Consider the following 42960-nt stretch of genomic DNA (forward strand, 5'->3'; position numbering starts at 1 on the left):
TGGCTCAAACGTGGGTGTTAAACGTTCAGCTTTTAGAATAGAAGCCTGAAAGCCAGTGATAACAGGGATGATAGAAAATATTAAGAAGCTCTCAAATGACCTTTAGAGGGCTGGTTATAGGCCCCTAAAAGATTCCTTGACGGAGTACTAGAGGGTGTTCGAAAAGTTGATGATTTGTGTGTCGTACATGATAGAGCGGTGAGACTATCCCTGCCCAGAATAGTATTTTCGACATAGGTGAAATGGAAGAGGCATGTAGTGCCCTTTGGATGCATCCCACTTTTGCAAATTTGAAAACCCACTTTTGTAAGTGAAGCGGGTTTCGCCCGCTTCACTTACAAAAGTGGGATGCACCCGTGGCCCTTCCACTTCACCCGCTCCACATTTGAAACATGACCCAATACACCGATGAGGCTTTTTTCTACAAATGAGGAGTCTGGGATGCCCACTTTACTGCTCCTTCACACAGCCAGCTTCATCAATAAAGATTCGGTAGAGCTACGGAGTTGCCGCCCACCACCATCCTGTTTTCTCTGGAGGAATCAGTAGACGGAAGCAGCGAACCAAATTTTGTTCCCTTCCTCTCATGTCACCCCAAATCCTCCTGTACCTGTTAAGCCGCCGTCAAAACCGTTTGCATCTACAGTCGGGATTCACCCTGATAGAACTGCTGGTTGTGATCGTGATCGTGGGCATCTTGGGAGCTATCGCACTACCTAGCTATTTAAGCCAAGCCAATAAAGCTCGCCAAACCGAGGCCAAAACCTATGTAGGGGCCATTAATCGTGCCCAACAGGCCTACCACATGGAGTACAGCACATTCGCGAATTTGCAAGATTTAGCATTGAACATCTCAAGCTCGACGCAGTTGTATCGCTATGCCTCTGCTCCGGCCCCGGATGACTTGAGTGCTAACACCACAGCCATTCCTAACTTCAATTCGACTGTTGCCTATAGTGGCCGTGTTTGGCTTGTGTCAACAGCGGGTACAACCTCTTCCGTTTTATGTGAGGGAACCTCCAGCATCCCTCCTGCCATTCAAGGAACAACCTGCCCTTAAGAGAAAGTTTGAGAAGTTAATGATTCGTCAAGGCAGTCTCTCGCCATCTAACCTTCTGTTCCTGAAAAGGCATTTGAAGTATGGCTTTTTATCGGTGCAGAACAGGAGGAAGCAACCTCTACCAGGACTTTTCAAATATCTCTTAGGAATAGCTAAAACGTTAAGTTTTGTACTATTCAAAGGTGAAACTTAATCTTTCGAGAATCTTTTTTCGATAGATTCTAACGTGAATTAAAGAAATGGGTCGCTGCACGATTGAGACAGTTACCCCCTCGGTGCATCTCATTAGCTAATTCTCAATCAAACCTCTGAACTAAAGGCATCACACGCTCATCAAAATGTGTGATGCTTTTTTTTGACGCATTTCAGGGATATCTGGATGACTCGCCCCCGGTTTTCTAATACTGCTACATGGCAGCAGGCTGAAATATTAATGCAGCCAGTTTTTATTCGCTTAGTCGATAACCTTCGGAAGGAGTTGGATCAATCTCAGTGGCATGGTCGCTATCAGGAGGAGGCTATCTGGCCCGATAGTGTTCCCTTAGAAACTCGCAGCTATGTGATGGAATTGCAGCAACAGTTAGCGAAAGCCGCTCCTGAGCAAGCCCTGACTCTGGAGGAAGCCTTAGCCCGTTTACCCAAACCCCAGCCCAGCTACACCCTTTGTCTTGAACGTAATGGCAGAACAGTCACCTTAGACCTGTGGCAACTCTGTTATCAAATCTGTTTTTCGAACTACCATCCTTTGCTGCACCAGGATGAAGAAGTGACGGTGGATGTCGATACCTCATTGCTCGATGAAACAGGCGATGTAGATTGGCAACGTCTGGATGCAAAGACCCACGAAATTGTGCATCAAATTTTTGCCAGTCTTTCGCCCCAGGATGACGAGAGCTCTTAACCAGGTTTTTGCTGTACCAAAATCAGGGTTCTGTCCCATTGCGACGTGTGCTGAAAAGATCACCTCATGCCATTTCAGCACATGTTGTGATGAGTTGAGAATCCTGCATGGGGCTCTAGTCGTTCGTCAAGTGAACTTTGCCTGGTTGCCGAGTGGACTACTAGTACGCTGAGGCGGAAATCCATCACCTATGTTTTTGTGTAGGGTGCGAAGCACCCTACACAAAAACATAGGTTGCGAACTTAGGCCGCAGCCTACTAGGTTTTGATGCAAGATATGAGTGAAGTACTATCAATAAGTATTTGATTTGTTATGTCTGCCCTTTCCAGTAAACTCGAAGCCATCCTGTATCTCAAGGGCCAACCGCTGCCTTTAGCGCGGTTAGCGGAGTATGCTGGGTGCGATCGCCAGACCACGGAACAAGGGCTGATCGAACTAATGAATGACTATGGCCATCGAGACTCTGCTCTGGAGGTGGTGGAAACTTCAGAGGGCTACTGTCTGCAACTGCGACGAGAGTATCAGGATCTGGTGCATTCCCTCATTCCCGTAGATTTGGGGCTAGGAGCGTTGCGGACATTGGCAGCGATCGCTCTCAAAACCCCCCTAACTCTAACGGAACTGGTAGACCTGCGGGGTTCAGGGGCTTATCAACATGTACAGGAATTAGTGGAGCAAGGATTTGTCAAGAAACGCCGCAAGTCTGATTCGCGCTCAGCTTCCCTCCATGTAACTGACAAGTTTCATCAGTATTTTCAGGTTGAAAAACTACCGAAAATTTCCATCAAAGCCCAAGTTGTTGAAGCTGATGCTACGGAGCCTGTCGAAGAACCAGAAGACGAACCCGAATCAGCTTAGTGGTTCGTGACCCGAACTTTGGCTAGTCCTGCAAGGCGGGAATTAATTGAGGTTTGATAGTCTGGGGTACGAAGCACACGACACCAGCAATTCTTATTTTGGAATCTAACCCAAAAATAGCCCGCTGAAGGCGGGCTATTTTTGGGATTCAAAGCTGAGAATTGCTGACACGACACAACCAATTGGATCAAAAACGTCGTAAGGTTTAACAGGGGAATAATGAGTGGTAAGCATAGCTGAATGATGTAAAGGAGAGGGTGACTGCGCCGCAGCTACCCTCTCCTTTACATCTATTCTTAAGGCAGTAGCGGTGTGAGCACTGTGGTAATGCCAAATGATGCGATCGCCCCGCCAGAAACGTAATTAATCCATCGCAGTAACTTGGGTTTGAAATGAAGCCTGAGTGCCCAGCAAAGACTACAAAACGTTAGCCACCATAGAACTTCACTGATGAGTACTCCTAGACTGAAATTCATTGGGTTATAGGTGTTTGTCGAACTAATTCCTGCCATCCAATTCAACACAAAAATTGGAAAGGTCAGATCTGGTAACGCCATAACGAAGGCCAGTACAAAGGTTGTCATAAAACAGCGGCTATAACTCTTCTTTGTAATGGTGTTAGTTATGTGAGAGGGTCGAGCCAGTAGGATTCTAACTCCTACATAGCAAAGGAACATACCACCTAGCATATGGAGCCAGAAATGATAATCCTTCAATACATCTGCGACTGAATTAACACTTAATACAATTAGGATGCTGTAGAGGGCGATCGCTGTTGCGCTCCCCATTCCCGAAACGACGCCCGAGAGCCAATTCTCTGCAAGCGTTCGACGCAAGCATAAGATAGCAACAGGGCCAATGGGAGCCGCATACATGAAGCCAATTGTGCAACCTTCAACAAAACCATAACTCATCGTGAATACACCCCTTGCTATCCTAAATAAAGGGATGAAAAGAAGTAGCCTTTAGATTGAGAAAGATGCAATAGCTCCCCTGAAGAGAGCGTGGAATATTACATCTGGTTCAACAGCAGGAAACTTATCTGGGATAATGAAGTTTGTGTAAATAGTCACATATTTAGAGAGAATAAACAATAGTTTCTTAGCATACAGCGCCTTGCGCTTGAGTCAGACACGGTTGTTTTTGTGAGAGCCGCGCGGAGCGCGGCTCTCACAAAAACAACCAGGTTTTAAGCGCTTGAAAAACGCTGTATATAAATATCCTTATTGAATTATATTCGTAAGAAGTATATGTTAAGAAGCTATGCGTTCTGTTAGAATTTCCTGTTACATTCAGTGTGTTGATTTGTTGTCAGCATAGGGATGATGGCTTCTTGTATTAAGGTCACTGCTTTAGCTACTATTGCATTAACTTAAGAAAAACTTAATTCCTTCTCGTATCTTTTGCCCTCTGTATCCATCCCTCATAAGTCTTTTCCCCTCCTCTGTTCGCTTCTCATCCTATTAACTGAATCCTTCAAAGTTTAGATTTATTCATCAAGGCTCATAAACTTTAGATGGGCCAAAATTCATCCTATTAAAAAAGGTTCACTCTTTGAATGAGCCGTTGGCTGTTCTGTAAACCTCCATGAGTTTTCATTGCGAACCATTGCTCTAAACTCAGCCATTTCAAATTGGGGTGGTAGCGTAGGAATTACGCCAAACAAACTGCAGCAAACGCTACTTTCTGCGGTTTTTGCATCTTTTAGGAGAAAAACAATATGGTCGTTTCCGCACCCCTTACTTTGGGTAGTGGCAATGTTTTTCATGCCCGTTACGACAACTTTATTAATGGTCAATGGGTACCTCCCGTTAATCGGCGGTATACCGAGAATCTAACTCCAGTTACGGGACGGCCTCTCTGTCAGGTAGCAGACTCCGATGTAGAAGATTTGGAAGCAGCTTTGGATGCGGCCCATGCTGCAAAAGATAAGTGGGCCGATACCTCGGTAGCCGATCGGGCTCGCATCCTGATGAAAATTGCCGATGTGATGGAAGAGAACCTGGCGAAGCTGGCCGCAGCGGAAACCTGGGACAACGGCAAACCTATCCGGGAAACCACAAACGCAGACGTGCCCCTGGCGATCGACCATTTCCGGTATTTCGCCAGTTGCATTCGCGCTCAGGAAGGCACCCTCGGTGAATTAGACAGCGAAACAGTTGCCTACCACTTCCATGAACCCCTTGGCGTCGTTGGGCAAATTATTCCCTGGAACTTCCCGCTCCTGATGGCAGCCTGGAAGCTCGCTCCTGCACTGGCCGCTGGCAACTGCGTTGTGCTGAAGCCCGCTAGCCCCACTCCGGCTTCTATTCTGGTGTTGATGGAATTGGTTGGTGACCTGCTGCCTCCTGGCGTGCTGAACGTGATTAACGGCAAGGGTGCTGTGATTGGTAAGGCGTTAGCAACCAATCCTCGCATTGCCAAAGTGGCTTTCACCGGGGAAACCACCACAGGCCGCCTCATTATGCAGTACGCTTCCCAGAACATCATCCCGGTGACCCTGGAATTGGGCGGCAAGTCTCCCAACGTCTTCTTTGAGGATGTGTGCGCCGAAGATGATGATTACCTGGATAAGGCGATCGAAGGTCTGGTGCTGTTTGCCTTTAACCAGGGTGAGGTTTGCACCTGCCCATCACGAGCATTGATTCAGGAATCGATTTACGATCGCTTCATGGAGCGCTGCCTGGATCGGATTCGCAAGATCCGCCAGGATAACCCCCTGGATCCCAACACGATGATGGGAGCCCAAGTTTCCCAGAACCAGATGGAGAAAATCCAGTCTTATGTGGATTTGGGACGGCAGGAAGGGGCTGAGTTGCTGATTGGGGGCGATCGCGCGCATCTCTCCGGCGACTATGCCGATGGCTACTACTATCAGCCCACCGTCTTCCGGGGCCACAATAAGATGCGCATCTTCCAGGAAGAAATCTTCGGTCCGGTGTTGTCGGTAACCACCTTTAAGGATGAAGCGGACGCTTTGGCGATCGCCAATGACACCCTTTACGGCCTCGGCGCTGGGGTATGGACCCGTGACACGGGCCGCGCTTATCGGATGGGTCGTAAGATTCAGGCAGGCCGTGTCTGGGTTAACTGCTACCACCTCTACCCGGCCCACGCCGCATTCGGAGGCTACAAACAGTCCGGTATTGGCCGTGAAACTCACAGGATGATGCTGGATCACTATCAGCAGACGAAGAACATGTTAGTGAGCTATAGCCAGAAGCCACTTGGGTTCTTCTAAGGTGAAACGTTGATGCTGCGTGTGCACACGCAGCATCAACTTCCAAAACACGTTATCCACCCTCACTATGTCTTCCCCCGTTCATACCCCACCTCTGGTCATCGCCACCGATGAAGCCCTGTTACTCATTTCCTACCTCAAAGCTCAGAACGGCCCGCTGATGTTTTACCAATCAGGAGGGTGCTGTGATGGGAGTGCCCCGATGTGCTATCCCGATGGGGAATTTTGGCTGGGCGATCGCGATGTCCTGTTAGGAGAAATTGGTGGCTGTTCCTTCTACATCAGCGCGTCGCAGTACGAGTACTGGAAGCATACGCAACTGATTATTGATGTGGCTCCGGGACCGGGGGGTAGTGACTTCTCCCTGGCGGGACCGAATGGAGAGCGGTTTATTACCCGATCGCGCCTTCTCGAAGCTGTTGAATAATGGCTTGGTAACTATGGAGGTGTGGGATGCGATCGCGTCATACACCTTCTTTCACGTCGATAGTCCTACATAATCGGGTTAACCTCAGTTCGGGTTAAGGGCGTTTTTGGTGCTGCGCAACGCGCGGCACTCGAAAACGCCCTTAACCCGAACGTAGCTTGTCAAAAATCACGGTCTGCTTCTAAGCGCGTAACGCTATAACGCTATAACTGTTACTGGCACCCCTTCACATTGCGTCTTTATGGCCCCTTTTATAACAGTTGACGGACAAGACACCATCTCGCTAGCTCAGGCGTTTCGCTACCTACAACGGACGGGCGAGTTGGACTCCGTGATCAGCAGCATCATGAAGCAGTATCTGCTAGAACGTGAGTTTCGGCAGCGGACAGATCTGGCGATCGCCCCAACAGAGATAGAACAACAGGTTCTAAACTTTCGGCAGCAAAACCAGTTGACCGATAGTTTTCAGTACCGTGAGTGGCTACAGAGCCAGGGGCTTAATGAGGAGCAATTGCATGAGCAGATTGCCATGGAACTGCGGCTCTATAAATTTCGGGAGTGGCTAGCCAGCACGCAACTGCAAGAGTATTTCATTGAGCGGAAGCTGTTTCTTGATCAGGTTGTTCTCTCGCGCATTGTCGTAACCGAGCAGGAGTTGGCCGACGAGTTATATCTGCAACTGAAGGATGGAGCCAGCTTTGAGAATCTGGCACGGGAATACTCGATTACGGAAGACCGATTATTTAATGGAATGTTTGGCACCCTGAGCCGGGGAAACCTGCCCGACGATCTGCGGGCCGCTATTGATACAGCCATGCCAGGGACGGTGTTAACGCCTATCCCTGTGGAAGATAACTGGTATATTTTCCGTCTGGAACACGTCCTACCTGCCAATCTGGATGATCCCAACATTCGCCAAGGCTTGCAAAATGAACTGCTAGAACGGTGGTTAGTGGACCAGTTACAGCATTTGGATGTCGATATTCAAGTGGGTGATGATTAAACGTTGGTTTTTCGTGCGTGAAGCGCACGAAAAACTCACCTTCCAACGAGCTTTAAAGCGTGCCCTAGGACTTGTCATCGACTGCGAATTCTTCTAAAACTTCCCGAGCAACGATGCGCAGAGCCGCCTCATGGGTAGACGCCAACACGACTGGGGGAGCGAACCCGGCAGCATAGGCTTCCTTCCAACGCGAGGCACAGAGACACCAGCGATCGCCCGGTTTCAGTCCAGGAAAATCATAGGCCGGTCGCGGAGTACTCAGATCGTTGCCCTGCTGTTTCGTGAATGACAAAAACTCTTCCGTGACCTCTGCACAGATGACGTGGGTGCCCAAATCGGTTGGCCCCGTTTCACAGCTTCCATTTCGATAGAAGCCAGTCATGGGTGAGGTGCAACAAACCTGAAGGGATTGGCCAAGCACATTCTTGCTTTCCATCGCGGCGTTCCTATTCCTGAGGGGAAGTTTCACCCTTCATCATAGATAGGACTTACACAAGTCCACTATATTTAATGCATCTTGTTATGAGGTTAAGCATTTCAGGACTTACGCCAGTTTGCCATTCGTAGTGTATTTGTGTTGTGAGTGGGGTGCTTAGCACCCCACTCACAACACAAATGTGTAAGTTCTGAATTTATCGGGCGAACGCTGGTACTACAACCTCTGCATGGCGCTCTACCAGCTTTGGTACTTCCCCAGGACGGACGCGGGTGTGGCGAGATTTGTCGGGCATGACCAGGGCAGGGCCTGCTTTGCATTGTTTCATACAGCCCGTGCCCCGTACGGTGACATGGTCGGTCAAGTGGCGATCTTCCAGTTCCTGTTGAATGGCTGCCATCACCTCTCGGCCGCCTTTTTTGCAGCAGTCAGATTTCTGGCAGACCAGGATGCAGGCCTTAGAGGAGTTTTTAGGCTGATTCTCCTGCGGAACGGCTTCGCGCATGCTGCGATTGGGAAAGGAGGCGATCGCCGGAGTGACCTCAGGCTGAAATGCTGGAAGAGGTTTGAGAGAGTCGAGGGAAACGATGCTAACGTGCCGGGCCTTGTACTTGACCGAGCCATCTCTTTCATCAATGGTTTGTTCGCCTACGACTCGCATGCCCACACCCAGTTGAGGCAACGGAAAACAAGCGGCCCGAGCTTCCTTGCTGAGCTTGATGGAAAGCTCACTCCCCGCGATCGCCAGCCGAACCCCTTTGACTTTATAGCCATCTTTAACTAGAAACCCTAGAAATTGACCATCTAGTTCAAAACGAAGAGAGTGCTTGTGCTTGCCCATGATGCCTATTCCTACTTGCAAATTAGTACTAACTAGCTGCCCAATAAGGCCAAAACCGTAAAAAGAATGGGCCAGACTAGTGACCCAACCAGGAACGCATTAACCAATTCACGTGTTCTTGGCGAGAACCCTTCCAGCGAAACAGCACACTCCACACCTGAATCGCAGCCCATGGGGAAGTAATGTCGACCCGCAGGCTACCGTCGCTCTCACATTGGCAAGGAATATCGAGCTCTTGTAAGCGATCGCGTACGAGCCAGCGATCGCCCAGAGGTACGGTAATTAGCAAGTTTTGTAGCGTTTCTAAGGAGGGGGTGGGGGTTCTGTTCATGGAAGTAACGGAGACAGTTATCGCAAAAACTGCAAAGGAGGCAAAGAGGGCACTATTCGAGGACCAGACCCACAACTTAGCAGTCGCAGAAGCCGAAACTTACAGCAAGCAAGGCTTTCAGATAAGTGAGGTACCTCTTATAAGAGCCTGACTACCCGAAAGACCTCAGACTTAGTTGAGAAAACTAGTCAATAAGCCCTTCGAGATCTACGATACGATACAGGCGTCGTATTTGCAAATGACTTTCATTAAGCCTTCACGGTTTCTGCCTGAGATATCAAGGTAAATTCACGGAAAACCAGGGCTCTCAGCCATAATGACTTCCGTTGATCCCCCTACTTTTCATCCCAATTCAACAGGTGACTGGGCCTCCCCGGTACCAAATGGAACGATGAAATGGGATGTAGAACCGCAACCCACATCCCATTTCATTGCTCCATTGAGCAACAGTTCTTGTTCTCTCCGGGTGAAGCTGTGCTGTTCTTCCATCTAAGGAAACCCCAGTTCTGCGTACGTAGAGATTCGCAAACTAGTAGGCTGGGGCAGAAGTGTACAACCTATGTTTTGTGTGGGGTGGGAAGCACCCCACACAAAACATAGGTGATGGATTTCCGCCTCAGCGTACTAGTAGGCTGAGGCCTAAGTTCACTTGTGTGGGGTGGGAAGCACCCCACACAAAAACATAGGTAATGGATTGCCACCTCAGCGTACTAGGCGTTTTCAGGAGTGGCATATTGCCTTGCTCTCGAAAATCCTACTAACCCAAATTGGTATTGCATCAGTCTTATTTTTTATGGATGAGCGGATGGGGCGATCGCTGAATCCACTTGAGATACTTTCAAGAGAAAAAATCAAAGTACACTCTTTGCCAGTGTGAAGCATTCGCAAAAAGGGCACCCTGAATTCTGAGAGGTGGTGACAAGAGGGGGTGATGCTGGATGGCCTTTGGCATAAAGCATAATCCTCCTTGAATCGGGTTTAGCAATCCTCGTATCAGCTTAATCTTTCGAGCGCAAGTATCACAGGGCATGAAATTTCTTGAGAGATTGTTACCATTTGCTGATTTTTAAGCGGAGTCGAGTAGGATTTGGCTATTCACAACCTTCCTCCTCTCTGGCGATTTTTCGGAGCTGATTTTATGTATTCAAGCGAAAGAAATGTAGACAGTATTGTGCAACAGGGTTATACCGTAAAGATTGGAGACTACATCCAGCGGGGTTGGGGCGTTATGCAACAAAACCTGGGTGGCTTCATTGGGTTTACTGTTGTCATCGTATTGATTTCCCTCATTCCAGCAGCATTAGGTCAACGCTTAGGCCCATTGGCAAGCTTGGCCGTTAACGTTATTAGCCCCATCCTTTTGGCCGGCTATCTGATTGTGGCGTTCAAAATTCTAAAGCGACAATCCACAACGTTTAATGATTTCTTCCAGGGGTTTAGCAACTTCCTGCCAATTTTCCTGACCAGCTTGCTGGTTAGTATTTTCACGTTTCTAGGCTTTTTGGTACTGATCCTGCCAGGCGTCTTTCTAGCTGTGGCTTATGCCTTCTCGATTCCCTTTGTTGTAGGGCGTAAGTTTGATTTTTGGGAAGCTATGGAAGCCAGCCGTAAGGTGGTCACCAAAAATTGGTTCCCAATGTTTTTGTTTTTGCTTGCTATCGTTGTGCTCAACGTTGTTGGAGCATTACTGTTAGGCGTTGGTTTGCTCTTCACAATTCCGTTGTCTTATTGTGCGATCGCCGTAGCCTTTGAGGACATCGTTGGCTTGCCGATCTCAGATAGCTCAATTGCCTGAGAGAATGGCTGAAAAGCCTGGAGAAGTTTGATTTTCCTCGCAAAAAAGCAACTTTTCAAATAATATGTGGTCGAGACTGACAATCTCTTTCACGCTTGACCAACATCTCTATCGCTTGTCACCTGTCCGATTGCGGCATTAGTCATGATGCAGCAATCAAATTTCAATTAATTGCCAGGCTTTATTTTAAAGGCTTCTTTTCTCGTGCAAAGCGCACGAAAAAAAGAGCCTTTTAGCCAGCTTTAAAACACGCCTTAAAACCCCGGTGTTTTCAAAAACACCGGGGTTTTGCGTCCTTTGCGCAAGCTGTATTGATGCCCTTTAGGAAATGGCACCCGTACAATAGACAATGTATTTGTTTCTTGTTGTGGTCCTGTGTTTTTGCCAAAACCTAAGCAACTTGCACTTTTATTGGCCCTGATTGCTGGAAGTGCTGTCTACACCTACTCGTATCACACACTGGATGCAAACTTCCTGTGGAAGAGTTTAGTGGTTCTTCTGCCCGTGCAGGTAGGTGCCAGTATTTATCTGGCCTATCTGTACTGGAGCGGTAAAATTGCTGGAACACAACCGCAAATTAAAAAAGCAGACGATCAAGAGCCACGAATTAAAATTGATCCATAAAGGAAGAGCGTGAGCGCCACACCCCTAATCCCTCAAAGCATTTGAAGGTTCAATATCAAATCCGCTTAAATAACCGCCCTAAGGGACGACGCAACCCTGGCATCATGCCAGGGTGCATCCCACTTTTGTAAGTGAAGCGGGCGAAGCCCGCTTCACTTACAAAAGTGGGTTTCCAAATTTGCAAAAGTGGGATGCACCCTCATGCCATCCCTTTAAGGGTGTGGAATTGGCGATCGCCATAAAGTCTGAAGACGTACTTGGGGCGATCGCAATCTCCACTAATTGTCTTGTAAATCACTGTCTCTCAGACCGTATTCGGCCTGTGCCTCACTGATAGCCCGTTGGGTTTCTGTCCCCATCACCCCATCCAGAGGGCCGTAGTAAAATCCTTGATTGCGCAGCTTCCACTGCAAATCGAGAACGCTATAAGGGCCTTCGGTATCTGCTGGAGGTAACTGTGCAATAGGGGCTAGAGCCGGAGCCGGGACTGGGGCCGCGGTGGGTAGGCTGGGAGCCAGGGCTGGTTGTGATGGGAGAGGCTGAATGGGATCTGGGGCGGTACTGATAGGCGGTTGAGCGGCTACAGCGGTTTGGCTGAGGGCATCTTGTGTCGATGCTCCTACCACGCCATCGGGGTTTAACCCCTGAGCTTGCTGAAAGGCGATCACGGCCGCTTCTGTGAGCGAACCAAATACGCCATCGATAGCACCCTGGTAATATCCCAGGGACGACAAGCGACTTTGTAAGTCGGAAATGGCTATGCCAGAGTCTCCCACTTGCAATAGATTGTCATTTGCTGTGTCACTGCTGGCTGGTTGCAGAGCAGCCCACGTACTGGGGCCAACTACCCCGTCGGCTGTCAATCCAAGACTTTGCTGAAAGGCGATCACCGCATCCTGGGTAGCGGTGCCAAAGTAACCTGTAATTTCTTCTTGAAAGAACCCTAGATCAGCCAGTCGGGTTTGTAGTTCGGTGACAGCATCGCCGCTATCTTCTAGAGATAGGGAACCTGTTTGTGCCGTTTCTATGGCCTGGCTGATTCGAAACTCTGAGGATGCTATAGGATTGGCGATCGCACTTCTCTGAAACCCACCCAATACTGTAACGAGGGCGGCCCCCTGTAGAAGGGCAATGCTGAACGTCCCAACCAACCCGATTCCGTTTCTACGGAAGAAATGACAACGCATCATAATCGTCGCTGTGACGCCTCTTTGATGTCTATATATTGAGCCTTACGGCAATTTTTCGTGTCATTGTACGCTATTTTCTGATGAACGAATCAAGAATTTTGTGTTGACTGGGGAGGTGCGTGCAAAAGAAATGAAATCCTGGCCTCAGGAGTAACGTTGCCCGATACACTATTGCCAATCCTCTGATTGAACAGGTTCAAATGTTATGCAATACGGCCCCGGCACAGCGGCCACGTTTCTCTACTACTTCACCAGTACAGCGGTAGTTTTTACCCTGATTGCCGCCAAAGCTCTGGGCGCAGGTATTGATGGGGTTCCTCAGCAAGTGGGGTTGCTGGGAGGTCTTTTGGGAGGTTTGGTCGGAGCCTACTTCAACCGCACGATCACCTTTACCGTCGAGACCAACGGTAAGGATGCCGCCTCCAAAAAACTCATGCAAGCCCTCAAAGCGATGGGTTATGAGAAGAAGTCGGATGCAGACGGAATTGCCCTTTATGAGCGTAGTGGGCCGAGTAAACTTCTCTCCGGCAAAGTTTTTGTTCACCAGGAGGGGAAAAATGCAACCATTGCCAGCCGAGCTATTCACGTTAAAGCTCTGAAGCGACTGATTTAAGAAGTCCTACTCTAATAAACCTCAGTTCGGGATAAGCTGAAGTGCTCATTTTGGCGTGCGCTTTGCGCACGCCAAAATGAGCGTTTTCGAGTGCCGCGCAACGCGCGGCACTCGAAAACGTCCTTAACCCGAACTGAGGTTAATAAAGACAAGGCACGGTACTTTGTACCGTGCCTTGTCTTTATTAGGGATTTTAAGCACCGGTGGCGATCGCCTCACTAGCCAGCCAACGAGTAACCCTGGATATTTTCAGGATCAAATGAGTGCAAAATTTTAGCTGTTTGATCCACTGATTGCTCAGGGCCTTTTACCACAATTAAGTACTTCCCAGCATTGAGGCTATTGCGGTAGGAAAGTGCATCACCACTGCCAGCCGTCCAACCTACCAGAGTTCCAACAATCATGGCACCCGTAATACCTGCACCCGCACCCAAAAGACCACCAATAATGTGGCTGATTGCCAGGGAGGTCGGTCCGATTTGGATATTGGTCAGCCAGTTAAAGAAATAACCTGCTGCAAATCCAAAGGGAACCAGCAAAAATAACAGTCGTGTAATATTGGCCTTAGCCGCGTGATTGGGCTCAATGAGACCAAATTCATCTGCGCTCATGTGACCGTTGCCAAGAAGAGCGATTTGCTCAGCAGGCAAATTAGCAGATTGCAATGCATTATATGCTTCCTCTGCTTTCTCTTTATCAGAGAGAACAGAGACCAAGTAGTTCTTTGCCATGTACTTCACCTAAAACCGACAACAGGAGGGCGATCGCTCCTCCAAAAAACGAAATAGCTGCTCCTGGGATTACAGGAATCAGCGTGAGAACAATTTTCCGCGTGCTCAGCACGCGGAAAATACGTCCTATCACGGTTCTAAAGCCCAACTAAACAGATAGTTACAACGCTTTAGACGGGGTTTTCCCCATACGTATCACGCAGGAAAAATCGCCCTTGCAAACGACCCTATACTTCTACAGGGGTTTGCTTGTTTACAGACTGGATGTCACCACTGGGCTGAAGTGCATTCCCTTCAATGAAGGAGCGCAGCATCCAAGCCATCTCTTCGTGCTGTTCCATCAAACCTGTCAAGAAGTCCGCCGTACCTTCGTCGTGGAATTCATCCGAGCACTGGTCGATGTTTTCCCGCATAGTACGGATGATCAGTTCATGATCCTCTACCAGGTTCTGCACCATGCCGCTGGCGCTGGGCACTTCGCCTTCATGTTCTTGAATGGAAGCCGCACTCAGAAAACCTTGAGCGGTTCCCAGAGGGTAACCACCCAGCATCCGAACGCGCTCGGCAATGGAGTCAATACTCTCGGTCAGAGCTTGATAGTGCTCTTCCCACAGCTCGTGCAGGCTGCGGAACTGAGGACCAACCACATCCCAGTGGTACTTCTTGGTCTTAATCAGAAGCAGATAGGCATTTGCCAAATTCTGGTTCAAAAGATTAACGACTCCGCGCCGTTGTTCTTCAGTCAAACCAATGTCGAGTGGTCGCATACAGATTTGTCCACCTTTACGGGCCTACCCTTCCAGTTGAACAAAAACGCAAATTTTTAGTATCCATCCAATGAAATAAACACAGCTAAAGTAATTTTGAATAGTGTTACGGGTAACGACTTGTACAGACTTATACAAATGGATGATAAGGTGTAGGCTTATGGAGCAAACTCAAGGGTAAAAAGATAGTTTTAAGGCTATTCAAACGGTGTAATTAGGCGATCGCCCCTATGTCTAATGACTGAACATCATCTCCTCCTTCTAGAACTCTGGCTAGGGGCGGATGGTTGAAAATTGGAGGACTGCTCTAATCAAAAAAATGTCATAAATTCGCTTTAACCTTTTTAAGCTATTCCATTAAATAAATCCTTTTTGTTAAATTTGCTTTTCTCTACCGGATCACAACCAATGAATAACCCGCCGACGGATCGTTTAAAGGGCATAGAGCTCATTAGTTGTGCTAAGTCTGTTGCTTCCCGAGGGTTGCAAGAAGCGACGCGGCAATGTGGCTACAGTCAGGATACGCAAGCCTTTTTTAACGAGTTGGAGCAAGCCTGTAATGCTCTAGGTATTAATATTAGTTCCATTAATGATCTAGTTACGGATCAGGAAAACTTAATTCGGAAAGGTGGTGTTGAAGTTGCACCCGATTCTTCAACGGAATTGTAAAGGAAATGCCTTAAAGATTGTTTCGATGCGTAAAATCAAAAGCTGAGTTAACGGGTCCTGTTTTAGATGCTTGAGTCACTTTTTCTGTGAGCAAGTCACTAAGCATAACTCAACATAAACTCAAGATGATGTGTTGTTCATCACGACAGTACATCGTTTTGGATTTATGTCGAATGCGCATACAAGTTGAGCTCCTTGTCTAATTCTTTTAAGAGATAACTTCTGATCTTAGAAATTCTGCCTTTAGATGGAGCATTCCTTCTTCTTAAATTGGGTTAGATGGAAGCTATAGATGAGCAATGATTCTTTCAGGTGTGAACCTGGAGCAATCTAAGAATTTTTCAGGTTTGGTGAAGGTGTTTTAGAAAAATCAAGAGAGTCTAGCATATGTCCCCCGAAGAGAAAAAAAGACGAGTTGTTGGTAAGGTTTCCCATAGCATGCTTGCAACTCGCGATGGTTTTTTAGTTGCTGCTGAAGGGTCGCTCGTTAATGAAACAGAAGCCGATATTGCTGAAGTTTCAGGCCTTTTAGATAACCTGTACCGGGCAACTCATTATTCTTCGGGTAGAAGCCGTCCCTTCAACCCGATGGATGAATTCTAGGGTCCGCTTCAAACGTCATTTTTTCGTGCGCTTCACGCACAAAAAAATGGCCCTTTCAACTAGCTTTAAACTACACCCTAGAGAATAAGGCTACTTTGGTTTTCGCCCTCAAAAGACCAGTTCCCCTATCGTTTATTTCTTTAAACCTGATAGAAAACCACTGATGAGCATCATTCTCCGCGAAGATGTTACCTATCTTCTTCTCGAAAAGCTGTTTTGTCCAACAGCGGACGCCCATCGGCAGTTTGATCAGGAGATGGGCGATCGCCAGATTAACCCCCATGAAATTCTGCTGCACCTGCACTATCTGGCCCAATGGGGCTATATTGAGGCTCTATCTGACCTGGCAGCTAAGCCTGATTCAGCGAACTCGCTTCCTCTCAGCCAGGTAGCCCTAACCCAGCAAGGTCAGCAATTTTACAAGCGGTTACTGGCTAACTCCCCCCATTTAGTAGAAGGGAATACATCGTTAAAGCCTGAAGTATCTGGATTTCTCGCTTTATAAGGGATTTAGTTATCGCGAGTGCGCTCGACATGCTTGAGCACGTGTAATGTAAACAACGTTAGCACTGTCACCAAAATTCCCATTTGCCACTGGCCAACGCTGACGCCTAAGCCGATGGCTGCCGAGATCCAAACTGTTGCTGCAGAGGTGAGACCGTGGGTGCGATCGCCCTTCAAAATCGACCCCGCTCCCACAAAACCAACACCTGTGCTAATCCCCTGAACAACGCGGGAAAGGCTATCGACCGATTCCTGGCCTGTCTGGCTCTGAAGCAGGCTCAGAGCAAAGGTCGCAGAACCTAAACTTACCAAAATGTTCGTTCGCAGCCCGGCCGGTTTAGAAGCCCGTTCTCGTTCCCACCCGATCATGGCACCCAGTAACATGGCCAGCAGTAACCGTCCCGCAAGCTCCAAAAACGACAAGGGATAAGTATTAGGCATCATTCGTCCCGAACAGTATTACCTATAGCAGCCTAAGGATTTTCAAAGAACCTGTACATTACCCGCAGAGAGACGCCAGGAAGATTCACATGTGGCAACGTTGGGCGAATTATTGGAATCGGGGTGTCATCCTCATGATTCTTGTGAATCTGTCGTTGGTATTTTTCAACCTGAGCTACATCTCTCTACGCTGGTGGTACTTAGACCAAATGCCACGGCTTGTTGAAATCTACGACCCCATCAAGGGTATTGAACCGAGCCCTACCGCTGAGCGTTACTTGGAAACAGTAGATCAGCTGAACCAGAGGATTGGCACCCAGGGGTTAGAGGCCACCCAAACTGCTGAATTGTTAGCAAATTTACGGCAACAGAGCCAGATTCTTACGACGGAAACACTCTTTGCCTCTTCTCAGCAGGAGCGGCTATTCGCAGAACTTCAGCGACGCATACAAGTGCGCATGCAGACGGCTTCTGCGACGGATGCATGGATTCAATTTTGGCAAACCGACTATTTGCAGCAAACAGGTTGGCCTGAAGCCAGAAATTTCCTTACGAGCGAGATTACTCCTCTTCTATCTCAAACCTACTACCATCGCACTCGGGAGATGGGGCAGCCTGTCGATAACTTCTGGAAAATCGATCTGGCTTTTATGCTTTTATTTGGCGTCGATTTTCTGATTCGTACCTGGCTGATTAGTCGCGAACGTAAGCACATCACCTGGGGGGATGCGATCGCCCGTCGCTGGTATGAGTTTCCCCTCTTCTTCCCATTCTGGCGTTGGATGCGTCTGTTGCCCGCTGCCGTGCGATTGCATCGCACCAATTTGGTGAATGTGGAACGGCTGATTGGTCAGGCGACCCATGAGCCTGCCGCATATCTATCTGATCGCGTCATGCGGTTTGCCCTGGTGCAAGTAGTGAATCAAGCTCGGGCTTCGGTGGAGGCGGGTACTCTGTTTAAGCAATTATCCCCAACCGAAGACTACACCGAAATTGGCCGACCAGGGAAACTGGAACAGGTGGGCGATCGCCTCCTCGAGCTCATTGTCTATAGCGTAATTCCTCACATTAAACCCGATTTGAAGAAGGTACTACAACGCAACCTCAACAGTGTGGTGATGCAATCCAACCTGTATGAGCATCTTCAACAAATTCCCGGATTTAGTATTCTTCCGGCCACATTGTTCAGTAATCTTTCAAATCAATTAGCTCAAGCAGCTTGCGATCTGCTGATTGAATCCTACAACGACACCGAAGGTCGAGTTTTACTGGATCAGCTGAGCCAATCATTTCGAGAAACATTAAGCGAGCATCTCCAAAAAGAGCTGAACTCGGAGGATATCAAGGTCTTGATATCCGATTGGCTAGAGGAGATTAAACTGAATTATATTCAGCAAGCTACCTATTATGATCCCATGGCTATCTTGGAGGAAGCGGAACGATATCGATAAGGGGTGCATCCCAGTTTTGTTAATGTGGCGGGCTTCGCCCGCCACATTAACAAAACTGGGATTTCAATCTGCAAAAGTGGGATGTACCCATCGATAGGTCTTTGAGAAGACCATCCAAAGTTCATCTAAATATATTAGGAATTATGTGGTCTTGTTGGATGTAGAACATCTCACATTCAACAAGACTGCATCAGGTATCGCAAACTTAGCCATATTTCAAATGCATCTTGCCCTAGCCAAAGCGCATGGCACAAAGTGCCATGCGCTCAAGAGTACAACTTTTCGTTTTGAGTGGAGCCTAGCGCCCGTTAGATGCGTTATCCCGGAGGGGAGGAACACTCCGTTCTACGACATTAGGATACAGTTCGCCAAAATCTTCAACGGCATCTGCAGATTCCTTCGCAATCCGCTCTGCTCGCTTTCCAGGCTTCCCTTCCACTTCACGAGCTTCCTGCTGCCATTCGCCCGTCGTTTTAGGACGAGCGGAGTCATCCTGGTGAATAAGGTCGTCTACCCGATTGGTAAGCGCCTTAGTCCGTTGTTCAGCTCCAACACCCGTAGTTAGAAAGATAACGGCTACCAAACAAAGAGATAAAAAGCGTTTTACTTGAAACACTTGAAGGAGCGAATAGATAGGAGTAATAAGTTTGGAAATCAAGCTCAACATAATAAAGCTCCGTGAGTTTTTGCTTCATCTGCTTGAGAGGGTGTTTGAAAAGCCCCAAAAGGACCTATTTTTCGTGCGTTACATGCATGAAAATAAATTCTTCAAACACCTTCAGGCCGTGGTTTAACCCCAACAGAGTTAGACTCTGATGTAGAAGGGGATTAGACCTCTGACCGCTTGCTTCCTGCAAGCATTCTCAAGAGTAACTTGATTTAATTCTTGATACTTCTAGCAAAAGAGATAATATCGGCACTGCTTGAAGAAGCCAAAGATGGATAAGTAGTTCAGCTCAGCTAAACACAACACTTAAAACACTGTACTGCTCATAAAGCAGAAGACACAGCATTTCGAGTTTTCTGTTTAATCAAGTAGCAAGTACTGAATACCTAAGTTTGCCTATATCTGGAGTGGCTTTCCGCCACTAAGTACTGGCGATACTGAGTACTAGCGATAAGGATGGAATGACGCTCTATTGAAGTTTGTAATGACACGCTATAAGACACGGCTATATTTCGAATTTCAGTAGTGTTCAATGTTGGCAATTAACCAATGAGATAAACTCGATACATTTAATGAAAATGAAAACCTACCGAAAGGTAGACGTGTCTATTCCCATCGATATACTAATCTCATATAGCGCCAAATTTGCCAATAGCCCCTGCAGCGAGCTCTGTAATTTCCTTGCAGATTGATATCCGTTCATTGCACTTCATTGCAGAGCTTCATAGGGACGAATTGCTATTCGCCCTCTTCATGGCTAATGCCTGAGGGTAAATTGTTTTCGCCCTCTAAGGAACTTGATTCCTAAGAGCAAATAGCGATTCATTCCGCTCCATTTCATTTTTAGACCCGCTTCCACAGATTCATAATCAGTATGCAGCTTTTATCTCAATCAGGGCTTCGAAAGTTGGCGGAAATTACAGCGAATCCTTGTGTGTCGCTTTATCTTCCGGAGGCTTCCCTTGATCTTCCTCCCCAAGCGCGTAAGAACCAGCTCAGGCAATTGTTGGAAGATGCGCACTTACAGCTTCAAAAGCAAGATTTCTCCCAGATTTTGATTTGGCATCTTCTGAGACCAGCGGAAACATTTTTAGAAAATGACCATTTTTGGCAGATGGTTAGAGAAGGGCTTGCCATCTACTTGACCCCCGATGGTATGTTTTCCTTTCAGCTTCCTCTGCAGGTGGAACCCTTGGTATGGGTAAGCGATCGCTTCTATCTCAAGCCGCTTTTTCCGTGTATAGCATCGCCCAGCTATGCCTATATCTTGGCCCTTAGTGAGAAGCGGACTCAGCTTTATCAGGCGACTGCCACAACGATTAGCAAAGTTCCATTATTCTATGGACTGCAAGTTTTAAATCAGGCTAACGTTTGTGCTTCCCCAGGGGTACGCACGTTACCAAGGGTGCGAGAGCGTTCTACGCTCCTGACCGTTGAAAAGCGGGATGCCCTGCATCAAATTTGCTCACGAATTGATGTAGCCCTGCAAACCTATTTATCTTCGGAGCCTGTACCCCTCTTATTAGTTGCAGAGCGGGACATACAGGCTATCTACCGCTATACCAATACCCTGCCTAACTTGCTGAATGTAGGCTTGGAGCATAATCCAGACGACCTGCCGTTAGAGATCCTGCATCGAATGGCCTGGGAGAATGTTGAGCCCTGGTTGAGGCGATCGCGCGAGAGTGATATACAGCGCTTCAATGCACTTCAAGCCTTGGGTCAAGCAAACTCTTATCTGGAACAAATTGTCCCCGCCGCCTGTCAAGGTCGGGTAGAAACCTTATTTGTTATGGCAGAGCGCCAGTACTGGGGGCAAATTGATCTAAATTTTGGGGCTTTAGAGCAAGTTAACGATACCCATCCTCAAGACGGTGGGGCACTGGTAGATTTGTTAGATTTAGCGGCAACACAAACATTTCTGCGAGGGGGTAAAGTTTACGTTGTACCCGTTGAGGAGATGCCAGCGTCTGCTCCTATGTCTGCTATTTATCAGCGAGCTCATCTATAAATAGGGAAAATAGGATAGTTTTGCGCATAGAAAATATGCGCAAAACTATCCTATTTGTACTGAAGAAGGGAAAGAAAAGATGAGGTGTTTATAAGCTACAAATAATCTATTTGTTTAGCTAGAACACACCAGAATTTCCCATGAGTGCTTTAATATGAAAAAGCTTAGGTAATAGGACTGACAGGTTAAATTTTTTCAAAGGCTTTATTCTTTTTAATAGGCTGGCTTATTTGACAAGAGTTCTTTCAGGTGTATTCCTCTCTCCACTTATCTAAGGCTGAAAGTTCATAGAGCCAATCTGGTGAGTGCCTTTGGCCCCTCCCAGGCTGCCTTGTTCGCTGTATATCTTATTGCGACGAGCGCATGACGCCATACATTAACCCCTGGAATTCTCCTCTAAACTCATCCGAAGCAAACTCTCCAGATAGATTAGAGAACTCGTCCGGTAAGCCCACAATTCTGATTGTGGAAGATGATCCAGATAATGCCTTTTTAGCCCGCTATATCAGCGAAACTGCCGGGTATATTTCTCATGCTGCTTCTTCCGGTAATGAGGCTCTTGGGCTGCTGGATCGGCATCAGTATGACCTGATGCTTCTCGATATTGTTCTACCCGATATTGATGGGTTCGGTATTCTGCAAGAAGTTCGCCAGCGCTACCCAACCACAAAAATGCCGATTATCGCAGTTACTGCTATGGCCTACCATTGGCAGCAGCAACATATTATAGAGGCCGGTTTCGATGGCTACCTGTGTAAACCCTACACGTTGGAAGCTATGGAGACATTACTCCTCAAGTACTGCTCCTGTAAAAGCTCACTCTAAACATACTCTCGTCGGTTGTCGGCAGTATTCGTGGGTTTTAGGAGGCGTTTTCTCACGTTTTTATCCAGGGAAAATTGCTTGGCGATCGCACCCAACGTTCGAATTTAGAAGAGAGTCGCCAATTCAATTACAAAAGTCGTTCTCTGAAAGCTTCCCAAACATTGAGAACAACTGTCTATTACCCCTGGGAAATGGGAGTCCGTTTGGATGTTGTTACGTCTCTTTGGGTTCTAACTTGGGGTGAGCGATCCAAAATAACAACAATAGCCGATCGCCCTGTTTCTAACGTTGCGTCACTTAAGATGTCAACAACCCCGACCTCTAAAATTCGCTCAATTTCTTGTCGAACAATTGGCTTTAAAGAGGTGTCCAAATGATCACGAACGGTTTCTACTAATTCAGTATGGCCGTTGTCTTGTAGAAGCGTTTCTGTTTGAGTTAACGCGTTTTCTAGAACAAGCACCAATGTCGTATCCATTAATTGGCAGGTAACACGGGCTGGTTGATGCTCAAGGTGAGTCCGGTAGAGGGCTTGAATACTTTGAGACAATGAACGTTGAAGTTCACCAACGGTAGGATATTTTTTATCGTTCATTTATGTAGGTTTCTACAATTAATAGATAGACAAGGGACTAACAATGATTAAGATGGAGAATGCTGTTCTAGTTAACAGCGCATCATCTTAGCAAAGAACCTTTAACGGTGAATTGCAACAACTAACTTATGTAATTTCAATTTAGTTGCACTGTTTTCATAGAGCATCCATCCCCGGAAGGATAATAGAAACTACTGTATTTAACTCTAGATTTAATACAGCTCTCAGTCTAAAAAGAACCTTAAGATATACACCGTTGAAAGTATATAACTGCATGTCCTGATACAGGATTTACCTACCATGGATAGCTTAAGCAGGCATTGTCCTGAATCTATGATGAGGTATGAAGGTAGGGTATACAATGCCTTTTCTTCTAAACCTATCTGCAGGTTTCAAAATTATGCCTACCTGCTTCTTACGGGCAATTGGGAGCTCTCTTTTTCCTTTTGAAAGTGATAGTAAAAAGACTTTGAATTGTGTTTTCTATTGATTTTTGCATGCACTTTGTACACTCAATCCCTCCCCCTTAACTCGAATGGGCAATATGAATAAGACTTACGTATGCTTGTTGTGTGTGGTATGGAAAGCACATCACACAACAAGCATACGTAAGTCCTGATGAGTATATGTTGTTATCGCAATATGCAAGTGCGTTAAGTACAGTTCAGCAATTCTCAGTATGGGCTTCAAAGCTGAGAGTTCGTGCCCGAAGGGCACGAACTCTCAGCTTTGAAGCCCGAAAATAGCCCGTCGAAGGCGGGCTATTTTCGGGCTGGATTTCAAAATGAGAATTGCTGAGTACAGTTAGCGGTGGTGTAGGGTACGAAGTGCCCCACACCACCTAATCAACGTGCACAGCGCTATATACCGTTTTTTAAGCTGCGCCTCCCATTTGACGCAGCTTCCTATTGATTTGGTGTGAGTACAAGGACGTAAATTGCCCACCCCATTCTTGGGGTAGAAAGGCTGCATGATTTCCTATGCAGGACTGGCCGCTTTCACCTTGGCAGGAGGATGTTGAGTCAGAACTTTCTTGAGATATTGTCCGGTAAAAGACTCCTTAACCTTAGCAACCGTTTCTGGAGTTCCCTGGGCAATAATCTCGCCGCCGCGATCGCCTCCCTCTGGCCCCAGGTCCACAAGCCAGTCAGCACAGCGAATCACATCCAGGTTGTGCTCAATAACCAGAACAGTGTTGCCCATGTCGGTTAGCCGTTGCAACACATCCAACAGCTTATGAACGTCGTAGAAGGAAAGCCCAGTTGTGGGTTCGTCGATAAGATAGAGTGTTTTACCCGTTGCTCGACGGGAAAGTTCTGTCGCCAACTTCAAACGCTGAGCCTCACCACCCGAAAGGGTGGGTGCCGTTTGTCCTAAGCGAATATAGCCCAATCCCACATCTACCATCGTTTGCAGCTTTGTTGCCGCCTTGGGGATGTTGGTGAAAAACTCCAGGGCTTCCTCTGCCGTCATATTCAATACATCGGAGATGGATTTGCCCTTGTATTTCACTTGTAAAGTTTCGCGGTTGTAGCGGGCTCCTTTACACACTTCACATTGCACGTATACATCCGGCAGGAAGTTCATCTCAATGACGTTCACCCCCTGACCGCCACACGCTTCGCAACGTCCACCCTTGACATTGAAGGAGAACTGTCCGGCTTTGTACCCCCGAGCTTTCGCTTCAATGGTTTCTGAGAACAAGTCACGGATGACATCAAATACACCCGTGTAAGTGGCTGGGTTGGAACGGGGAGTGCGACCAATGGGTGATTGGTCAATCACAATGGCCTTATCCAGGGCATTTAGCCCCTTCAATTGCTTTAATTCCTTCGGCATTGGCACCTTGTGACCAAAATGGTGTTGCAGTGCCGGATACAACAGCTCATTGATCAGCGTCGATTTGCCTGAACCAGAAACCCCGGTAATACAGACAAACTTGCCTAGCGGAATTTCCAGGTCGATGTGCTTCAGGTTGTTACGGTAGGCATCCGTGAGCGTGATAACAGAGCCGTTCCCGGGGCGACGCTGGGCTGGAGTTTGGATGACGCGACGACCCGATAAATAGGCTCCCGTCAGCGAATCCTCGGCCTCTAGCAAGTCTCCCAGAGTCCCCTGAGAGACGATGTTGCCGCCATGTACTCCTGCCCCGGGGCCAATATCCACCAAATAATCGGCGGCCCGAATAGTGTCTTCGTCGTGTTCCACCACAATGAGGGTGTTGCCCAGATCGCGGAGACGTGTGAGGGTGGCAAGCAGGCGATCGTTATCGCGTTGGTGCAAGCCAATGCTCGGTTCGTCCAATACGTAGAGCACCCCGGTCAGACCTGCCCCAATCTGGGTGGCCAGACGAATTCGTTGGGCTTCTCCACCGGACAGGGTCATCGCTGTTCGATCCAGCGTCAAATAATCTAACCCGACATCCAGCAGAAATTGCAGCCGCGCCCGCACTTCCTTTAGAGCCAGGTCGCCAATCTGGGCCTGGCGGGGCGTTAGTTGCATTCCATTAACCCGTTCCAGGCTTTCTCGAATAGAGACACTGGTGAGGTCTTTGATACGGTACTGACCCAGCCGTACCGCCAGAGCTTCAGGCTTGAGGCGATCGCCCTCACAAGCCTCACAGGGCTGATCCACCAGATACTGCTCCAGCTTTTGCTTGAACATTTCGGAGCTACTTTCCCGGTACTGCCGCTCCAGCATGGGAAGTACCCCTTCGTACTTGCGGTTGTAGCCCTTAGCTTCGCGGTAGCGGGAATCCGTCTCGATGTAAATTTTTTCCTCAGAACCGTGCAGCAGCACATGGCGCTGGTCGGGGGTCAGCTCATTCCATGGGGCTTGAATCTCAAACCCAAAAGCTTTCCCAACGCTATAGAGCAGGGAGAAGTAGTAGGTATTGTCCTTCTCAGACCAGGGGGCGATCGCCGCATAGACGGGCAAGTTGGGGTCGGGAATCACCAATTCTGCTGAGAAGGTCCGGAGGCTTCCGAGCCCGTGGCACTCGGGGCAGGCTCCATAGGGTGAGTTGAAGGAGAACAAGCGGGGTGACAGTTCTTCCATCACGGCCCCATGCTCAGGGCAAGCAAAGTTTTCGGAAAAGACCAATTCTAGAGTATTTGTCTTGCCTTCCTCGTCCTTGCGACCATACTTCCCGGCTGGTTCAGCCGCTACTCCTGGTAGTACCGCCAACTGCAGGTCAGGATTTTGGGGAAATTGCACCACATTATCGACTTCTGGTAGCGTTGCATCAATTAACGCAATGCCCTCAGAGCGCTTCAAACAGGTTGAAAGAGAGTCCACCAGTCGTTCCTGAATTCCCTCTTTTTTAACCAGACGGTCAATCACAATCTGAATGTGGTGGCTGTGATTTTTCTCCAGCTCAATGTTGTCGCTCAGCTCCCGAACATCTCCATCCACCCGTACTCGCACAAAGCCTTCTGCGGCCAGGCTGGAGAGCAGTTTCTTATGGGTGCCCTTTTTCCCTCGTACCACCGGTGCAAGGATCTGAAATTTAGTGCGATCCGGCAGGGTCATGATTTTGTCCACCATCTCATCAATGGTTTGGGGAACGATGGAGCGATCGCAAAGGGGGCAATGGGGTTGTCCAGCCCGACCAAACATGAGTCGCAAATAGTCATAGATCTCTGTCACCGTGCCCACGGTAGAGCGAGGGTTATGGGACGTTGATTTCTGATCAATAGAAATAGCCGGGCTGAGCCCTTCAATCGCATCCACATCGGGCTTATCGACCTGTCCTAAAAACTGGCGGGCGTAGGCACTGAGGGATTCTACATAGCGACGTTGTCCCTCCGCGAAGATGGTGTCAAAGGCCAGAGAGGATTTTCCTGAGCCGGAAACTCCCGTAAACACGATGAGGCGATCGCGTGGAATCTCCAGGTCAATATTCTTCAGGTTGTGTTGCCGTGCACCCCGGATATGAATTGTGTTCTGAGCAATGGACTCTAAGCGGCCCGACTCCGCCAGGGTCTTATCTAGAGCTGCCGCATGATGACCATTGGTGGCAGTAGATTTCCGAGACTTTGCAGACTTTGCAGACTGGGCCATGGCCATTTCGGGGGGAATTTTATTGTAGAGATGAACCACTGCGGGGATGAACCACCGAACAGCAACAGATTTTAATGATTCTATCGTTTTGGGTTAGGTCTAGGGGGCCTACCCAGGCTTTTGCTGAAGGCTGAACGTTCCAGAGAACTCCCAATTCAGCCCCCCAATAATACACCTGTTTGCTATGAGATGGCTGTATCAAAAACATACAAGACGGGTCTAGTGGCAGGCGCGACCCGTGAATAGATTTTGTTGAGTCTTACCCATCTGCCATGAAGCACTGAAAAAACGTTGCTTCTTCGTGTGCACCACACGAAGAAGCAACGTTTCCAAGATCTATTAAGACTTTGTACCTGTTAGTGCGGGTTCTTTAACCTCTGAGTTGGCGGTTTCCTCTCCACCAGCTGCCTTGGTTTTCGCTTCCCCATGGTGGAAGCGGATACCCAAAATCAGGTCATAGACGAAGCCCAGAAAATCTTTTCCTTTGAAGATCCCCAGAGTCTGATGACAGCCCTTCTGGTCTAACAACGGTTGGGTAGCGTAGTAGGCGGCCTGATAGTTATACCAGGGAATTGCGGGCCACAGATGATGAATCAAATGGTAGTTCTGACCCATGATCAGCAGGTTGAGGATGGGACTGGGATAAACCCGAGCATTCTTCCAGCGATCGCGCTCCTGAAAAGGACGATGGGGCAGGTAGTCGAAGAACAACCCCAGCGCTAACCCAACGACCAGAGCCGGGGAGAACCAGAAGTTCATGATGTACCCGATAAAGCCGTAGTGCACTCCCAGGTAAATCACAGTCGCCACGGCCAATCGTGCCAGAAACCACTCCAGCAACTCATATTTGCGCCATAAACGCCGCTTGAAGAAGAAAATTTCGTGATAGAAGAACCGGGCGGCAATGAGCCAGAGAGGCCCACCCGTCGAAACAAAATGATCGGGATCATTGTCAGGGTCGTTCACATTGGCGTGATGCTGCATGTGAACTCGGGTAAAAACCGGAAAGGAAAAGCCGAGCATCAGGGCGCTACCGTGACCAAGGACGGCGTTGATGATGCGATTGCGATGGGCCACATTATGAGAGGCATCGTGAATTACGGTGCCAACCATATGTAAGGCCACAACATTCAGCCCAAAGCAGCACCAGTCCACCCAGTGCCAGCGCCAGTATCCCAACGTTGAAAGAATAGCCAGCGCCACCGCACCCACAAACATGAGAAGCGTAGGATTTAAGTCTCCAGGCGGACCCACCAACTCCTTTGGCACTGTCAGGGGCTTCGTGGCCTCCGACATCGTATCCATACTCCTTTTTGCGTATTCCTTGCGTAGTATAAAGGAAGTCGGATACAGAATGAAGTTTTGTGAAATTAACTCATTTAATCTGCACAGAGAAGGTCATAGCTCTGACCTATCCAATGTGTCATCCGGCTCCTTAAATCCAAGTATTCCCACTTTCTAATCCTCTAACCCCCTAGATTTGTGTGCATAACCCGTACACAAATCTAAGGCGCTAGAGGATTTATCAGTCTTCTAAAAAAAGAAAACGCCCCGGCCCGAGAGCCAGGGGTTTAATCAGGGTGCATCTACCACTCCATACTTCTAGTGCCTAAGAAGACTGTCCGGAGAATTTACAGCTCTTTCGAGAAGAAACTTGAGTCGTACTTCACTCGAATTGAAAAGGGTTATAGGTGCGATCGCTAAAGAACCCGAAAAGGACATAGGCGGCTACCTATGCATCCTGGAGCCAAAATAGATTGAATCCATAAAATAGTTTTGAATTTATTTATCAATATAAAGAGTTTGTATTCTTTGACTCCGTAATTTTGCGGTTTTTTCAATTGCTGAAGATAGCCATTTCTAAAATTTAGTTTGTTTTTTAATGAATTGTAGGTAAAAGCTCGTAGAGCCTCTTCTATATCCTTCTCCAGTGCAATGAGGTACGAGAGAGGGATGTGAACGAAATCCTGTACTTCTCTCCTGTAATGTACTGGAGTGGAAGATCCTGTATTCGAGTTTGGGGTTTAATCCAAATCTGAAAGGAGTGGCAAGAAACTATCAGGAAGCCAGAAGTTATAGGAGTTTAATCTGGGAATCGGTAGAGACTCCGTAATATTTTCATCACTACTTAATAAAGCAGTGAATTACGTCAAAGAATTTCTCAATCCATGTTTTCTCGGAGAATCTGCGGGGTACTCTTGGCAAAGTGTGTAAGTTTACTGATGGGCTAGTCATCTCAAATTTAGATGGATTGATCATCTAGATTTGCCGATTTAGCCATCAGAAAAAGGAACTTCACCTCCTCATGATTTATCCTCAATTTTGCTCGTGGAGTCCTCATGCAGAGTGCTAATTTCGGCTCGTTTTCGAATGACCCGTCGCCTGGTGTTGCCCTTCCAAGTTCGCCTCTTGATACGTATCCCGACCTTGGGAAGCCACTTAATCTCTCTGCAACTCTTAGCCTTGCCAGCGGGGCTGCTTATCAAAATTTAACGCCCATTGAACGGCAAGCATCGTCACTTCGAGAAAGGATGTTGCCCTTCCGTGGCCCTGACTATCTCTTGGGAGCAGGAAACTATGCTCTGTATGGCAAATCCACGAATCAAACGAAGGCCGTACGCACAATTCTAGGTACGGCTGGTCGTGACACGATTAATACCGTCAATCGAGCTGTGGCGGTTGGAGATAGACTGCAAATCTTAGCCAGAGGGGCCGCTGATACCGTCAAAGTTGGCATCCGGACTTCAGCTTATGGCGAAGCTGGTAATGATGTGTTAGATGCCAGATTGGGGCGAGGAAGCAACTACCTATATGGCAATGCTGGAGCCGATACGCTCTACGCTCGTACGAATGATTTTCTGTTTGGAGGCGATGGCAACGATACCTTATGGGCTGGCTCTGGCCGCAACCGCCTGACGGGTGGAACTGGTGCCGATCGCTTTTGGCTTGGAAATGGCAGCTTTCCCTCGGCGGTGAATACCATTCTGGACTTTAACCCGGCTGCCGATCTGCTGATGATTCGGAACCTGCCGGGGGTTCGCTCCTTTGCCGATATTTCGTTGGTCCAGCAGGGAACGGGGACTCGCATTCTGGCAGCGGGGCGGGCGATCGCCGTCCTCAATAACGTTCTACCCAGCCGATTACGTGCCGCCAACTTCCGCATCTCCACCAACGACCCCTTAGTTCCCGCCCCAACAATCACAGCGGGTTTGGTGTCTGATACCGGCGCGTCTGCCAGCGATTTCATTACCCAAACTGCTACCATTACAGGTCAGGTTGGTGGCCAGCGCCTCTCTCGCTTCGAGATCAAAGCTGACAACGGCAGTTTTGTTGACTTTACGAATCAGTTAAATAATGGTCAGTTCACCCTGACCCCAGCCGTATTGGATACCCTCAGTGGTGGCACCCTGAACAACGGGCCGCATACCCTTCAGTTCCGGGCAACCAACGACCAGAATACTGCAACGGTGCGAAACTTTACCTTTACGCTGGATACCGTTGCTCCCAGCAACCCTACGCTGAATGCTCCTGGTGTAACTGCCAGCACAACTGAGCCTTACACCTTTACAGTGACCTATACCGATAACCAGGCCATTCAGGTTGGGAGTTTGGGCGATGGTGATGTGCGCGTAACGGGGCCTGGGAGCTTCAGCCAATCGGCAACTCTTGTAAGTGTCGATACCAATAGTGATGGTGCCACTCGCACAGCCACGTACCAGATTATTCCCCCTGGCAATGGCTGGGATCTGGCTGAGAATGGTTCCTACACCGTTGAGGTCCTGGGGAATCAGGTCAGTGACGTTGCAGGTAACAGCCTGACTGCTAGTACGCTAGGTACCTTCAATGTCAACATTCCCCTGAACTTGAATGTGGGATTAACCAGTGACACAGGGGCGTCTAATACAGATAAGGTCACGACCACTGCAGGGATTACTGGAAGTATTCAGGGTAGTGGTTTCAGCGCCCTGGAGATCAGCGTTAATGGTGGTAGTTTTCAGCCTGTTACCAATTCCGTCACTAACGGTAACTTTGCTTTTACAGCAGCTCAGCTGGCAACCTTTAATGGCGGTCCCTTAACGAGTGGTGCCAATACTATTGTGTTGCGAGCAACCACGACGCAAAGTACGGTTACCGAGCAGACCTTAAACTTTGTTCTGGATACGAGTGCGCCCACGGCTGCAGTCACGGCTGCTAATGTTACTGCGGCCAGCAATACCTACTCCTTTACGGTCAACTTTGCGGATGACAATGCCATAGATGTCAGCACTCTCAGCAACGGAGATGTGCGTGTCACGGGACCAGGCGGCTTTAACCAGTTGGCCAACCTGGTTGATGTAGACCTTAACAGTGATGGCACACCCCGTACAGCAACGTTCCAAATTACTCCGCCTGGAGGCGATTGGAATTTGGCTGATAACGGAACCTACACGGTGGCCCTGGTGGCGAGTGGCGTCTCGGATGTAGCGGGTAATCAGAACGCTGCGGCTACCCTGGGGAACTTCACGGTCAATCTTCCGTCTGCTCCCACCGTGACCGTTGGGTTAACGAACGATACGGGCGTTTCTAACACGGATGGCTTGACGAACTCTGTTGGGGTTACCGGGCAAGTTACCGGTTCGGGGATAAGTCAGCTCCAGGTACGGCTAGATAACGGCAACTTTGTTGATGTAACCAGTGCGCTGAACGTAAACACCGGCGCCTTTACCCTGACATCTGCACAGGTTATTGCAGCTGCAAGTGGCACGCTGGCAAACGGAGCCCATACTCTGACCATTCGGGCAACGAATGGCCAGGGTTCCACTGATAGCACCCTAAACTTTACGTTTGATACCCAGCTTCCTCGAGTGCAATCCGTTAATGCGGCCAACGCACTAGCAGCGGGAGGTGCAAACTATACCTTTACCATCACCTTTAACGATACCCAGGCTGTTGATGTCGCAACCCTGGATAATGGAGATGTGCAGGTCACGGGGCCGAATGGGTTTAGCCAGGTAGCCAGCTTTGTGAGTTCCGTCAGTGGGCTTAACGGCGCACGCATCGCAACTTATCGAATTACAGTGCCAGGGGGAAGTTGGGACCTTGCGGAGAATGGTCTTTATACCCTTTCCATAGCGGTAAACCAGGTACGAGATACGGCGGGGAATGCGATCGCCGCCAGCACCGCTGGCTACTTCAGCGTCCTGGTTCCCTCCCGCATCAACTTCCAGCCGGTAGCTTCCGCCGCACCTGCGGGCTATGCGGTTGATTCAGGTCTGGGCTTTGATGCAACCCGTGGCTATGGTTGGGTGACTCAGGGTACCAGCAATGCGCTGGATATTTCAGCTCGGGTGTTTGATCGTGCCCAGGCTAACATCGAGGCACGGCTGGATACAGTGGCTCTGATGCAAAGCAATGGCACCGCAGCCGCGACCGCAGCTGCGTGGGAATATACACTTCCGAATGGACGCTATAGTGTCACCGTCAGTGTGGGTGATTTTGCAGGAGGCAGCAACCAGATCGTCCGTGCAGAAGGTACTACTGTGGTGCCCTCATTTAATACCACGACCACTGGCGGAATTCCGAGCTACTTCAAACTTGCCACAGCAACGGTTGATGTCGTTGATGGTCGTCTAACCTTGGATGCGATCGGTGGAACTGACACGCGGATCAACTTTGTGGAAATTGTTCCCATCAATCCCGGTGATCATCCCAGCGTTCTGTCGTCGCCTCTGGCTAATGCCACCAACGTGAACCGTCGGGCTGCCATCAACATCAGTGACCTGAGCCTGTTTGGAGTTGGAGAAGGCGTTGATGGAACAACCCTGACCTCTGCGACCATCCAGATTTATCGCACACGGGATGGTGCGGTTGTGGCCAGCAACTTCAACACCAGTGGTGGCAACGATACCATTATCATCCAGCCCCAGAGCATTCTCGATCCCAACACTCAATACACCGTTCGGATTTCGGATGGCGTTAAGGATTTGGGAGGCCGTACGTTCCTCCCTTACAGCCTGACCTTCACGACCGGAAATGAGGCGACAGCTCCGACGGATGGTGTTAACTTCACCCAATCGATCGTCTTTGGTCAAAATACCAGTAACGATGCGCCGATTTCGACGCTGCTCATGAGCCCAGACAATCGGTTCCTGTATGGATCTGCTCTGGATGGCAGTATCTATCGCTGGACGGTACAGGCAGATGGCACGTTGACAGGGCAGCAAACCTTTACAATGCCACGCGGTTCTCTTGCTAATGCACCGGAACTGATCGGGATTGCTTTTGACCCCAACAACTCCAATGTGCTCTGGGTCGTGCAAAATACCGCTACGAGTACCCCAGATGCCGTAGATTTCTCCGGTAAGATTGTCAGACTGACTCTAACGGGAGGCGATGCAGCGTTTACGGCGACGGCTCAAGATTACATTGTCGGTTTGCCCCGCTCGGGACGCGATCACTTCGGTAATAGCTTGCGCTTTGGCCCAGATGGAAAGCTTTACCTAACTCAAGGTAGCAATACCTCGGCTGGGGTGGCTGATAGTGCCTGGGGAATGCGTCCTGAACGTCTGCTAACAGCTGCCATGTTGCAGATTGATCCCACCCGCACCCCTCCCACTGGTGGATTCAATGTCCAAACGGAAGGGTTAGGGGCGAACAATTATGATCCCTATGCTACTAATGCTGTTCTCAAGATCTATGCATCGGGTCTGCGGAACTCCTATGACTTTGTGTTCCATAGCAATGGCACACTCTATGCTCCGGTCAACGGTTCTGGTGGTGGCGGAATCACTCCAGATGATCCCAACACCGCTGCAAATGAAGGGTTGACGAACGTTAGCAGCCGTCCCGACTACGTCTACCGTATTCTCGAAGGGGAGTACTATGGTCATCCGAACCCCAGCCGTGGTGAGTACATCATGGCGGGCGGAAACCCAACAGTGGGTCTTGATCCAGAGGAAGTGGCGGGGACTGCTGGTGTGAGTGGATATGCGGTTGGTACTCTGCCTGATCCAGATTATCAAACGGCCTTGTTTACCTTTGGTACAAGCCGTGCGCCTACAGGTGTACTTGAGTATCAGTCCAACACCTTTAATGGACGGCTCAGGAACCGGCTGATTGTAACGGAGTACAGCTCTGGGGATGACATTGTTGTGTTGGAGATTGATCCAGCAACAGGCAATATCACAGGCTCTAGTATCCTGGGCGGTGGTTCCGTCAATCCGGATTGGGGCATGGCTAACCCGGTGGACATCATTGAGAACACCAGCAATGGCAACCTTTATGTTGCAGAGCTGTATCCTCAAGGATTTGGTGCTACTGCGGTAACTGGGCGGATTCGCTTAATTAGACCAGCCTAATTGTTCTATAGCTCCTCCAGGAGGGGGCACCTCGCTTAACGGGGTGCCCCCTCCTCTTTAGGACGGGTGTCATTTGCTGGATGTGGTGTATCACATCACATCCAGCAAACTATTTTGGTGTACGCGAAGCGCACACCAACCGGAATTTTATTTGACAGCAACCTTAGCTAATATTGCATTCTCGCAGGCGCTTCATAAGGTTGGCGAACATGTGGATATCAGCCCCACCGAAGCTGCGATCGCTTCCCACCGTTCCCACTTTCAGCGCAGCCACGGGCGAAAGTTGCCAGTACCAGCGGGCGGGCAAATGACCCATCACCGCATCTGAGGAAAAGGTGAGGTCATCGTAATTGCGGAATAGGGGATAAAAGTTACCGGCCTTCCACATCCACTTGAGCCTTAGGGCTAGGTCAATGATAAGTTGGCGATCGCCCTGCTTCGGGTTGCTCTGTACAAGGCCATGAAAAATCCGTTCTTGAGCGATGAATCCGAAGTGCCCATTGCTGTGCTTGTCCCATAAGTGGCTGATGGTGGCTAGATCGGTGCAGGGGATCCGCAGCAGGGAGTCCGGACTGAGCCAGGCTTCTCGACTGCGATCGGTAGCCAGCAACATGACGCGGAAGGTTTCGCGATCGGCCTCACGCCACAGACTATCCCGCAGTAACTCCTGCAACACGCTGTATTCTACGTTGCGCTCAGAGCTGAGCGGGTCGGCCATGAAGGCGGAAGCCGAGGATGCCGGAGGTGGGGTTCCATCCAGTTCAGCGGAATCTGGAGTGGACGTTGGGGGTGGTGGGCTGGAGTCGAGATTGGGATCTAGATCCTCCCCAAGCACGGGGTCAAAGGTCGTGTTAAGGGTTGGATCGAGATTTGGGTCAGGGACGGGGTTGAGATTCGGATCGATGATTGACTCAAGATTGGGATGGAGGGTTGGGTCCAGATCTGAATCACCACTGAAATCAGAAATCGTCTCATAGGTAGCATTCACCTGATCCTCAATCTGCGTCATCTCCTCCTGCGTCAGATTGAGGGATTGGCCCAGTTCAAGCAGTTGGGAGCGCTGCTCATCAGAAAGGGGAAATTGCTGGCGAGTGGCATGGTTGTAAGCCCGCTGGTATGTCAAGCGTGATTCAGCCTGACGCTCCAGGTCGGCCGCAATTTCGGCATCGACCTGTTGTTCAATCTGCCACACGTCCGTTTCCTTCAGCCCCAACTCATGCCAGATCTGCTTGAGCTGCTCTTGAGCCGCCTCAGCAAGAGGACGCTCGACTGTGCGATAGTGCTGCTCATAACGGCTCTTGTTTTGAGCATAGGCGTGTCGCTGAGCTTCTGCCTGTAGCTTCAGATGCTCTAGAATTTTCGCGGCTTCTGCCTCTGAGAGCTGCAATTCTGTTTGAAGCCGTTTCAGGTCTTGCTGCTTGGCTTCACTCAAGGGGTACTCCTCCTGCAAGAGTCGGGCACATTCCTGCTGATAATAGGCCAGATTTCTTTGATGCTGTTGCCGCTGCGCTTGAATTTTTGCAGTGGCCTGCTCCTCTACCGTAGCAATATCTGCATCCGAAAGCTGGAGCTCCTGCTGCATTTGAGCCAGGCGATCGCGCTGGGGCTTCCGCAAGACGGCTTCCTGGCTCACCAGCGTTGTGAATAACGCCTCATACTGAGATAGTCGGGCCTGCTTTTCGGCGAGATCTTGCTGCACTTGCTGATGAACGCGTTGGGCGATCGCCTCGGCATGCTCTGGCTGAATTTCCAGAGAACGCTGCAGCTTTTGCAGCCGCAACATGGTCACTTCGCTGGGTGGATCCTCGGCGCTCAAGGCCTGATACCAGGCTTGCTCCAATTGCTGAAGGTTCTGGTGATAGCGTTGGCGTTGCTTCTGGTTAGCGGCCAGAACTTGAGCCTCAATGGCTTGGGCCACCTCATCAGGCAATTCCAGGCTGCGTTGTTGCTGACGCAACTTGAGTCGCTCCGGGGTGGGGAGGGGGTACTCAAAGGCGATCGCCTGACGAAACGCCTGCTCATAGCTGCTCTGGCGCTGCTGCTGGCGGGCGGCCTGCTCCATAAAAGGCTGCATAACGGCCTGCTGGATGGCATTCACTTCCGTATCTGACAGTTCCAACAAGGCCTGAAACTCTTCCAATTCGGCCTGTTGTCGGGGGCCAAGTGGATATTCTAGCTGTAGTGCTGCCGTCAAAGCCTGGCGATAACGCTGTAAATCCTTGGCATGCTCCCGGAAAGGACGTAACACATCATCTTCAATGGCCTGAGCTTCTTCGACAGAAAGCCCCAGGCTGACTCGCCGTTTGTCTAAAATAGCCCGTCCTACTGGAGAAAACTGCCCTTTCTCGACCCGGCTTTCCACATGCTGACGGTACTCGTGGCGAGGGTCAAAATGGCGTACGCGTGCCAAATTGATGGCGCGATCTTCATCCCGCGTGACGATCAACTCGGGGTAACCTTCGGTTAGTAGTGGCTGTAATTGCTCCAGCACATACTCATGGAGCTCGTCTACAGAAACCAGCTGGTCATGGTTGCGATCGGCTTTGCCCGTCGTAATGCCTTCTACCAGCAGATGGGTGTAGGGGGATAGTTCGTGGCTCTCAAACTGAGAGATGGGATGGGAGGCTTCTGACCCCAGTAAAATGACACGTCCCTGTCCGCCCAACTGCCCCCGTAGGTTTAGCGAGCCGTTGTATACAGCGACTTCCATGGGATCAACCCCCTGAAAACCGCAGTCCAGAATCATTACCTGCTGCCGTGCGGGACTGGTGGCCATAATGTCTTGCACGACCTGCGCCGGAATTGCGGTGGCTTTGACCAGGTCACCGTCACTATTCTTGCGGGTGGACTGGGTCGTGAAATAGGCTTTGCCCTGGCGATCGCGCACCCCTCGCCCAGCAAACAACAGCAAGCCGAGATCTTCTCGCCCTAATCTACGAAAGAACTCCTCGATCGCCTCTTCCATCGTCAGGCGATCGGGGTCTAAGAGGGGGATGGCGTGCTCAAACCCACCCATTTCTGGATGCAGCAAAACTTCTCTCACCGCCTCTACGTCATTTCGGGCGGTCAGAGAAGGCTCCAACATATTGGTGTTTTGGTAGCTGCCGACCCCGATCAACAGGGCGTATTTCGCCATTGAATAGAGCTAATTCAGGTAGTTGACCCGACTGGTGCACCTCTGGGGGGAGGGATAGTGATCCCATGGGGCGATCGCGGTGTGCCTGTTTCCCTTACTCTCAGAGTAATATGGGTTTTCTCAAATGAATACATCTTCTGCAAAGGAAGTGTCCCCAGCAGTATCCATCTGACTCCAATTGGCCACCCATTTTTAAGATTTTCAGGACTTACGCATTTGTGTTGTGGGTGGTGTGCGAAGCACACCACCCACAACACAAATGCGTAAGTCCTGATTTTCCTTGCCATATAGTGCTGTGCGGGTTGATTAAGTACGGTGGTGTGGGGCACGAAGTGCCCCACACCACCGTTGCTGTACTTAACGCACTCGCACGTTGCTATATAGCAATGTGCCTGATCAGATGACGGCCAGGGGAAGGCCAAAGGTTAGACGAATCTGTCCACTTTCGGTATTGGCGACCTGCCACTCTAGACGACTACCCATCCGTTGCAAGACCAGATAGTCCATTTGCAGCAATTGACCGGGTGATAGGCTGGAGGGCGCTTGAAGAAGTTGATCGCGATTAGGCTGGGCGGTTAGTGGAATTCGATCCTGCTGCATCCAGTCCAGGGAGTCTTTCCAGGCTTCAGCCGGACGCGAATCTTCTACCCAAATTTGGGCTTGCTGATGGGGCGATACCGTGACCCCAAGCTTGATAGAACCACCATCCATGTGACTAATGGCGCTCTCTAGACGGTGAACTAGCACTTGCCGCAGCCAGTTGGGATCTGCTTGCACGTAAACCTGGGGGTCGGGGAGCTGAATGTCTAGCCGCACGTTGCGATCGCGGGCATGAAGCTCATTGATTTCGTGCACCGTTTTCAACAACCCCGAGAGTTGAACAGGCTGCATTTGAAGGGGCAGACTGCCTGTGCTGAACTTAGAGATACGAATCACTTCATCCAACAACGCCAACATTTTCATCCCAGAATCGTGAGCTTGTTTGACAAACCCCCGCTCCTCCTCAGGGCTATCGCACAGATCTCCCAGAATCAGTTGGTGCAAGCCGAGGATGCCGTTGAGGGGCGATCGCAACTCGTGGGCGGTTCGGGCCAGGAACCCGGCGTTGAAGCGTGCTGTCTCCTGAGCCATGTGATAGGCCAGGTCTGCATCGGAGAGCAGCGGATTTTTGGCCTCATCTGCGTTTTTAGGGGTGATACTCTCTAGCTTTTCCCAGGCGAGTTTGGCCGCTCCCACCATGCCGGCCTGGTTGCCCAATTCAGCCGTCACAATCTGCAGCCCTTCCCGAGAAGTCTCCAGAACCCGCTGGTTGATCTCATCCCAGAGTGTCGGCATGAAGAAGGGAGCACTGGCGCTGACGCCACCACCGAGAATCACGACTTCTGGGGTAAAGATGTAGATCAAATTGGAAATTCCGGCTCCCAGGTCGCAGCCATAGTTTTTCCAGAAGGCGATCGCGGTTTCATCTCCTGCTGCCGCTCGTTGCCCTAGCTCTGCAGGCTCCATTCCGGTGCGACGACGAATGGCCTGCACAGAAACCAGTTGTTCCAGGGAGCCATGATTACCACTGTTGCAGGTATCGCCAGACGGGTCGAGGGTAATTAACCCCAATTCTGCTGCGGTGCCGTGGCGTCCTGTAAACAGCTTGCCATTCAGGATGACGGCCCCGCCGACCCCGGTTCCCAGAGTCAGCAGAATGGCATCTCGATACTGTCGCCCGGCTCCCAACCAGACCTCTCCAATACCCGCACAGTTTGCATCGTTGGCTGCAACCACGGGCTTACCCGTTCGCTCCTCCAGCCAATCGGCGATGGGCACGTCTTTCCAGCCCAGGTTGATGGCAACGAGGGCGAGGCGTCCAGTCTCATCGACAGGGCCAGGCGTGCCAATGCCAATGGCCAGAGCTTGGTCATCGGGATCAAGAGTACGGATGGCGGCGGCGATCGCCTCTACAACGGCGTGAGGCTCCGCAGGTTGAGGAGTGGGTATCGTCAGGGAGTGTAAACATCGGCCTGCTGCATCAAACCGTCCTAGCTTGATAGCAGTGCCCCCTAAATCGACGCCAATGACCTGAGGGGAATGGTTTGCGCTGTTTTTGTCCAAGGTCTTTGCCTCAATATCACTTCCAGTTTTCGCGCCGTAGCAACGGATTCATGAGTTCGTTCAACCCTTCACCTACCAGGGAAAGCCCTACCACTAACGTTGTCAGGGCCAAACCGGGAAATAATGCTGTCCACCAGATGCCTGTGGGTAATGCATCTAAAGCCTGGCGCAAATCCAGTCCCCACTCAGGGGTCTGGTCCGGTAATCCTAACCCCAAAAAGCCTAACCCTCCCAATGTGAGAGCGGCATCCGCAGCATTAAGGGTAAAGAGAACGGGCACACTCTGAATCACATTGGCGAAAAGGTAGCGAGACATCACGCGCCAGGGCGAGGCTCCCATGGCCTGAGCCGCTTCTACAAAGAGTTCTGTTTTGACGCTGACTGTGTGATTTCGAACAACTCGGTAGTATTGCGGAACGTAGGCAATACTGAGAGCGATCGCTGCATTCAGTACCCCCCGTCCTACGACAAAAGCCAGGGTCACCGACAACAGCAAACCCGGCAAAGTGTAGATGGTGTCCATGAAGAAGAGTAGAACGCGATCTAATCGTCCTCCCAGATAGCCGCTCACCATCCCCAAGGGCACCCCGATCAACACACTCAAAGCGGTTGCCAGAACCACCACTTGTAAGGCAACTCTGGCCCCAAACAAGGTGCGAGAAAACACGTCATAGCCTTGGCGACTGGTGCCGAACCAGTACTGGCTGGAAGGAGGCACATGGATGGGATTGGTCAACGTCTCCAAAGGATTGCGTAGCCACCCCCAGGACTGCATAACCGGGGTGAATAGGGCGATTAGGACAAAGACCAGAGTGATGCCAACCCCCAACCACATCATTTTCATCGATAGGCTGGGACGCTGGGCGAAGTTGAGAAAACGAGGACGGGTCAGAGCCATGATGCCGAGATTTCTGGTGTGTGAATCATTGTGTCATCTTTGTGCCTTTTGTACACTTCAAAGCCCTATTGAGCTAATTATGTAACTAATTACGTAATTGGTTTTATGGGTATAGATTTTTATCGTCGTGTCGGTAAGTTAGCTCTGGGTAGCCGTCTACGCCGCTTAGGGGATTGTTTGGCAGAAGATGCTACCCGGATCTATGGTTTGTATGACGTTCCTCTAGATCCCAAGTGGTTTCCGGTTTTCTATATTCTTTCCGAACAAGAAGCTTCGATTACGGAAATTGCTCAGGCGATCGGCCACTCCCATCCTTCAGTGAGCCAAATTGTTAAAGAAATGAAGGTGAAAGGATTAGTGACGACGGGTAAAAGTACAGGGGATGCAAGGGTTAACGTAGTCAGGCTTTCGGAGCAAGGAAAGCAAGTTATTCCAAAGATTACGACGCAGTATCAGGATGTCACTCAGGCGGTTGAGGAGCTGTTATCTGAAGCTCAAAATGATCTGTGGAAAGCGATTGAGGAGGTTGAATTTTTGTTGGACAACAAGAGCTTTTTAGACCGGGTTCGACAAATTCGAAAGATACGTGAATCTGAAGCTATTAAGATTCTTGATTACACTCCAGACTATCAACAGAATTTTAAACAGTTGAATTGTGCGTGGATCGAGAAGTACTTCATCCTGGAGGATGCAGACTATGAATCTCTGGATCATCCAGACAAGAAGATTCTGCAACCCGGTGGGCATATTTATTTGGCTCAATACAACGGTGAAATTGTAGGTACCTGTGCCTTGATCAAGATGACCGATGATACTTTTGAACTCGCAAAAATGGCCGTTTCAGAAGAGGCGCAGGGAAAAGGAATTGGTTGGCAATTGGGGCAAGCCGCTATTACTAAAGCTCGTGAACTAGGGGCTAAAACTCTTTATTTAGAAAGCAGCACAATTTTGGAACCCGCTATCAAGCTTTATCAGAAACTAGGCTTTCGAAAGGTGACAGGACGACCTACACCGTACAAGCGCTGCAATATTCAAATGGAGCTTTCATTGAAAGATTAATTGGGGGCAAATTTGGGTAGATTGCGATCGCAATACCTATTCTGTTGCTGCCAATCCACACGATAAGAAACAGGACTTCTGCATAATTGTTAGGTCGGGCTTATGATGCACACCTACCCAACAGTTATGCAGAAGTTCTGATTTGTTATTGTTGACGTTGAAGGCGGCGCAAGGTTTGCCGCATATCCGGAAGCTGCTTCCAAAGGGCAGCTATCTTGAAAAACTGCTTCAAGGGCATTGCAGGTGTGCCAAATACCACCGCTCCCGGTTCCAAATCAGCAGTAATACCGCTTTGTGCCCCCGCCTGTACCCCATCGCCAATAGTGAGATGATCGGCCACTCCGACCTGACCACCCAGAATGACCCGACGACCTACCTTCACGGCTCCGGCAAGCCCTACCTGAGCTGCCAGGGCACAACCATCACCAATGTCACAGCCATGAGCAATTTGCACCAAATTGTCGATTTTGGTGTTGCGTCCAATGTGGGTGCTACCAAGGGCTGGGCGATCGATCGCGGAATTGCAACCTACCTCGACTCCATCCTCCAGCACCACAAAGCCGGACTGCTGCATCTTAAAGAAGCCGTCAGCTGTAGGCACAAAGCCAAACCCCTCAGAGCCGATCGCCGCGCCACTGTGAATTACACAATCCGCCCCAATCTGGCTGCGCTCGTGAATCACACAGTTGGCATGGAGCGTGGTGCGATCGTCCACAGTCACCCCCGGATAAATCACCACATTGGGATGAATGCAGACCTCGTTACCAATGGTCACCCCGGCTTGAATGACCACATGGGCACCAATGGACACATTTGTACCCAATTGGGCCGATGGGTCAATGATGGCGCTGGGATGAATGCCAGGAGTTGGGCGGAAGGGTTGGTAGAAGCGGGCGATCGCCTGGGCAAACAGTAAGCGGGGTTGGGGGCTGGCGACCCAGGCCAGACCTTTCTCGTTCGCTAACGTCTGCAGCTCAACATTCAGGGGTAGCACCACGGCAACCGCTGACGTTCCTGCCAGCTTTTCTGCTGAGCGACTGCCGCCGTCAATGTAACTGATGGTGTTTGGCTGAACGGCAGAGATAGGAGAAACCCCGCTGATTTCTGGATCCAAATCAGGATAAGTGTCCAGGCTGCTGGTTTTAACCGGGTTAAAAGAAGGAATCAGTTCGCTGAATTTCATAGAGCTTGGTTGAAACGATGGTCGGGCTTTACTCAGGACAACCTGAGGCTCTGACGGAGCACATCATCCTTATCCTTAAATCCCACCAGTACGGCTGTGCCATCTTTCACAAACAACGGACGCTTCAACAACATGGCGTCATGGGTGAAGGCCTTGACCCATTCCTCATCGCTCCAGCTATCTCGCTCTGGGCCCAAAGCCCGGTAAGATTGCCCGGAAGTATTCCGCATAGGCTTTGCGCCCAACTCCTTTACCCAGCCCTCAATTTGGGATTTTTCGGGAGGCTGCTCCTTGGTGTTAATAAATTCGTACTCGATACCATTCGTGGCTAGCCACTGAAACGCTTTTTTGCAGGTACCGCAATTTGGAATACCGTAAACCTGAAGAGCCATGCGGGTTCTACCATCTCAACAGGGCTATTATCCTCTGAAATCTGTCGCTGTGCGAAGGAGTTTCACGTGCAAGTGCATCACGGAACGCTTCTAATACCAAACAAATATGAAGCTGCGCCAAACTAGAAGAGTCCTCTTTGAGGTGATGGGCGATGACAGGACGTCCTTTTCAAGTCACGGTGACGGAGAGCCTGGAGCAGTTAGAG

Annotated in this window: 34 protein-coding genes and 1 pseudogene; 17 read left to right on the forward strand and 18 right to left on the reverse strand. The window is 49.6% G+C overall.

The window, feature by feature from the left end; translation table 11 throughout:
• The first annotated feature begins 586 nt into the window (after positions 1-586).
• The 3 genes from H6F91_RS05805 to scpB all read left to right on the forward strand — a co-directional run bounded on the left by H6F91_RS05805 (position 587) and on the right by scpB (position 2819).
• Positions 587-1060 carry a type IV pilin-like G/H family protein gene (locus H6F91_RS05805; protein WP_190773721.1) on the forward strand — a complete coding sequence of 158 codons (474 nt, stop codon included), beginning with the start codon at positions 587-589 and terminating at the stop codon, positions 1058-1060.
• A gap of 379 nt (positions 1061-1439) precedes the next feature.
• The gene (locus tag H6F91_RS05810; protein WP_190773722.1) at positions 1440-1961 is read left to right on the forward strand and encodes a hypothetical protein; all 522 of its coding nucleotides are present in this window, start codon (positions 1440-1442) and stop codon (positions 1959-1961) included.
• 312 nt (positions 1962-2273) lie between these two features.
• On the forward strand, positions 2274-2819 hold the full coding sequence (gene scpB / locus H6F91_RS05815) for an SMC-Scp complex subunit ScpB (RefSeq protein WP_190773723.1): 546 nt from the start codon (positions 2274-2276) through the stop codon (positions 2817-2819).
• Positions 2820-3115: 296 nt separating this feature from the next.
• On the opposite strand, the gene H6F91_RS05820 is transcribed toward scpB, so the two are convergent.
• On the reverse strand, positions 3116-3733 hold the full coding sequence (locus tag H6F91_RS05820) for a LysE family transporter (RefSeq protein WP_190773724.1): 618 nt from the start codon (positions 3731-3733) through the stop codon (positions 3116-3118).
• A gap of 806 nt (positions 3734-4539) precedes the next feature.
• Here H6F91_RS05820 and H6F91_RS05825 point away from each other — a divergent pair.
• The 3 genes from H6F91_RS05825 (at position 4540) to H6F91_RS05835 (ending at position 7490) form a co-directional block, all read left to right on the forward strand.
• Complete coding sequence (locus H6F91_RS05825) at positions 4540-6060, forward strand: aldehyde dehydrogenase family protein (RefSeq protein WP_190773725.1); 1521 nt, start codon at positions 4540-4542, stop codon at positions 6058-6060.
• 67 nt (positions 6061-6127) lie between these two features.
• Complete coding sequence (locus H6F91_RS05830) at positions 6128-6487, forward strand: DUF779 domain-containing protein (RefSeq protein WP_190773726.1); 360 nt, start codon at positions 6128-6130, stop codon at positions 6485-6487.
• Positions 6488-6728: 241 nt separating this feature from the next.
• A complete protein-coding gene (locus tag H6F91_RS05835; protein ID WP_190773727.1) occupies positions 6729-7490 on the forward strand; it encodes a peptidylprolyl isomerase in 762 nt (253 codons plus the stop codon).
• Between the two features lie 64 nt (positions 7491-7554).
• Here the strand turns inward: H6F91_RS05835 and H6F91_RS05840 are convergent, their stop codons facing one another.
• The 3 genes from H6F91_RS05840 to H6F91_RS05850 all read right to left on the reverse strand — a co-directional run bounded on the left by H6F91_RS05840 (position 7555) and on the right by H6F91_RS05850 (position 9098).
• A complete protein-coding gene (locus H6F91_RS05840; protein ID WP_190773728.1) occupies positions 7555-7926 on the reverse strand; it encodes a DUF2237 domain-containing protein in 372 nt (123 codons plus the stop codon).
• A gap of 196 nt (positions 7927-8122) precedes the next feature.
• The gene (locus H6F91_RS05845) at positions 8123-8767 is read right to left on the reverse strand and encodes a (2Fe-2S) ferredoxin domain-containing protein (RefSeq protein ID WP_190773729.1); all 645 of its coding nucleotides are present in this window, start codon (positions 8765-8767) and stop codon (positions 8123-8125) included.
• Between the two features lie 76 nt (positions 8768-8843).
• Entirely contained in the window at positions 8844-9098 is a 255-nt protein-coding gene (locus H6F91_RS05850; RefSeq protein ID WP_190773730.1) for an Asr1405/Asl0597 family protein, read from the reverse strand.
• A gap of 1138 nt (positions 9099-10236) precedes the next feature.
• On the opposite strand from H6F91_RS05850, the gene H6F91_RS05855 reads away from it, so the two are divergent.
• Together H6F91_RS05855 and H6F91_RS05860 are read left to right on the forward strand one after the other, a co-directional pair.
• Positions 10237-10893, forward strand: a complete 657-nt coding sequence (locus H6F91_RS05855; RefSeq protein ID WP_190773731.1) for a hypothetical protein — start codon at positions 10237-10239, stop codon at positions 10891-10893.
• 381 nt (positions 10894-11274) lie between these two features.
• The gene (locus H6F91_RS05860; protein WP_190773732.1) at positions 11275-11517 is read left to right on the forward strand and encodes a hypothetical protein; all 243 of its coding nucleotides are present in this window, start codon (positions 11275-11277) and stop codon (positions 11515-11517) included.
• Between the two features lie 278 nt (positions 11518-11795).
• On the opposite strand, the gene H6F91_RS05865 is transcribed toward H6F91_RS05860, so the two are convergent.
• Positions 11796-12707 carry a peptidoglycan-binding protein gene (locus H6F91_RS05865; protein WP_190773733.1) on the reverse strand — a complete coding sequence of 304 codons (912 nt, stop codon included), beginning with the start codon at positions 12705-12707 and terminating at the stop codon, positions 11796-11798.
• A gap of 205 nt (positions 12708-12912) precedes the next feature.
• On the opposite strand from H6F91_RS05865, the gene H6F91_RS05870 reads away from it, so the two are divergent.
• Entirely contained in the window at positions 12913-13320 is a 408-nt protein-coding gene (locus H6F91_RS05870) for a hypothetical protein (RefSeq protein WP_190773734.1), read from the forward strand.
• Positions 13321-13538: 218 nt separating this feature from the next.
• Here H6F91_RS05870 and H6F91_RS05875 read toward each other — a convergent pair whose 3' ends face one another.
• Together H6F91_RS05875 and H6F91_RS05880 are read right to left on the reverse strand one after the other, a co-directional pair.
• Positions 13539-14051, reverse strand: a complete 513-nt coding sequence (locus H6F91_RS05875; RefSeq protein WP_190773735.1) for a hypothetical protein — start codon at positions 14049-14051, stop codon at positions 13539-13541.
• A gap of 227 nt (positions 14052-14278) precedes the next feature.
• Entirely contained in the window at positions 14279-14818 is a 540-nt protein-coding gene (locus H6F91_RS05880; protein ID WP_190773736.1) for a Dps family protein, read from the reverse strand.
• Between the two features lie 408 nt (positions 14819-15226).
• Here H6F91_RS05880 and H6F91_RS05885 point away from each other — a divergent pair, with 408 nt between their 5' ends.
• The 3 genes from H6F91_RS05885 to H6F91_RS05895 all read left to right on the forward strand — a co-directional run bounded on the left by H6F91_RS05885 (position 15227) and on the right by H6F91_RS05895 (position 16595).
• Entirely contained in the window at positions 15227-15487 is a 261-nt protein-coding gene (locus H6F91_RS05885) for a hypothetical protein (protein WP_190773737.1), read from the forward strand.
• Between the two features lie 438 nt (positions 15488-15925).
• Positions 15926-16090 (forward strand): hypothetical protein, encoded by a 165-nt coding sequence (locus tag H6F91_RS05890; protein ID WP_190789253.1) that lies wholly within the window; start codon positions 15926-15928, stop codon positions 16088-16090.
• A 163-nt stretch (positions 16091-16253) separates the two neighbouring features.
• Complete coding sequence (locus H6F91_RS05895) at positions 16254-16595, forward strand: hypothetical protein (protein WP_190773739.1); 342 nt, start codon at positions 16254-16256, stop codon at positions 16593-16595.
• Between the two features lie 5 nt (positions 16596-16600).
• Here the strand turns inward: H6F91_RS05895 and H6F91_RS05900 are convergent, their stop codons facing one another.
• Positions 16601-17038: an MgtC/SapB family protein gene (locus H6F91_RS05900; protein WP_242035652.1), complete on the reverse strand. Its 438-nt coding sequence runs from the start codon at positions 17036-17038 to the stop codon at positions 16601-16603.
• Positions 17039-17124: 86 nt separating this feature from the next.
• Between H6F91_RS05900 and H6F91_RS05905 the strand changes: the two genes are divergently transcribed.
• Positions 17125-18486, forward strand: coding sequence for a hypothetical protein (locus tag H6F91_RS05905; RefSeq protein WP_190773740.1), 1362 nt, complete (start codon positions 17125-17127; stop codon positions 18484-18486).
• A gap of 298 nt (positions 18487-18784) precedes the next feature.
• Here the strand turns inward: H6F91_RS05905 and H6F91_RS05910 are convergent, their stop codons facing one another.
• Positions 18785-19153: a hypothetical protein gene (locus tag H6F91_RS05910; protein ID WP_190773741.1), complete on the reverse strand. Its 369-nt coding sequence runs from the start codon at positions 19151-19153 to the stop codon at positions 18785-18787.
• 874 nt (positions 19154-20027) lie between these two features.
• On the opposite strand from H6F91_RS05910, the gene H6F91_RS05915 reads away from it, so the two are divergent.
• Together H6F91_RS05915 and H6F91_RS05920 are read left to right on the forward strand one after the other, a co-directional pair.
• Positions 20028-21164 carry a hypothetical protein gene (locus tag H6F91_RS05915; protein WP_190773742.1) on the forward strand — a complete coding sequence of 379 codons (1137 nt, stop codon included), beginning with the start codon at positions 20028-20030 and terminating at the stop codon, positions 21162-21164.
• A gap of 363 nt (positions 21165-21527) precedes the next feature.
• Positions 21528-21989 (forward strand): response regulator, encoded by a 462-nt coding sequence (locus H6F91_RS05920; RefSeq protein WP_190773743.1) that lies wholly within the window; start codon positions 21528-21530, stop codon positions 21987-21989.
• Between the two features lie 178 nt (positions 21990-22167).
• Here the strand turns inward: H6F91_RS05920 and H6F91_RS05925 are convergent, their stop codons facing one another.
• The 3 genes from H6F91_RS05925 to crtR all read right to left on the reverse strand — a co-directional run bounded on the left by H6F91_RS05925 (position 22168) and on the right by crtR (position 27942).
• The gene (locus tag H6F91_RS05925) at positions 22168-22584 is read right to left on the reverse strand and encodes a DUF2294 domain-containing protein (RefSeq protein WP_190773744.1); all 417 of its coding nucleotides are present in this window, start codon (positions 22582-22584) and stop codon (positions 22168-22170) included.
• Between the two features lie 978 nt (positions 22585-23562).
• Positions 23563-26646: an excinuclease ABC subunit UvrA gene (gene uvrA, locus H6F91_RS05930; protein WP_190773745.1), complete on the reverse strand. Its 3084-nt coding sequence runs from the start codon at positions 26644-26646 to the stop codon at positions 23563-23565.
• Between the two features lie 339 nt (positions 26647-26985).
• Entirely contained in the window at positions 26986-27942 is a 957-nt protein-coding gene (gene crtR, locus H6F91_RS05935) for a beta-carotene hydroxylase (protein WP_190773746.1), read from the reverse strand.
• Positions 27943-28985: 1043 nt separating this feature from the next.
• Here crtR and H6F91_RS05940 point away from each other — a divergent pair.
• On the forward strand, positions 28986-33983 hold the full coding sequence (locus H6F91_RS05940; RefSeq protein ID WP_190773747.1) for an Ig-like domain-containing protein: 4998 nt from the start codon (positions 28986-28988) through the stop codon (positions 33981-33983).
• A 163-nt stretch (positions 33984-34146) separates the two neighbouring features.
• Here the strand turns inward: H6F91_RS05940 and H6F91_RS05945 are convergent, their stop codons facing one another.
• From H6F91_RS05945 to H6F91_RS05955, 4 genes and pseudogenes are all read right to left on the reverse strand, one after another.
• Positions 34147-37119, reverse strand: a complete 2973-nt coding sequence (locus tag H6F91_RS05945) for a GUN4 domain-containing protein (protein ID WP_190773748.1) — start codon at positions 37117-37119, stop codon at positions 34147-34149.
• A gap of 396 nt (positions 37120-37515) precedes the next feature.
• Entirely contained in the window at positions 37516-38250 is a 735-nt protein-coding gene (locus H6F91_RS27845; RefSeq protein WP_242035655.1) for a HAMP domain-containing sensor histidine kinase, read from the reverse strand.
• 72 nt (positions 38251-38322) lie between these two features.
• Positions 38323-39222, reverse strand: a pseudogene (locus H6F91_RS27850) (ROK family protein); the annotation flags it as partial.
• Between the two features lie 16 nt (positions 39223-39238).
• Positions 39239-40120 carry an ABC transporter permease gene (locus H6F91_RS05955; RefSeq protein WP_190773750.1) on the reverse strand — a complete coding sequence of 294 codons (882 nt, stop codon included), beginning with the start codon at positions 40118-40120 and terminating at the stop codon, positions 39239-39241.
• A gap of 177 nt (positions 40121-40297) precedes the next feature.
• Between H6F91_RS05955 and H6F91_RS05960 the strand changes: the two genes are divergently transcribed.
• Positions 40298-41179, forward strand: a complete 882-nt coding sequence (locus H6F91_RS05960) for a bifunctional helix-turn-helix transcriptional regulator/GNAT family N-acetyltransferase (RefSeq protein ID WP_242035653.1) — start codon at positions 40298-40300, stop codon at positions 41177-41179.
• Between the two features lie 145 nt (positions 41180-41324).
• On the opposite strand, the gene lpxD is transcribed toward H6F91_RS05960, so the two are convergent.
• Positions 41325-42362 (reverse strand): UDP-3-O-(3-hydroxymyristoyl)glucosamine N-acyltransferase, encoded by a 1038-nt coding sequence (lpxD, locus tag H6F91_RS05965; RefSeq protein WP_190773751.1) that lies wholly within the window; start codon positions 42360-42362, stop codon positions 41325-41327.
• Positions 42363-42394: 32 nt separating this feature from the next.
• Positions 42395-42754, reverse strand: a complete 360-nt coding sequence (locus tag H6F91_RS05970) for a Spx/MgsR family RNA polymerase-binding regulatory protein (RefSeq protein WP_190773752.1) — start codon at positions 42752-42754, stop codon at positions 42395-42397.
• Positions 42755-42960: the final 206 nt, after the last annotated feature.

Source organism: Leptolyngbya sp. FACHB-8 (assembly GCF_014695575.1).
GTDB lineage: Bacteria > Cyanobacteriota > Cyanobacteriia > Elainellales > Elainellaceae > Vacuolonema.

Coding starts and splice junctions, on each gene's coding strand:
- H6F91_RS05805 (WP_190773721.1), top strand. CDS start 587: ATGTCACCCCAAATCCTCCTGTACCTGTTAAGCCGCCGTCAAAACCGT.
- H6F91_RS05810 (WP_190773722.1), top strand. CDS start 1,440: ATGACTCGCCCCCGGTTTTCTAATACTGCTACATGGCAGCAGGCTGAA.
- scpB (WP_190773723.1), top strand. CDS start 2,274: ATGTCTGCCCTTTCCAGTAAACTCGAAGCCATCCTGTATCTCAAGGGC.
- H6F91_RS05820 (WP_190773724.1), bottom strand. CDS start 3,733: ATGAGTTATGGTTTTGTTGAAGGTTGCACAATTGGCTTCATGTATGCG.
- H6F91_RS05825 (WP_190773725.1), top strand. CDS start 4,540: ATGGTCGTTTCCGCACCCCTTACTTTGGGTAGTGGCAATGTTTTTCAT.
- H6F91_RS05830 (WP_190773726.1), top strand. CDS start 6,128: ATGTCTTCCCCCGTTCATACCCCACCTCTGGTCATCGCCACCGATGAA.
- H6F91_RS05835 (WP_190773727.1), top strand. CDS start 6,729: ATGGCCCCTTTTATAACAGTTGACGGACAAGACACCATCTCGCTAGCT.
- H6F91_RS05840 (WP_190773728.1), bottom strand. CDS start 7,926: ATGGAAAGCAAGAATGTGCTTGGCCAATCCCTTCAGGTTTGTTGCACC.
- H6F91_RS05845 (WP_190773729.1), bottom strand. CDS start 8,767: ATGGGCAAGCACAAGCACTCTCTTCGTTTTGAACTAGATGGTCAATTT.
- H6F91_RS05850 (WP_190773730.1), bottom strand. CDS start 9,098: ATGAACAGAACCCCCACCCCCTCCTTAGAAACGCTACAAAACTTGCTA.
- H6F91_RS05855 (WP_190773731.1), top strand. CDS start 10,237: ATGTATTCAAGCGAAAGAAATGTAGACAGTATTGTGCAACAGGGTTAT.
- H6F91_RS05865 (WP_190773733.1), bottom strand. CDS start 12,707: ATGATGCGTTGTCATTTCTTCCGTAGAAACGGAATCGGGTTGGTTGGG.
- H6F91_RS05870 (WP_190773734.1), top strand. CDS start 12,913: ATGCAATACGGCCCCGGCACAGCGGCCACGTTTCTCTACTACTTCACC.
- H6F91_RS05875 (WP_190773735.1), bottom strand. CDS start 14,051: ATGGCAAAGAACTACTTGGTCTCTGTTCTCTCTGATAAAGAGAAAGCA.
- H6F91_RS05880 (WP_190773736.1), bottom strand. CDS start 14,818: ATGCGACCACTCGACATTGGTTTGACTGAAGAACAACGGCGCGGAGTC.
- H6F91_RS05885 (WP_190773737.1), top strand. CDS start 15,227: ATGAATAACCCGCCGACGGATCGTTTAAAGGGCATAGAGCTCATTAGT.
- H6F91_RS05890 (WP_190789253.1), top strand. CDS start 15,926: ATGCTTGCAACTCGCGATGGTTTTTTAGTTGCTGCTGAAGGGTCGCTC.
- H6F91_RS05895 (WP_190773739.1), top strand. CDS start 16,254: ATGAGCATCATTCTCCGCGAAGATGTTACCTATCTTCTTCTCGAAAAG.
- H6F91_RS05900 (WP_242035652.1), bottom strand. CDS start 17,038: ATGATGCCTAATACTTATCCCTTGTCGTTTTTGGAGCTTGCGGGACGG.
- H6F91_RS05905 (WP_190773740.1), top strand. CDS start 17,125: ATGTGGCAACGTTGGGCGAATTATTGGAATCGGGGTGTCATCCTCATG.
- H6F91_RS05910 (WP_190773741.1), bottom strand. CDS start 19,153: ATGTTGAGCTTGATTTCCAAACTTATTACTCCTATCTATTCGCTCCTT.
- H6F91_RS05915 (WP_190773742.1), top strand. CDS start 20,028: ATGCAGCTTTTATCTCAATCAGGGCTTCGAAAGTTGGCGGAAATTACA.
- H6F91_RS05920 (WP_190773743.1), top strand. CDS start 21,528: ATGACGCCATACATTAACCCCTGGAATTCTCCTCTAAACTCATCCGAA.
- H6F91_RS05925 (WP_190773744.1), bottom strand. CDS start 22,584: ATGAACGATAAAAAATATCCTACCGTTGGTGAACTTCAACGTTCATTG.
- uvrA (WP_190773745.1), bottom strand. CDS start 26,646: ATGGCCCAGTCTGCAAAGTCTGCAAAGTCTCGGAAATCTACTGCCACC.
- crtR (WP_190773746.1), bottom strand. CDS start 27,942: ATGTCGGAGGCCACGAAGCCCCTGACAGTGCCAAAGGAGTTGGTGGGT.
- H6F91_RS05940 (WP_190773747.1), top strand. CDS start 28,986: ATGCAGAGTGCTAATTTCGGCTCGTTTTCGAATGACCCGTCGCCTGGT.
- H6F91_RS05945 (WP_190773748.1), bottom strand. CDS start 37,119: ATGGCGAAATACGCCCTGTTGATCGGGGTCGGCAGCTACCAAAACACC.
- H6F91_RS27845 (WP_242035655.1), bottom strand. CDS start 38,250: ATGGCTCAGGAGACAGCACGCTTCAACGCCGGGTTCCTGGCCCGAACC.
- H6F91_RS05955 (WP_190773750.1), bottom strand. CDS start 40,120: ATGGCTCTGACCCGTCCTCGTTTTCTCAACTTCGCCCAGCGTCCCAGC.
- lpxD (WP_190773751.1), bottom strand. CDS start 42,362: ATGAAATTCAGCGAACTGATTCCTTCTTTTAACCCGGTTAAAACCAGC.
- H6F91_RS05970 (WP_190773752.1), bottom strand. CDS start 42,754: ATGGCTCTTCAGGTTTACGGTATTCCAAATTGCGGTACCTGCAAAAAA.